The sequence below is a fragment of the Embleya sp. NPDC050493 genome (assembly GCF_044458105.1).
Taxonomy (GTDB): Bacteria; Actinomycetota; Actinomycetes; order Streptomycetales; family Streptomycetaceae; genus Embleya.
In genome coordinates, this window is the sequence record NZ_JBITHP010000007.1 from 113,635 (window position 1) to 170,245 (window position 56,611).

The following is a 56,611-nucleotide window of genomic DNA, read 5'->3' on the forward strand; positions in this document are numbered from 1 at the left end:
CTGTGGGTGGTCGTCGCGATCGTCGTGATTCCGCGCGTTCTCAAAAACCGCAGACGCTGACCCGAGGGACCGCGGCACACCACGGCGAACGCACCCTCCCGGCCGCCGAACGGCATTGCCATGGGCAACATTCTCCCGACCCGATGCGGCGCCCCCGAACGTCCGCTCCATCGTTGGCGGCGGGCTCCACACGGCTACGTGGCGCCTGCGGCGGAGCGCGGTGCGTTCGACCACCGAGGCGGGCGTGGCCGTCGCGCCCGGCACCCGGGACACATGTATGGGTCGGCACAGGATCATCGTCGCCGTCGTAGGGCCCACGCCCCGGCGAGGCCCGATCATGTCGAGGAACCACGACGGCGCGCGGGATTCGAGATGAGGCGCGACACCGGGACGCACGAGGAGAAGCGGGCGTTGTCGGTGAGGACCCGCCGGATCGTGATGCCGCACGAGGCGAAGTACGCGTGCGCGCGGGTCCGGAACGCGACGGCGGTCAACCTCCGTGGGCAATACACCTAGGCGTCCGGTTCGTCCATGTCGATCGTCCGGTCGGTCGGAGGTGTGACGGGAGTGCACGCCTTCTCGGCGCGGGCGAACACGAGGTTCACCGGGTCGGCCCCGTCCACCTGGACCTTCACGGGATAGGGCTTGCCCTCGGCGGGCACGTGCACGGTTCGGGTGGTGCCGTCCCGCTGTTCCGCTTTCAGCGCGACGACCCGCTTGCCGCCGATCTCGGAGGTTTCACCGGTGACGTAGGTGAGGTTCGCATCGCCAAGGATGGAACCGATGCCCTCGATGGGGTCTTCGGGGTCGGCGGCCGTCATCATGTACTTGCCGGCGATCAATGCGGCCCGCCTGTCGATCTCGGCCTGGTCGGCACTGTCCGTTCGGGAGCCGTAGGCGCGCCAGAACGGTGCGTCGGCCATCAGGTAGGACTTGCCGCCGACAACGACGACCTCGGCCTTGTGCTCCAAGACGACCGCGGTTCCCTGGACATCGCGGGCGGCATGGACACAGACGTTGTAGTCGGTGCGTATCGATTCCTGCACGACGTCACCGGTGATTTCGAAGTCCCCGTCCCGCAACAGGATTCCCGCTTCGGTCACGAGCGCCTTGGCGTCCTTGTCGACGTTGGAGGATTTGCCGGCGTCCCCACCGCCACCGCTACCGCCGCAACCGGTGATACCCACAAGCCCGAGGGCGACAACGGACCACAGCACCACTACACGAGGTATGCGCACGCGAAACGGATTCCTTGCCGAGAGAGACGCAAACGATCAACGCGTCAGTGTCTCAGCCGCGTTCTCGGAGCCACGGACCACCCTCGCGGTTCCCGTGGAAGAGAGGGTTGGGCCACACGATGAGCGGGTGTCCGGCCCGCCGGACAACATCCGGTCGTAGACCGCGTGGTCGCGGTTCGCGCACGCGGTGCCGAACTTGCCACGATGGTCCGGCAACCGACCAGGTCGGCGGGGTTTCGGGATCTGGTGATGAGGTGATTGCGCAGCGGGGTCGGCACGATGTGGGGTCACCTCCCTGGGGGCATCGTCGACCATGGCGGTCGGTGGAGTCCATCGCCGGCGTCTCGGCTGCCGGGGGTGGGGATTCGGGGGATTCGCGGGTTATCGGGGCGTGTGGGCGCCGGTCATGTGGGCGGCGAGGTCCTCGGGACGTACGAACGACGGCGGTGGCGGCGGGCCCCAGGAAAACAGGCCTTTGGCTCCTTCGAGTTCCTCCGGTGTCCAGAGCCGGCCCTCGGGAATGCAGTCCATGTCGGAGTAGTACTCGCTGAAGTTGCCCGCCGGATCCTTGAGGTACCAGAAGAAATTGGATCCCGCGTAGTGCCGCCCCGGACCCCACACATGCCGCTCGGGACGGCCCTCCAACATGGCCTGGGCGCCGCGGCCGATGTCGTCGATGTCGTCGACCTGCCAGGCGGTGTGGTGCAGGAAGTTCACCGGGGAGCGCAGCACCAGGATGTTGTGGTGGTCCTCCGAACAGCGCACGAAGGTGCCTTCTCCTTTGATGTGGTCACTGACCAGGAAACCGAGCCCGTGCACCAGGAACCGCATCGTGCGCTCGTGGTCGATCGATCCGAGCACCGCGTGTCCGAGCCTGCGCGGCCGCACGGGGTCGGTGCGCAGCAGGCCGGGTGCCCGGCCTCCGGTCCGCTCCGCCCGGCCGGGCCCGTTGTACGGGGTCGGCGCGGCGGGCGGCTGTCGCAGGCGAGGGACGACGGCCAGGGTCGCCCGCATTCCGGTGGCGTCGTCGACGGCGAGGAGCCGGTCGCCGTCGCGTGTGCAGGCGATGTCCAGCGCGCGCAGGGTCCGTGCCGCGCGGTCCAGGTCGTCGGGGTCGTCCACTCCGACGACCACACCCGCCAGCGTGCGGAACGGGGCGCTCACGATGCGGAGTTGCCGACCTCCGTGCCGTGTCGAGAACCAGCCCTCGCCCTCCGGGCACAGCCCGAATTCCGTGTAGTAGGCCGCGGTCTCCTCGACGTTGGGCACGCCCATCACGATCGACTGCAGACAGTGCAGCGCCATCGGTCACCTCGTTTGTTGTGGAGTCTTCGTTGTGGAGTCCGGTGTGCGCCGGGGCGTCCGAACGGATGAGGATTGCCTCGAACGCCGATCGGAACGCGGCGCCCGGCGTCAGGCGGCGACGAAACGCTGTCGCAGTTCCCCGATGCCCGTGACGGAGCCGACGAGTGCGGCGCCGTCCGCGAGCCAACGCTGGGGGCTGCGCCCCATGCCGACTCCCGCGGGCGTTCCGGTGAAGACGAGGTCGCCCGGCAGCAGGGGAGTGACCCTCGACAGCCGGTGGATCAGCTCGGGCACGGTGAAGATCATGTCCCGCGTACGTCCCTTCTGAACTTCTTCGCCGTTGAGACGGCAGTCGAGCGTGAGATCGTCGGGGTCGTCGAACTCGCTGGGGGTCACCACCCAGGGGCCGATGGGCCCGAAGCCGGGGAACGACTTGCCGAGCGCGAACTGCGCCGGCGTGGCGGCCATTTGGGTGATCCGCTCCGAGATGTCCTGGCCCAACGTCAGTCCCGCCACGCGCGACCATGCCTCCTCGACGGCCATCTGATACGCCTCCCGCCCGATCACCGCGACCGGTTCGACCTCCCAGTCGACGTGACCGCCCGGCGGCAGGACCACGGTAGCGCGAGGCCCGGTGAGGCAGGCCGGGAACTTGGTGAACACCACGGGCTCGGCGGGCACTTCGGAACACGACTCGTCGGCGTGGTCCCGGTGGTTCAGGCCGACGGCGAAGACCTGTCGAGGCTGGGGAACGGGCGGGCCCAAGCGGTCCTCGTCGAGCGGCACGCCCTCGGCGCTGTCGAGGTCGGCCGCGGCCACGAAAGCGCGGAACTCGTCCCAACGCCGGTACACGGCCTGCGGGTCCGGGCCGAACCGACCGTCGCCGAGGGTCGCCACGTCGATGGCGCGCCGGGTGGCGGTGTCGACCAGTACGAGGCGTCCGTCCAGGTTGGCGATACGGGATCACCGCTGACCCGGCACGCGGCCGGACACGGCTCGCCGCGTCGGCCCGCTCTTCGACAGGTCGGCGTTTCGGCGCCGGTGGTGGTGCGGGGGTCGAGGCGGCGGGTTCTCGCCGATGAGGACCGGTCGGACGCCCGCCCGGTGGTAGTGGCAGACGGCTTCGGTGATCCGGGCCTGCGTCATCCGGGCGCCGGCGGAGACGCCGAGGTGGCGAGTGAACTCGATGCGAGGGCCTTGGTGGTCGCGGGCGGTGGCACGAGGACGTACGTGACGGGCACGTGGGTGGGGCCTGCCCGGGCGGCGTCGGGGTGCGGCGGGTGTGGGCGAGGTGGCGGGCGCGTCCGACGTGGCGCACGGCGGTGGTCTTGCCCGCGGCGGTGGGCCGCCGGCGATCAACACCGGTCGGGCGGTGGTCCGTTGCCGGCGGCCCCGGGTCCGCCGGGGTCATCGGCGTGCGTACGTTCGTGGCGAGGGCGTCGATGGCCGGGGTGCGAACGGTCGCGAACGCGCAGTGGTAGGCCGGGCGTTCCTCTCGGCCGCGTGGCGGGGCGCCGGGCTCGGGGAGGGGGCACCCGCGGCGGGGGTGCGGAAGTGGCCGACGGTCGCCTGGGCGCCATGGATCACTGTGTTCCGGCGGGGCCGGTCGCGCACGTCGTGGCCCGGCGAACCCGACCTGTCGTCCCGTCTCCGTCACGAGCGGGTGCCTTGGTGTTCCGGGGGCGGTCGTGATCGGAAGCGTGGCAAGGGTGCCTCGTCATCGGCGATCGGTTTTTCCTCGGCGTGGGGGGATGGGGCGTTGGAGAGGACGAGGCAGATCCAGACGCAGGTCCAGTCTTCTTAGGCCGGCCGTGGGGGCGGGGTGTGGATCTCTGCTTCGGGCATGTACCGTCCGCGGGCCCCTTCGTGCCATCCGCAGGTGACTTCGTACGTGCCGGGTTCGGCTGGGAGCACGGTCGGCGGCCACGGGCCGATGTCGTTCTCGTGGGCGGCCGCCGCCGCCCAGACGACCACGACGCGGTCGCTGCGGATTCGGAGGTCAACCCGCGGGGATTTCCTGCGTCGCGGGCGCGGTGGCTGCGCGGCGGCGGGGTGCCTGGGTCCTGCCGAGGGGGACCCGCGAGCGTACGAGGAGGAGACCGTCGGCGGCGGCTGCGATCTCGGCTGTCCCCTCGCCCTCCAAGTCCCATATGAGGCCGGTGTGTTCGTGGTGGGCGCCGAAAGAGATGACGGCGGCGTCCGCGTCGTCGACCGCGGACATGGCTCGGGCGTAGTCGCAGGCGGGGTCGAGTTCGTGAGCGGGGCGGTGGATCGCGCCGCCCCAGTACGCGAAGGCGTCGGCGTCGCAGAGCAAGAGCGGTCCGCCGAGGGTGCTTGCCGTGGACGACGACCAGGAGTATGTGCGTCGCGGGGTGGATGTGTCTTCGTTCCGATGTCGGAAGGGGTGTTCCCTCCGACGGGAGCGAGGCGTCGGTAGGGAGGGTGCGGTGAGGGGCGGCCCGGATCGGGCCGCCCCTCGTGGTGCCGCGGTCTCGTGTTCACCGTGCCGTGTCCGGTGGGGGATGTCGGCGGGTGTGGAGCGTGTATTACGCCCGGCGGCGGCGAACGGCGAAGACGGTGCCCGCTCCGGCCGCGAGGGCGAGTGCGCCGGCGACGCCGATGAGGGTGGTGGTGTTGTCGTCGTCACCGGTTTCCGCGAGTTCGGGGCGACCCTGGGCGGGCGGCACCGGTGCGGCGGTGGCCGGGGTGGAGGGCGCGGTGGTCGGTGTGGCGGAGTCGTCGCCGGCGCACTTGGCGGCGCCGGGGACCGCGACGGTGGTGAACTTGGCGGTCGGGTAGTAGTTGTTGGGGCCGGCGCCCGGGTAGTAGCCGAAGCCGATCTCGTGGGCGGCCGGCGTGGCGTAGCCGCCGCCGATGGTGATCCGTGCCTGGATGATCTTGTTGTCGACGGGGCCGGTGGCCCATTTGGCGATGTCGACGTCTCCGCCGACCATGCCCTCGGCGCGGTTCTTGACCTTGTGCCAGGCGCCTTGGGGGTCCTTGACCTCGATCTGGGCCTCGCAGGCGGTGGTGCCGTCCATGGAGCGTTCCAGGTCCAGGCCGAAGGAGGCGGGGTTCAGGTGCCAGTCGGCCTTGTTCCGGGTGGTGATGCGGACCTGGAACTCGTGGGGTTTGGCGTCGGCCGGGATCTGCTTGGGCAGGCCGACGTAGGAGGCCTCCAGACCGGCGACCCGCAGCTTGTTGCCTGCGTTGCCCTCGAGGTCGACGTAGTTGCCCTGGGGGGTCTGGCTCTTCGCGACGAAGACGCCTACGCCGAGGTCTCTGGTGGGGCCCTCGACGGAGACTTGGAGCAGGCGTACCCGTACCCGCCAGGTGTGGTCGTAGCCGGCGGGTATGTCCAGGCCCGCTGCCGGGGCCAGATCGCCGCGTACGTCGCGCATTTCGCCGATGGTCCGGGTCGCGAGGGGCTTCCACGGCGCGCCCGGTCCGTCGGCGACCTCCACCAGGGCCGAGCTGGGCACGGCGGGGTCGTAGGACGCGCCCTGGAGCGCCAAGTAGGGGTGCATGCCGGTGAGCGGCGTACCCGTCGGGTTCTTCAGGCGGACCGTTCCCTCCGTCCAACCGCCTGCGTATTCGACGGCGTCGGGGAACGTGACGGTGACCGCCCCGTCGGGGAGGGTGCCCTCCGCGAAGGCGGACGACGCGGGGGTGAGCACGCACAGCGGGACGGCGACGACCGCCGCGCCCACCAGGACGCGTAGGGGTTTCATCAAGGGGCTACACCGTTCGATCAAAGCGCGTCCCGGAGCAGGGGACGCGCAACACGGAACGCCGGGGACGGCGCGGCCACTCACTCTAGGGCCGATCACCCCGGACTGACCATCGAGTTGCTCACAACGCGGCCCTCGTGCCCCGTTGTTCCGGCTGGTGTCCCGCCGGTCGGGATCCGTGTGGACGGTGAGGCGGCCGACCCATTGCTGCGGCCCAAACTCCGGCGATCGGCCCATACGAACCATCACCCCTGCCTCGGCCCAGTCCGAGGGGACTCCCCACGAAGCCCGGGGCGGGCCCGAGGAGGGGCGGCCCCATCACGTTCGTGTCGTCGGCTATGCCCAGCGCATTCCCAACGCGTCGAGTGCTGCGATGTGTTCGGTCGACAGTTTCGCTCGCCTGCTCCTGGTGGTGGTGACCCACACCGAGTCGTACGTGCCCCGGCCACCCGTCGAATGCCACGACCGACTCGACGTGCCCGCGCGGGACTTCGAGGTGATCAGCGCGCATGGGGCGCAGATCGAGTGCCTCCCGGCGTCCGCCGGCGCTCGCGGCCGGGATCGGGTTCGCCGCCACGGGCGGAGACATGGCCGCCGTCTCCCGCGTGCCCTGTGCTCCGGGAAGGTCGGCGGCAATCTACGCCGGCTGCTGGCCGAGGTGGGCCCGCCGGATCGAGTGTTCCGCGTTCCCCCTAGCATCCGCACATGCTGATCTCTACGACGTACACCCACACGTGGCGGACCGGCGTCGCGACGACGTTGGCGGCCTATCCGAAGTGGGCCCGCTGGGGATTGGTCGTCGTGCCCGTGGTGGTGCTGCTCCTGGCGATCTCCGCGGGGAGTCTCCGCATGGGCCTCTGGTCGATCTTCTTCGTGCTTTTCCTGTTCGTCATCCATGGCAGACAAGTGCGTGAGCTGACCAGGCAGGGCGCGATCGACATCGTGCTCGACGACGAGGGATTCACCCGCGAACGACCCGGTGTCGGTACGACGAGCATGCGCTGGCCGGCCACGCTCGATGTGCGGCGGCAGTTCGGGCTGCTCGTGATCCGCACGTCGCCGCGGTGTGTGGCCACCGTGCCCGAGGCCGCCTTCAGCGCCGAACAACTGTCCCGACTCGACGAGTTCATCCGCGTGCGCAAGTCCCCGGCGCCGACCGCCGGGTAGCCGTGCCCGTCCGAGGCGGCGCAGTTCGTCTTCCACGGCTGGCGCAGGGTGTTCGGGAACCGCGCGGACGACGGTGATCCGTCGCACGGAGGCCCCGACTACGATCCGGGTCGGCGTACGCGGGACACCCCGTTTCACCGGTGGTTGGTCGCGAGGCTTGACGCGGCGGGTTCCACTTTGCCCGTCGAGGCGATCTCCCGTTCCGCCCCCGCCGACCGCTACCACGGCCTGAGCGAGATCGACGCGGGACGGCCGACGATCCTCATCGGCACCTCAGGGTCGGCGTGGTGCGGGCGGCGCACAGGCCGATCTCGTGGACTGGGCGCGCGAACGGCAACTGCGCAACCACCCGGATCTTGCCGTCCCGGACGCGGACTCGGACCGCCTTCGGCACCGTTCCCCACTCGGGGCCCGCCCCCGGCTGCGCCGGCTCCGCTTCCGGACGACGGAGCGCTGCGCCCGGTGCCGGGGTCCCGAACCCGCGGTCGCTCCCGCGAAGACACCCGAGACCTGCCGGCGCCTCGCGATCGGAGCATCGTCCGGCACCGGGGCCCGCGGTCACGGCCTACGTGAGCCGGGCCGTGGGGCTGTTCTGTGTCGCTGTCGACGCCGTGCACGGTCCCCAGGTCGCCTACGACGGACTCGCGCCGGTCGGGAGGGACCGAGCGGAGTCGGAGAGCGAAGCGATCGTGTATGCCGAGGCAAGGGACGTGTGTCTTCGCTACTCGCTCGCGGGTTGCGCGGGACGGATGATTCCGGGGTCGTGATGCGCGGGCAACCGGTCGGGCGGGTCCTGCGATCGCGCCCGTTGTTCATGGTGACGCGCGATGGCGCGAACACCGAATGGGACTCGATACCCTCCGAGAAGTATCCGAGAAACGTCCATTCCACGGTCTGACGTCGTTTGGCACCACCGCCCACGACGATGGGACGGTCGACCACGCGATCCACGAGTTCTGGCCGCCGTGGGCCGACCGCGACCGGGAGCGACGACCCCGGCGGCGTGCCGGACGCGACGAAACGGCCGACGGCCAGGCCTCGTTCGGCCGCGTCTCCTCCGCTGGGTACGAGCGGGGGTGGATGAGCGGACGTCGGCCCGGCGCGCCTTCGCGATGGCGCCGAGAGGGCTGCGCGATGGCGCCGAGAGGGCCGCGCGATGATGCGGGCGGCCCGGCGCCGGAAAGCCCGATCGCGGCCGGACGTCGGAACCGACCAGCCGTGAAGTCGTCGAAGACATCACCGAGCACATGGTCTGTCGGATCCACCTCCGCCCGGCCGTCTCGTCAGCGGCATTTCGCCTCGGTACGCGCACCGGCGTGGGTGGGGTCGTCGTGGCGGATGTCGTGCTTGCTCTGCCCTTCGCCCGTGTGAGGCGATCGATCGGGGGCGGTTCCGTTCGTCGCGGCGCGGCGGGCCGAACGGCTCCTCGGGAGGAGCGCGACCAGTGCCGCGAGGGCGAGCAGGACGACGAACAGGGCATAGCCACGGGCGGTGCTCACGAGTCCGTCGCCGTGTACGACCGAGATCCCCGCAACGACGGCGGGCGCGCCCATGCCGAGGTAGCAGACGAGGTAGAGGACCGAGAGCACACCGGCCCGCTCGTGCGGGGCGGCGAGCGGGACGACGGTGCGAATGCCGCCCTGGAACCCGGCCCCGAACCCGATGCCCGCGACGACGGTGCCGGCGAAGAACCCGACAATCGAGGACCGGTCGATCGCGAGCAGTATGCCCGCCATGGCGACCACGAGCATCGCGATGCCGAGCAGCATCACGGTCCGGGGCCGGGTGCGATCGAGTGCGACGGTCGACAGTGACCCGGCCACGGCGAGCAGGAAGAATCCGAGCCCGCCCACCACCGGCGACGGGGAGCCGGACAACTGCCGCGCCAGCGCCGGACCGAGCGAGCCGTAGAAACCCGCGAGCGCCCACACCGCGAACAGGACGGGTGCCGCCGCGAGTACGGGGCCGCGCAGACCGGCAGGCATCGCGAGCCGCGGCACGAGTGCGGCGCGCGCACCCGGCTCGCGGGTCGTGGGCTTCGGCATCAGGGCCACTCCGATGCCCTGCAGGACGAAGACGCCGACGAACACGAGATAGATCAGGTGGGTGGGCGCCGGCAGGTACTGGACCAGGAGCCCGGACACCAGCGCGCCGGTGCCGGTGCCGATTCCCGGCGCGGCGGCGTTGGCCAAGGTGCCGCGTCTGCGGTCGACGTCGAGCATCGCCGCGCCGAGCGCGCCGAGTGCCCCGCCGGTGGAGATGCCCTGCAGTGTGCGGCCGACCAGCAGGGCGCCCACCCCGTCCGCGGTGGTGAGCACGACCATCGCGATCGTCTGGACCGCCAGCGCGGCCAGCAGTACCGGGCGGCGACCGACGTGGTCGGACAGCCGCCCGAGTACGAGCAGGGCGAGCAGCACGGCGATGGCGTACACGCTGAAGACGACGGTGGTGGTGATCGGCGAGAAGTGCCACGTGCGGGCGTAGATCGCGTACAGCGGGGTCGGCGCGCTGGAGGCGGCCAGGAAGGAGACGACGATCGATGCCGGCAGCAGCAGGCTCGCGAATCCCGGACGGCGGCCGGGGCAGGCTCTGCCGTCGGGCGGCGGCAGCCGGCGCCCATCGGATACGGACTGCGGAACAGGTTCGGTCACATGTAGAGATTCGCTCCGTCACGCCGTATCGGGCGAGTGGCAAAAATGCCTATCCTCGTTAGAATGCTGCCATGGGTGTTCATCGGGTGGCCGTGGTGGTGCTGGACGGGGTGGCCCCGCTCGATCTGGCCATCCCCACGCAGGTGTTCAGGCGCCGTCCGGAGACCTCCTACGCGCTGACGGTGTGCGCCCTGTCCGACCGGGTGGCCACCACGGGCGGTTTCGGGCTGGTCGTCGACGCCGGACTCGACCAGGTCCGCCATGCGGACACCGTGATCGTGCCGGGTTTCGAGCCGGCGCTGCGGCCCCAGCCCCGGGCGGTGCTCGACGTGTTGGCCGAGGCTCGCGGCCGGGGCCGGCGGGTCGTGTCGATCTGCACCGGTGCCTTCGCGCTGGCTGCCGCCGGCGTCCTGGACGGGTTGCACGCCACCACCCACTGGCGGCACGTCGACGAGCTCGAACGGCGGTTCCCGGCCGTGGCGGTGGACCGCGACGTGCTCTACGTCGACGAAGGCGAGGTGCTCACCTCGGCGGGGGTGTGCTGCGGCATCGACCTGTGCCTGCACATCGTGCGCCGTGACCTGGGCGCGGTCACCGCCAACCGGATCGCCCGCAGCCTGGTGGCCGCTCCCCACCGCGACGGCGGACAGGCCCAGTACGTGCCGACGCCGGTGGTGGTCGTCGGTGACACGTCGCTGGGTTCGACGCGGGCCTGGGCCCTGGAGCGCCTCGACCAGCCACTGAGCGTCGACGAACTCGCCCGCCACGCTCGTATGTCGCAGCGCTCGTTCATGCGCCGTTTCACCGAGGAGACCGGCACCACACCGCTGCAATGGCTGGTCAACGCCCGGGTAGGGGTCGCCCGCGAACTCCTGGAGACCACCGACCACTCGATCGATCAGGTGGCTCGGCTTTGCGGACTGGGCTCGGCGGCGAACCTTCGGCTGTACTTCCGACGCGCCCTGCACACCACGCCGACCGCCTACCGAAGCACCTTCACCCGCCACCCCCGGCCACAAAGCCCCTGACCTTCGCGACGGGAACGAACGGCGAGTCGAGGGCCGCGTATCCGTAGGGACCAACGCCAACCCCAACCGGGTGCCGTCAAACCCCTGTCCGCCGCCCGAGCCCGCGCCTGGACGGCGGCCCGCACCGGCCCCGAGGGCGGACGCCCCTACCGCCGCCGCCACCACCACCACCACCACCACCACCACCACCGCTGCCGCCGCTGCGCCCCCACGCCACGAACGCGGCGCGCGGCGCCGGCGGTGTCGAGACCCGGGCAAGGGATCGGGCTCCCTCGTCCGGCAACGAGAGGAAGGTCTGTCCCGTCGTCCTCGATTCCCCATGCTGCTATCAGGTGGTAGCTTGCCGGGTATGGCGAAGACTCAGGTGAATCTCCGGCTGGAGGAGGCCGCGGCGGAGATGGCGCGCCAGGCGGCGGAGACGCGGCACATTCCGGTGAACGAGTACGTGGAACAGTTGATCCGCACGGACAACGAACGTCTGCGCGAGACGTTCCTCGCGGGCGCGCAGGAGGTCCTGGACGGCTACGGCGACCTCCTGGACGAGATCGAGACGCGCGGGTGAGCGTGAGCGTCGACCTGGCGTGGATCCTCGAGGTCGCCCGCCGCGCGGGGCACGACGACCCGGCCCCGGACGACTACGGCGTACCGGTCGCGGCCGTGGAGCGGCATCGGGCGGTGATCGCCGGACAGGACGTCTACCGCGGCCCGTACGCCAAGGCCGCCGCGCTCGCGCACAGCCTGGGCCGGATGCGCTGGCTGGAGCGCTCGAACCTGCGGGTGGCCGTCGCGGTGGCGCACGGCTACCTCTCGGCGTGCGGCGTGTCGGTCAAGCTCACCCAGGCCGGTGTCACCGCGCTCGCCGACGAGTTGACCCGCGCGTCCTCCACCGCGGCGAGCGTCGCGGCGGTCCTCAAGACCTGGGACACCGCCGACTGAGTCGTGGTGCGGACCTTGCGTGTGTCGGGAACTGCCCATACGAGAAGGTGGCGTGGCGCCCGGCGATCACGGTGCTGATCCCGCTCCGATCCAGGAACCGCCGACGAATCCGCGTTCCGCGCCGTCCCCGACGCCGAGTCCCCGGCGCTTGCCTGCTCCCGGTCCACCGGATCGGCGCGGCGCCCGCGGCGAGTTCGTCGCAGCGGGGGCAGCCGGGGGTGCGCGGCGGGCCGTGCCGACCGCGCTCTTCCGGAGTGGGAAGTTCCGCCAACGAGACCGGCCCCGCCTGGGGCGGGGCCGGTGGATGCTTCGAGTGTGCAGGGTGGTTGGCTTCGCGGCCGGGGCCTTCGCGCATCCGGTTGAGGCGAGGGTCAGTCGTCGGTCGGTTCCGATCACCACCGGACTCTGTCGGGCGGGAAGCCGGCACGTACAACTTTCTTCAGCGGCGCAGGGCGGTCTCCTGCTCGACGCGCGACAACTTTTCCGGGTTGCGCACGAAGTACAGCCCCGTGATCAGGCCGTCCTCGGTCCGCACCGTCAGGACACCCTCCACCGCCCTGCCCATCCGGATGATCAGCGCCGGGTGGCCGTTGACCTGGGCCGACTGCACCGACACGGAGCCTGCGATCCGTCCCAGCCCGACCGTGAGCAGTTCGGCAACCGGGTCGACGCCCACGACGGGCGACAGCGCGGCCTGGACGACCCCACCACCGTCGCTCAGGAAGACGACGTCCGGGGCGAGCAGGTCGAGCAGGCTCTGTAGATCGCCTGTTTCGACGGCCCGTCGGAACGCCAGCAGGGCCACGCGGTTCTCGGCCGGGGACACGACCGCGCGCGGTCGGCGGGCGGCGACGTGGTTCCGCGCCCGGTGGGCGATCTGCCGGACCGTGACCCGGTTCTTGCCGACGGCCTCGGCGATCTCGTCGTAGTCCAGGTCGAACACCTCCCGCAGCACGAACACCGCGCGCTCGGTCGGCGTCAGCGTCTCCAGCACCAGCAGCATCGCCATCGAGACGCCCTCGGCCAGTTCGACATCCTCGGCGACGTCGGGCGCGGTCAGCAGCGGCTCGGGCAGCCAGGGGCCGACGTAGGTCTCCCGGCGCCGGCGCAGCGAACGCAGCCGACCCAACGCCTGGCGGGTGGCGATCCGAACCAGATACGCGCGCGGTTCCCGCACGATGCCCGGATCGACTTCCACCCACCGCATCCAGGTCTCCTGCAGGACGTCCTCGGCGTCGGCGGCCGAGCCGAGCATTTCGTAGGCCACGGTGAACAGGAGGTTGCGGTGGGTGACGAAGGTATCGGTGGCGCGGTCCACACCGTCCCCGTCGGCAGGCGGCCGGGTGGTTTCCGCGGTTCGGTCGCTGCGCTCGCTCATCATCGTCTCCTGCTCTGTTCCTCTTCGTGGCGTCACGCACGAGATGCCGGTCCCGCCCTCGGCGTGACACCCGATCCCGGTGACATGGGCCACACCGCCGCGTTGTCACGCGGTTCGGGTCGCCGGCATCTCCTGTACGACTTCGCCCGACGACGTGCAAGGAGCGCACGATGACCGCTCGTCTGAATCTGTTCGGCAACCCGACCGCGACCGCCGCCAAGGCCGCCGCCCACTTCGGCGCGGCGAGCAGGACGATCCTGCAGGATTCGAGTCTGCCTGCCGCGACCCGGCAGCTGGTGCTGCTGCGCGCCAGTCAGATCAACGGCGACGGCTACGCCACCGACGTGTGGACCAAGAACGCCGCAGCCGCCGGAGAGAGCGCCACCCGCCTCAACCTCGTCGCCGCCTGGCGCGAGTCCACGGTCTTCACCGACGCCGAACGCGCGGCGCTGGAACTCACCGAGCAGGGCACCCGTATCGCCGACGCGGCCGGCGGCGTCGACGACGAGGCCTGGAACCGAGTACGCGAGCACTACGACGACGACCAGTTGTCCGATCTGGTGATGCTCGTCGCCCTCATGAACGCGACCAACCGCATGTCCGTCATCGTCCGGCAGCCCGGCGGGGACTACGAGCCCGGCGGCCTCGGTTAGCCGGCGGTCCGCGTCCCCGATCCGCAACACCTCGCGCGAAGGCTCCGCGCGGGATTCGAACCCACGAGTGAGGACACAACGATGGAACCCCGTTTCGACCTGATGGCCAACGACCTCGGCGCCAAGATCGCCAAGCGGATCTACAACGTCGCCCTGGCGATCGTCGACTCCCCGCTGCCCCGGGCCATCCAGGACCTGGTGATGCTGCGCGCGAGCCAGATCAACGGCTGTGGCTTCTGCGTCGACTACCACACCAAGGACGCCGCGGCCGCCGGAGAGACCGCGGTCCGCGTCAACCTGGTCGCCGCCTGGCGCGAGTCGACTGTCTTCACCGACGCCGAACGCGCGGCGCTGGCGCTCACCGAGGAGGGCACCAGGATCGCCGACGCCCACCCCGGCGTGTCGGACGAGACCTGGAGCCGCGTACGCGAGCACTACACCGACGACCAGATCGCCGCACTCGTCTCCCTGATCGCCATGATCAACGCCAACAACCGGCTCAACGTGATCGTCCGCAACCCCGGAGGCTCCTACCGTCCCGGTCAGTTCGCCGACATGACCAACTGACCGCCGCACCCACCGCCGCCGGCGCCCGCACAGGGCCGCCGCCGGCGGTGGGGCCCGACCACGCTCTCCCGGACCGGGACTCCGCCCTGGAGGAGCCGCCGAACGCGCCCGGCCAAGCTCTCGATCACGTGGAGACGGGTAGTCCAGGGGGCCTTTCCCGACATGTGGAGACGGCAGTCCAGGGGGCCTTTCCCGAGGCACGCTTCCGGGAGCCTGCTCGGGCGTCCGAGATCGTGGCAGCCGAGATCCGAGCGCAAGCCGGTAGTCCGTAAGCCGTCGCAACCGTGCGACGCGTCGCGCACGGGACGGGCGACCCGTGGAAGAGGGACACTGGAGATGCAGCGGCACCGCACCCGGCGCCGCCGGGTGCGGTGGGCCGCAGGAGGTCACCATGCCTGACACCGAGGTGCGCGGCGAGCACCGACTTCACGACGACCACCACGGTATGCACTCGCCCCCGCGCGTGGTGGTGCGGGGAAGCGACATGCGCCCGTCCGACGAAGACGCCACATCGGAGGAGACCGCCCACGCCTACGAGACGTCGCAGGCCGAGGGCGACCGCACCGAGGACGAAGACGAAGACGGTTGACGATCAGGTCGGCACGAGGCCGCACGGCCTTCGGGAGCGCCGGCGATGCCGGGAGACCGATGAGGGCACCCACCCGCCAGATCACGCGCAAGCCCTCACCGTAGCCGTGGACAGAGCCGAAATCGCGCTCGCAGGCAATTGCGAGCCGCCGCGGGCCGACCTTTCGCGCGATCCCGCGGTCCCGGACGACGTCGCGATCCCCCGGCCCCGGGCGACAACACGCCACGACTGTCGGTAGGAATCTCCACACTCCGCGTGATGACATCGAACTCGTCCCTCCCTGCGCCGCGCATCACTCCCGCCGATCCCGACGGCGTGATCACGAGACCCCGCGTCGAACCCGGAGACCGCCGACGGTCGGGAGTCTCTCGATGAGCGGTGAGGAAGCCGTCTCGGGCCGGAACCGGCACGTCGAGTCCGACCGTCGACTACACGCGCGCCGCGATCCGAGCCATCCAAGCCGGCCACCTCTACAGCGAGTTCGGCTGGACCTGACATCGAGCACGCACCCGGTCCGTACGGTAAGGGTCCCCGTCGTGAGCGAGCCCGCACCACCCGACACCGCGACAACCATGCCGGTGCCTTTGCCACTCGGTGACCCGGCTCGCAATGCCCACCCTGCGGACACCACCACCCGGGAACCCGCGGCGGCGACAGGAGGGTGCAAGGTCCGGTCGGCGTGGTTCGGCGATCACGGGTCGCGTGACCCCCGGCGCGATGGTGTCGGGAGTCGTCGAGCGGGATGCGCCCGGCCACACCCGCCGCGCACGCGAACTCTGCGCCACCACCCTGCCCGGCGACCCGTGGGAACAGGCCGTCATGTCACCGCGTGCCTGGCGACCCTTGGTCACCCCCACGCGGGAACGATGCGGCTCGCTCGCACCGTCATGTCGGTGGAGGCCGTGTCCCCGCAGGCCGTCGCTTGGTACCAGGGCAGAGCTTCCCTGCGCCGGGTGGCATCCGTCTTGTAGGCACATCAGTCGACGGATGGGCCGTGCATGCGGCCGATCCGGCGGGTCTCCTCCAGCGGATACGGGGTCTGCCTGCTCCGGCGCTGGAAGGTGCGGTTGAAGTCCGAGATCACGGCGGCGGTCGGCGCATGCCGGGCGAGGATCGCCGCGGCCTCCTCGGGAATTCCGGTGGGGCGCTTGCCCTCCGCGAAGGCGCGCACCAGCTCGTAGCGGCCGTCCCCGTCCTCTCTCCGATATCCGAACAGAGCGGTGACCAGCCAGTTCACCAGATACGTGGCGGTGTAGTCGCGGTCGTAGGTCCGATGCCGGTCGAAGAAATCGGTCTCGTCCTGCGACAGTTCGAACCGGGAGGACAAGGCGAGGCCGTAGTCCGCGAAGTACAGGCGCCGACCGTCGGTCAGGATGTTCTCGAAGTGCGCGTCGAAGTGCAGGAGCCCGCGGCTGTTCATGAACGAGGTGCCGAGCGCCAGTTCCCTCTCCACCATCGTGCATGCCCGGTCGGCGGTCCGCTCGCCGGCTTCGACCCGGGTGCCCAGCCACCGGTGCAGGTTCTGCGGGATGTACTCCAGGAACAGCGCGACGCTCGCCGAGGACTCCCGGAGAGCCCGGATCCGGCGGCGTACCCGCGAATCGCCGCCCCAGTAGGCCACGGCCCGTTCGACGTCCGCCAGTTCCTCGGGCAGGGGCGTCGTGTCCGGCAGCACTCTCCAGTGGTACATCAGGGGGAAGCCCTCGTATTCGCCTGCGAGTACCCAGTTCGTCGTCATGGTGTGCACGGCGAGCTCTCTCCAGGCCCCGAAGCCCGGCCCGCCGATGGCGCCGACGCCGTAGTGGCAGAAGACGGGCACCTCGAACAGGTTCGCCGTGGACCGGACATGCTCGGGCCGTCTTTCCAGGTCGGTGAGAGGCACCCGCTTCACGAAGACGGGGGTTCCGGCGACCTCCAGCAGGGACGCCTTCCCGCCGATGCCGGACCCGATCGGCATTGCCGTGTCCACGAGTTCGCGCAGCGCGCGATCACCGCACATGGCCAGGGATGTGGAGACGGCGCCATGGGCGGTGAGACGTGCACCGTGCGACATGTCAGGGACTTTCACTGTTGCCTCCATCCGGGTGCCGGCCTCGCGTCGCGCATCCCGCGATGGTGGCGAATCCGAGCCGAGCTGCGACCACCGCACCACCGGCCGCACCTTCCCGGTGACCTCATGTGTGCGCACGAGAGAAGCGTGTGCGAGATGTGTGGGTTCGTTCAGTCGCGGCCGGCCTGTCGAAGGTGTTCCGCTGCGCGGCGGGCGAGTCGGTCCGAGGTGGTGGGGTCGAGGCCGGTGTCGGCGGGGAGCGTGATGGTGGCGAGGTTGGGCCCGATGCGTACGAAGATCGAGTCGACGGTTCTGGTGGTGCCGCTCTGGTTCGTGACGATGCGCATGCCGAGTGTTTCGTCCCCGACGGTGGGGGCGGCGACGGCACGAAAGCGTGCGGAGGCACCCGCCCACGGAACGGGCAGGTCCGCACAGCCGGACAGCATGGCGCGGGTCATGGCCAACTGAAGCGCGGCGCCGTTGCCTTCGTATGCCTGGACGGTGGCGACCACTCGGGTTCCGGCCGTGTTCTCGAAGGTTCGTTGTGCGCCGAGGAGGACGACGATCGGGCCGGTCGGGGCACCCGCCAGGGCGCGGTCGCACCCGGCGTCGCCGCTGACGCCCGAGTACGGCGCGGCGGCCGGTTTGGGCCCGGTGTCGGTCAGGGCGCCCGCGGTCCAGCCGGTGCCCACGTCGTCCACGGTCAACACGGCGCGCCCGGCCCGCTCCGGGGTCAGTACGGCCGTGGCGGGGACCGGGGGAGTGGTGGGAGGTCCGGAGAGGGTGTGCTTCATGGTCGAGGCAACTCCCGGGCGTCCCTCGAACGCGGAGGCCACCGTCGTGATGGTGCCGGGGTCCTTGAGTTTGATGCGGAAGGACTCCGGGAGTTGCTCGGCCGTCATGGCGTCGAGGAGGAGAGGTTTGTCGGCGTTCTGCGCGCGAAACAACTCCCACGCCTGCCTCCGGTCCTCGAAGTACACGTGCTTGACCTGCGGCGTGGCTTTGAGTGCGTCGAGGATCTCCTGGCGTTGGGTGTTGGTGACGGCGCCGTTCGAGCAGCCGCCCGTCTTCGGGTCGGAGGTATGGCACAGGAACACCGCCAGGTCCACCTTCCCGGCCCAGAAGTCGACGCCCGGCGGCAGGTTGTCCGTGTCCCAGGAGGGAGCCTCCTCGTCCGCGCCGTCGGAGCCGGGCCCGGCCGACCCCGGCGACCCCGCAGCTGCCGAAGGGGCCGCCTTCGGCTGCTGCGGGTGTGCCTTCCCGCCGTCGCCGCCGGAGCAGGCGGCGGCCGTCGTGATCGACAGGATCACGGCCGCGCACCGGCCGGCGATCCCGCCCGTGCGGGAGGTGCTTCGCTTTCCCATGTTCATTCCCCCGATGTGAACGTGTCTGGTACCGAGCGTAGTTGCCGGGTCCCTCACCGGATACGACCCACCCTCGTGGGTGTCCGACGGATCGGAAGTCCGCCGCGACCGCACGCTGTTTTGGCTGCTGCCGCGTCGTGTTCGGCGGCACGGGCGACCGGGTCGGATCACGACCGGGATCGGTCGGTCCGGCCTGTTCCTCTCGGAACGTCCGAGGTCTACCGTTTGCGGCCCGGGGGAGGACCGGTGTCCTGCGTCGCCGGGCGCCTCCGCCCGCACGCCCGAGGGGCGACCCTCCGGTGTGCGACTCCCGGCGCCTGGCCCCCGCCCGCAGCCTCCCGGCCCAGGTCAGGGGCCCTCGTGCTGCCTGCGGAGAGCCGGATCGACGAGGGACCGACAGGCAGGCACGTGCATGACGACGACGGCTACGACCAACGCCCCGAACCCCCGCGAACCATCGAGGAGTTGCGGCAGGCGTCATGCTCCTGCCGAGCCGGGCGTGCCTGCAAGGCGTAGAGATGCTGCCGGAGGGGAGCCGGGCCCCGGCCGGGGCCGATCACGGAGCGTCGGGGACACGCAGCGAACCATGGCCGCCGCACGCGCTGTGCGGATAACCCGGTTGCCGGGCCCGCGGCTCGGGCCTAATGTCGTCCTCGTCGGCGGGCACTTCGCCGGCGCACCACAACGTGTAGCTCAGTCAGTAGAGCACCGGGCTTCGGACCCGGAGGGCGCGGGGGCGGGACCCGCCACGTTGGCGAACGTGACAACGGCGTGTAGCTCAGTCAGGGAGAGCACCGGGCTTCGGTCCCGGAGGGCGCGGGGGCGGGGCCCGCCACGTCGGCGACATCGGAACGCGGCGGCACCGGGATCGGCCGGGGGAACTCCGGGCCCGTAACCCGCACAAGGCGGTGGGGCGCGCGGTGCCCGCCGTACCGACCGCAACGACCACGACGTGTAGCTCAGTCAGTAGAGCACCGGGCTCTCAACCCGGAGGGCGCGGGGGCAGGGCCCGCCACGTCGGCATGAACGAGATGCACGTGCAGCCCGTCGCCAACCCCGGCTATGCGGATTGGCAGTTGGCCAAGGCATTCCGCACCGCCGCCTCCCACGAGAGCGAGACGACCCGGCTTCGCGCCGAGGAGCGCGTGCGCCGCTGGACGCAGGTCGCCCGCGGCATGGCCGACGGCTCGTTGGCCATCGGCTCGCGCACGCCCGTGCGCGGGCTTCCCGCGTGGGTCACCCCGGAGGTCGTGCGCGGCGGGTTCGCCACCGGCGACGCCGCGGCCGGCGGGCCGTGGACCGCACACGAGGCCGAAGCCGCCGCCCGGGCCGGGCTGCGCACCGGCGATCGGCTCGCGGTGTTCCGGTACTTCCTCACCGACGCGGGCCTGGCCGAACTGCACACGATGCTCGACACCGGCCGGTATCACGTCGCGGTGCCCGAGGAGGCCGCGCTGCTCACCATCGCGTGGCTGCTGCGCGCCGGGGACCGCTTCGCGGCGCTCACGCTGCTCGACGAGATCGCGCCGTACGCGGACCGCCTGCGCTTCCTGCCGGGCCCCAGCGACACGCCGGTGCCCGACGGCTCCGTCGTGCACCGCGAGTCCGTGGGTTCGTTGCGGGCCACGCTCGGCGCGCGGCGTCCCAAGCCCGCGGTCGAGGCGATGAACGAGGCGCTGACCGTGTGGAATCCGTTCGCCGACCAGTTGCTCGCGCACTGGCTGGAAACCGTCGAGGACGGCCGGCTCGACGCGATCCGACCGGCGGGCTGGACCGAACGCGGCCGTGAACTCCTGCGGCGCTACCGGCGTTTGGCGGCGCAGCACACGTTGTGCACCAAGCACCGCAACCCCAGGGAGAACTCCGCGATCCTGCTGGCCGCACTGGCCGAGGCGCTCGGTGACACACGGGTCGATGGTGTTCGCGTCGCCGGCACCCACATCGCGGACGCCCGCGCCGCCCGCTCCGCCGGGGCCCGCACCGCCGGACCCCGCTCCGGCATCCGCGCGAACGTCGGTGCGCGTGGGCCTGCCCGCCCCGGCCTGCTCCCGCACGCCGTCGACGCGATGGTCGTCAAGCGCGGCGCGCCCGGTTCGCCGCCGCACGCCGAACTGCGGGCCCGTCAGGCCGAGGACGCGTCGACCGCGACGCTCCACGAGCTGGCACGCGTCCTCATCACCCGGTTGGCGAACCTGCGCGACGACGCGGGTCTGCCCGACACCGCGTGGCTGCTCGTACCGGTGACCGACGAGGAAGCCGAGCGCACCGGCGTGCGCGCGGGCAGCCCGATTCCGGACAGCCTGCGTCACCCGGTCGAGCGCGCGCTCAGCGCGCCCGTCGCGACGCTCGTCGAGCGCGGCATCGTGCCGTCGGCCGAGGTACTGGCCGAGCTGGTCCCGCAACTGGTCGCCGCGACGACCGCGTTGGCGTACCACGACCCGGCCCTGCGCACGCTGATGACCGCGGGGTACGGGGCGTTCGCCGAGCGTCGCTCGCTGCTGCTCCTCAACCTGGAGCACCAGGTACGGCTGGAGGAGTTGCCCTGGGTGCGGGCGGTGTCCGCGTATCGGCGGGTGTCGACCGACACCGCCGGGAACGCCTGGGAGGCGCTGAACGAGTTGGGCACGCTGACGGTGCGCGCCTTCCCGGGCACGATCGTCCCGAACCCGCTGCTCCAGGAGCTCGGTTCACTCGCGCGGCAGGCCGGGGTCAAGGCGGTGTTCACCGAGGAACTCGCGGCGGACATCTTCATGGGCACGTTCTCCGCGAAGTTCCTGCGCGCCGCGCAGGACGCCGCGGCACTGCTCGAAGGGTCGCTGTACGCGCGGTATTACGGCATCGACTACGCCGCGATCCGCGCGATCGACGACGTCAAGCGCGAGCGTGGGCTTGCGGCGAACACCTCGGACGCCTTCGCCGAGTTGTGCCGGGAGCGGGCCGGCATCGATCCGCGGGGCCGCTGGTGGGTCGCGGCGAACGGGAAGGTCATCGAGCAGGCGCAGATCCTCACCACGCACAACCTCGCCGCGCTCGTGCACCCCATCGGGGTCGAACCGGCGGAGGGCTGGGCGGAGCCGGCGCGGGGCGCGTACCGCACGGTGTGCCGGCTGGTGCAGCAGATCGCCGGGAACCCGCGATCGCTCGGCACCGTCAAGGACGCCGCGTACGCGTGGCGGCAGACGTTGTTCTTCCTGTCCCTGTGCGGGGTGCAGGACCAGTTCGCGGTCATCGCGTGGATGGCGGAGGAGACGGCGCGCCGGCCCGAGCACACCGCGCGCCGCCTCGCGCCGGTTCTGGCCGGGCTGCGGCACGTGTTCACCGGCGGCAGCCTGGACGACCCGGCGGTGCCGAACGTCCGGCGGTTCCTCGGCTGGGCCACGGACGGGCACTGGATCCGCGACGCGTGACGCGCGGGCGCCGCGACCACGAGCAGCCTCGCGGCCGCGGCGCCCCGCCGTTCGTGCATGGGCTCGGGCGCAGGCGGGCCGGGGCAGGCCGGGCAGGCGGTGCTGCTCGTCCGGGCGTCACCGCGAGGTCGGGCGCTCGATCCGGTCTCCTCGCCGGTCTACTCGACCGGGGCGGGCGGGCTTGTCATCCGCCGCCGAGCGCACAGCTCGACGCTTTCGGCCAGGACGCGGACGTTGCCGAGGATGCGGTCGTGCTCGGGCAGGCACATCGCCGCGCGCACGACCCGACCTTGCGGGACGCCGGGCCCGCACCGCCGTGACGAAGGCCGAACGCCTCCTCGACTCGGTCGGCCGGTCCGCGTCGGCCGCAGTCCTGGTCGCCTACCGTCGCGCTGGAACAACGACTAATATCGACAGCGACATCGCGTGTCGGTCACCGACTGGGTGAGGCATGGAGGTGTTGGGATGTGCCCTCGGAGGCATTCCTTGTCAGTCGAGTTGAACCACACGATCGTCCATGCCCGGGACAACCGGGAGTCTGCCGAGTTCTTCGCGGACCTGCTGGGCCTCGAGATCACCGCAGAGTGGGGCCCCTTCATCGCGGTCGACCTGAGCAATGGCGTCACGCTGGACTTCGCCACGATCCCCGCAGACGAAATCACTCCGCAGCACTACGCCTTCCTGGTCTCCGAGGCGGAGTTCGACGCGGCATACCAGCGGATCACACAGCGCGGCATCGAGCACTACGCCGACCCGCACCGGCAACACCCCGGCGCGATCAATCACAACGACGGCGGTCGCGGCGTGTACTTCATGGACCCGGTCGGCCACGCCATGGAACTCATCACCGTGCCGTACGGCGGCCGGCGGCCGTAGGCACATGCGCTGAGGGCTGCACCCTGTGTCGGGTGGCAGCCCTCAACTGCTGCTCGGGCCGAGGATCCGGCACCTGCTGCGTCGGCGCAGACCCCGACCGGGTCACGGTGGCGGGGTAGTCGGCCGAGGCGGGTCGATTGCGGCGCTGCCGACGACGGAGCCCACGGCGCGCTCTCCGATCCGGCCAAGGCCCGCGACGCCCTGCTCCGGGTAGCGAGCGCCCACGACCGCAACACGCCTGTCGCCGGTAGCGCCCGCACCATCCTGCCCCGGGCACGACCGAACCCCTGATCTGCCGGATCGTCGCCATCGAGGACCGACGCACCCATGTCGACGTCCCCGCCGTCGCCCGCCACCGCGTCAACACCCCACGCCTGGGAGAGGACGCCGACCCCGCATGGCGCGCGGCAGGTGTGCGTTACCGATGTGGTCCCTTCGGTGGCCTTTTGCCGTCCCTGACTGCGTCGTACCCCGGCGGCCGCCGGTTCAGGAGGGGTGGAAGGCCACCCGGATGTTCGCGTCGACGGGGGCGACCATGACGTAGCCCCGGGCCTTCGTCCAGTGGCTGGGGATGAGGAACATCCGGGCGTTGGACTGGGCGAGTAGGCGCAACCCCTCGTAGCGGAAGCGGAACCGCTGCCCCGACGGGTCCACCGGCAGCACGGTTTCGCGCACGCCCGGATAGTCGAAGTGGAGCCGCTCGGTCGTGTCGACCACGACAGCCGGCCTCAGCCGCAGGTGCGCCGCGAGGTAGCGGGCGTCGCGAGTGCCGTGCTGCCCGGCGTACACGTTCGCGGCCCAGAAGGACGACAGCACGACGAGCGCGGCGACGAAGCCCAGGGCCGTCGTCTCCCGTGCGGCGGGGTGCTCGATGCCGGAGCTGCGCAGGGCGAACACCCGTGCGCAGGCGACGAGAAGGAGACCTCCACCGATGAGCAGCGGGGTCGTGAGCGCGGCGCTGGGCCAGACCCGGAATCCGCCGAGCATCCCCGCCGCGAAGAGCAGGAGCCCCACGACCATCAGGGCGTGGAGAACGCGCCGCACATGGGGAGGCCGGTCCGCCTCGGGACGGCATCCGATCGCGGACGCGAGGTGGTACGCGAGTACCGTCACCAGGCCCAGGGCCAGCGTGACTCCGGCCGGAAGGTAGAGCGGGCCGGCGCTGCGCAGGAGGTAGTCCTGGGTCGCGAAGCCGAGCGTTTGCGCGTCGATGCCGAAGTACTCGTACAGCGCGTCGGTGTAGACGAACCCGAAATACAGGAGTAGCGCACCGATGACCGTGGTGGGGGCGAGGATCGAGGCCAGGGTGCCGATCCAGCCGGCTGCGGTGCGCGAGGCCGAGTCGCCGTCCCGACCGGCTTCGCCGTTTTTGCCGGGGCCGTTGTCCGGTTCGGCGTCCTGGCTGTTGGTTCGATCGTTGCTGCGGTCGTGCCCGCGGTCGTGGTCTCGTCCGTTGCCTTCGTCGCTGTTGCCTTCGTCGTCCTCGTTTTCGTCCGTCATGGTTCTCGGTCCCGGTGTCGTTGTCGGGCCGCCGACCGGCGGGCCGCTCCTCGAATGTCGGTCGGCCTCACGGGGGCGGTGACGTCGGCCCCTTGGGGTTCGACGTCGCCGGAGCGGAGGTCTTCGGGTTCGACGTCGCCGGGCCGGAGGTCTTCGGGTTCGAGGTGGCCTGCCCGGTGGGCGGTGGGGCGTGGGGGTCGGATGACGTACCGGGTGCCTTCTGTGGGGCCGAGGGCGAGGTGCCGCCGTCGGACGGTGTCTTCCCCAAGACGTTGCTGGCCGTTTGGCGATGCCCCTGTGCGTCCGTCAGTTGGGCACAGACCGTGTGTGTGATGCCGTCCGAATCGCCCCCGAACGAGAAGTCGGCGGTCTGGGTGGCCTTCGGGAGGACGGTGATCGTCTGCTGAGGGGGATCCGCGCGCCGTTGGTGTTGTGCGTCGGTGCAGTCGGCGAGGGTCACCGTGCCGACGAACGTCGTGGTGGTCGAGGAATTGCTCACCACCACCTGGGCGAAGGGCCAGACCCCGGGGAAGTAGCCGGAGAGGCGTCCCGCCGACTCGAATCCGCCGCCTCCTTCGGGGTTCGGCGCCTCGCCCGCCCCGCTTTCCGCGCCTCCGGGTTCGCCGGAACCCTGCGAACCGGAACCCGGCGCGGTCCCCGAATGCGAACCCGAATCCGAACCCGACGTCGAGGACGACGATTCGACACCCTCGGGATCCGTCCTCTTATCGTGTTCGGATCCCCCCGACGAGCAGCCGCACAGCACCGCCGACGTCGTGGCCAGGATGGACAGCGCCGCGATCACCTTCGTACCCCTGGTGCCCTGCGACGCGGCCCGAAGTCGCCCTGTCTTTCGCATGAACAGCATTCTGCGGATATTCATCTGAAAAAGCGAGAAACCGGTACATATGGGTGTGGCGCGTATTCGCCTTCGCGGCGCAGTCGGCGCCGGCCGACCCGATGGGACGAACGTCCGGACTCCCATCCGCCGTGATCCACGCCAGGTCCTCGTCTGTGGTGGGGGCTTGGTGGCGGGGTCGCTCGCACAGGCGGGGTTGCGGAAGAACGCATGCGGCTCCACGTTCGCCTCGGCGCGCGGGGTGCGCACCACCGTCCGGGGTGCGGCGTTGTCGGCGGGGGCGGTACGGGCGAGGCCGCGGTCGATCTCGCGGGCGAGAGTGGTGACGGGAACATGTTCCAGGACCGAGGAGAGGTCGAGCCGGCCGTCGGCGAGATCGCGCAGAACGGTGGCGGTCGCGTGGCTGAAGCGGGCGCCGTGGGTGGTCTCGTCGGCGGCACAGGCCGCGATCACCTACGCCTTGCGACGGTGCCCCGAAGGGCGTTGGGCGAACCGGACGGCCAGGGCCTGTCCACCGCCGCACACATCCGGCAGGAACAACACCGGCCCCACCGGACCGTTCTGCACGGCCTTCGGCAACTCGTCCACGTCGATCGTGGTCGCCCACAACAGGGCGCCGCGCTCGCTGCCGCGCACGGCCGGACGCAGGCTCGCCCCGCCCCGGGCGATCTCGCCGTGGCCACAGCAGTGCACCACCAACGGCTCGCCTGCAGCCTCGCGCAACGCCCGCGCCCACACGCTGCGGAAGCCGTCCAGGTCCGGATCGAGCGTGGGCGTCCTCACGACCGCACGTCCCCCGTCGTCGAGGCGGGAATCGGTTCCCGGTACGTGGCCCGTTCGGTGACCGAGGCCGGGCGGTCGTGCCGCGTGGGTTGTTGAAGGGCCTGCCGTCGGAGGCGTCAGGTGTTCGTGTGTCTTGTGCCCGGCCGAGGTGGTGGATGTACGCGTACGAAACCGGTTTGGTAGGCGATGGCGACGAGCCGGCCGCGGTGGCGGGCGCCGAGCTTGGTCATGATGCGCTGGATGAAGGTGCGCACGGTCAGCGGGCTGACGTCCAGGTATTCGGCGATCTCGTCGTTGGTGAGACCTCGGGCGGCCTGGGCCAGGACTTCACGTTCCCGGGGGGTGAGGGTCTCCAGTGCCGGGGGCGTTGCCGTCGGGGGGTTGGGGCCGGCGAGGTAGCGGGTGACCACGGCGTGGGTCGCCGGCGGGGACAGGACCATGTCTCCGGCCGCCACGGTGCGGATGGCGTTGAGGAATGCGGCGGGGTCGACGCCTTTGCCCAGGAAGCCGCTCACGCCCGCGCGCAGGGCCCTGGTCACGTATTCGTCGGTCTCGAAGGTGGTCAGGACGAGGACGCGCGTGTTCGTGAGGGTCTCGTCACGGGTGATCTCCTCGGCGGCGGCCAGGCCGTCCATTCCCGGCATTCTGATATCCATGACCACGACCTCCGGGGTGGTGGCGCGGGCCAGTCGCACGGCCTGGGTGCCGTTGGCCGCGACGCCGACGACTTTCATGTCGTCGCCGGCGTCGATGAGGATCCGAAAGGTTCCGGCGAGGAGTGCCTGGTCGTCGGCGAGCAGTACCCGGATCGTCATTCGCTGTCCTCGTGGTGGGCGAGCGTGACGTCGGGGGGCCGTGGCGCGGCGGGGAGCTCCACGATCACCTCGAATCCGGCGTCGGAGCGGGGGCGGGCGCGCAGACGCCCGCCGACGGCCCGGGCGCGCTCCCGCATGCCGATGAGCCCGTAGCCGGCCGCGTTGGTAGTCGTCCGCCGTCGTCCGTCGTCCGTGATCGTGATGGTCAGCAGGCGGCCGGTGTGGGTGAGGTGGACCGAGGCCGTCGTCGTGTGCGCGTGTTTGGTGACGTTGGTCAGGGCCTCCTGCACGATCCGGTAGGCCGTGAGGTCGACACGCGGTGACAGCGTCTGCCGGGGGCCGTCGCGGGTGAGTCGTACGGTCAGGCCGGCGTTTTCGAAGGAGGCGAGGAGCGCGGGGAGCAGGGCCAGGCCGGGCGCGGGATCCAGCGGAGCCGTCTCGTCGCCGGTCTGGCGCAGCAGTCCCACGGTTGCTCGAAGTTCCTGCAGCGCGGAGGCCAGGGTGGCGGTGAGGTCGCGCCGCGCGAGCTGCGCCTGATCCGGCTTGGTGGACAGCAGATAGTCGGCGGTGGCGGCCTGCGCGTGGGCGAGTGTGATGTGGTGGGCGACGACGTCGTACAGTTCGCGGGCGATACGTATTCGCTCCGCGCTCACCCGAAGACGTGCTTCGTCCTCCCGTGTGCGCTCGGCGAGTTCCGCGCGTGCCTCCACGGCGGCGATGTAGTCGCGTCGGCTGCGCGCGGAGTCGGCTACGGCACTGGACAGAAGGACGAAACCGACGAGTCCGACCTGTTCGGACCGCATGTGCGCGCCGTTCGGTGCCCACACGACGGAGACGGCGAGCAGTACGAGGCCGCAGGCGGCGGTGTAGCGGCCGGTGGTGCGCCGGTCGGTGCGCCGGGCGAGGGAGTACAGGGCGGCCATGGTGGTGCCGGTGACGGTGGAGCTGAACGGGTAGCCCAGCGAGGCGCCCATCGCGCCCAGGGCGGCACTGCACCCGGTGGTGCCCGCCACCGTCAGGCGCGGGAATCTGCGGTGGGCGAGGAAGAGGGCGGAGGAGATCGCGGCGACCACCACCGCGGGCAGTGGCGGCCACTGGGTGATGCGGGGAGGCTGCCCCATGGCTGTGGAGACGATCGTGACGCCGGACAGCGCCACGGCGAGCGTGGCGTCGACCGTCCGGGGACGGCGGCGGGCCCACAACCGCAATTGGGCGATCACGCGGGCTCCTTGGTCGGTCGTTGCCTTGTCGTCGGTTGGGGTCCCGCACTGCGGAACGCGTCGGGCCACCCGTGCCACCGCGGGCGGCCCGAGGCGGTCGACGGGCTCAGGTGTTCACCGATTCGTCCCGGTGTGTGGTCTGTGCCGGCAGGGCGATGTCGGGAGTGAGGCGCCGGGTCAAATTCTCGCCCTCGACGTCCATGTCGGGCAGTACCCTGCCCAGCCACCGAGGCAGCCACCACGCCGTGCGACCCAGCAGGGCGAGGGCCGCGGGGACCATGGTCATCCGGACGATGAAGGCGTCGAAGAAGACGGCGGAGGCCAGGCCCAGGCCCAGCATCTTGATCATGGAGTCGGTCATGCCGATGAAGCCGGCGAACACGGCGATCATGATGACGGCGGCGGCCACGACGACCCGGGCGCTGTGCCGGAAGCCGGTGACGATGGCTTGGGAAGGCTGCTCGCCGCGGACGAAGGCTTCCCGGACGCGGGTCACGAGGAAGACCTCGTAGTCCATGGCCAGGCCGAAGACCACGCCGATCAGGAAGATCGGCATCATGCTCATCACCGGCCCGGTCTGCGGGACACCGAGCGGGCCGCTCAGCCATCCCCACTGGAACACCGCGACGATCACGCCGAAGGACGCGGCGACCGAGAGCAGGAAGCCCAAGGCCGCCTTGAGCGGTACGAGCACCGAGCGGAACACGACCATCAGGAGCACGACGGCCAGGCCCACCACGACGGCGAGGTAGGGGATGAGCGCCGCGGTGACCTTGTTCGAGACGTCGATGTTCATGGCGGTCCGACCGGTCACCAGCATGGATGCGCCCGCGTCGGCCTCCAGTTCGTTCGCTTGGGTGCGGATGGCCTTGACGAGGTCCTTGGTCGCGGTGGCGCTCGGGCCGGTGCCGGGTACGGCGGTGACGACGGCGGTGTCGCCGGCCTCGTTGAACACGGCCGGCGAGACGTCCACCACTCCGTCGGTGGCGGTGAGGATCTCGGTGGCCCGGGTGACGACCGTCTTCGGGTCGGCGGCGTCCTTGGCGTCGACGACCACGGTCAAGGGCCCGTTGAAGCCGGCGCCGAATCCGTCGGCCAGTGCGTCGTAGGCGCGGCGCTGGGTGGTCGAGGTTGGCTGAGCCTCGTCGCCCGGCAGGGTGAGCTGCAGGTCCAGTGCCGGGACGGCGACCACGCCCAGGCCCGCGATGCTGAGCAGCAGCACGGCCAGCGGCCTGCGGATGACGAAGCGGGCCCACCGGCTGCCCGCGGGCTCCTTGGCCGGCGGGGTCGGCTGCCCCGGTGCGCGGTGTGCGCGGGGCAGCACGGCCCGGGGGAAGAAGCCCAGCAGCGCGGGCAGCAGGGTCAGCGCGACCAGTACGGCGACCACGACGGTCCCGGCTGCGGCCAGCCCCATGTCGGTCAGCATGGGGACGCCCGCCACCGACAGTCCGGCCAGCGCGATGACGACCGTGGCTCCGGCGAAGACGACGGCGGATCCCGCCGTGCCCACCGCCAGGCCGGCCGCCTCTTCCGCCGGGTGCCCCTCGGCTCGTTCCGCCCGATATCGCGAGACGATGAACAGCGCGTAGTCGATCCCCACGGCCAGGCCCAGCATGAGTGCCAGGGTGATCGTCGTGGTGGACATGCCCGCGGCGATGATCGCGCAGATCCCCGCGGCGAGACCGACGAGCGCGGTGATCAGCGGCAGACCGGCGGCGACCAGCGCCCGGAAGGTGAGGAACAGCACCACGGCCGCGACACCGATGCCGATCAGTTCGGTGACGCCACCGAGTTCGGGGCCCGCGTCCACGGCCGATCCGCCGACCTCCACGGTCAGGCCCGCGTCCCGACCGTCCTGGACGGCGTCCATGAGGGACTTCTTCGTCGCCTCGGTCAGGTCGTCGCTCACCGCGTTGTAGGTGACGGTCGCGTACGCGGTGGTGCCATCCTTGCTGACGGTGTTGTCGTCCTGCGTGAAGGGGTTCAGGACCTCCTTGACCTGAGCACCGCGGGCGACCGCTTCGAGGACCTTGTCCACTGCCGCCCTGCTGTCGCCGGCGGTCACCTTCCGCCCGTCGGGGGCCGCGAAGACGATCCGTGCGTCGGCGCCCTCCGCGTTTCCGCCGGGGAAGCGTTCGTCCATCAGGTCGAAGGCCCTCTGCGATTCGGTGCCCGGCATCGAGAATCCGTCGTCCTCGGCCGCCGGCGCCGTGGCTGCGGCGAAGGCGCACGCCGCCAGGAGCACGATCCACACGAAGGCGAAGTATCGGCGTCGTCGGAAGGACAATCGACCGAGTCGGTAGAGCAGTGAAGCCATGACGAGGCGCTCCAGTCGGCAAGAGGGAAAGCTGTGCAACGGCGACGAGGCCACGCTCCGGCCGCGTGGGCCACGCGGGCGCGTGGCGCCGGAGCCATGACTCCATCGTTCGTGACCGGGGGCATCCTCGTCGTCCGGCGCTCGGCGACACTGCGGCGTACTGAAACGGCAGTACGCGCAGAGCGGGAGGTGCGCCAAGGGGACGCCCGTGGGACCGCACGGCTGCCGCCGCACGGTGGGGCCCGAGTGGTCGTGCGCGCCCGGCGCTGCGGGCCGGCGCCGGCGGTGCCCTACGACGAACGACTGCTCCAGTCCCGCGCGGAGTCCCCGAGCGCGACACTCAGGCCGCGGCGTCGAGTTCCGCGTGGCGCGGGAGTCGCCAGTCGCCGCCCCGGTCCTCCTTGGAGAACCGCGCGACGAGTTCGGGGACGCGCAGGAAGCAGGCCGGTGCCGTGACCCGGTGGAACGCGCCGCCGGTTGATCTCGCCGGCCGGGACGTATGCGCCGACCAAGCCGCCGGAGACGCCCATGCCGCTGTAGGGGGAGGCGCAGTGGGCGGCATCTCCGACCAGGACAACGCGCCCTTTGGATCAGGTGTCCGTGCGTACCTGCACGACCTCCTGGGAGTAGAAGCTCTCGGTGGTCCGCATGCCGTCGACGAAGCGCTCGGTTTGCCCTCCCGCGTCGCGGAACCTGTCGGTCCAGAACTCCTTCTGGCGTTCGACCGGCCGGCGGTGGACGTCCGAGGGCTGCGCGGACTCCTCCCGCAGCACGCCTCGTTTCTATCGGTGATAGGCACATTCACAGCGTCACCTATCACCGATAGATTGTCAACGTGAAGGTGAACCGCGAGAACGTCGTCGGCGAGGCACTCGACCCGCTGGACAAGGTCGGCCTGGACGCTGTAGGTACCCGGCGGCCGGCGAAGCGCCTGGGCCGCGAAGACCGATGGCTCGGGCGGCAGTTCCTCGGACAGCGCTGCCGGAACCGCAAGCACGCGGACATCGGTCTCGCCGTAGGAGCGACTGCGGTGGACTTGGAAGGGCGGCACCCACGTGATGCGGTTCGCCGGCGCCACCCAGGTGCCGACCTTGGTCGTGGTGACGAGCGCCCCGGAGGCGGCGTACCTCAGCCGGCCGTAGTCGTGGAAGTGCGCGGCGATGTCCTCGCGGTGCGGCATGAGTTCGCAGGCCGGCGAGTCGTCGGTCCAGAACACCGCTTGCTGTGCAACCCCGGTCATCAGCAGACGCCATAGCCCGCGGTTGGCGGGCCATCGGAATAGGAGACCACGATCCGGTAACGCGCCCGTGAGGGCACACTCCCGCATCGCTCATCTTGGAGGCGTACCGGGGTCGGCGCTCCGGCCGGTCGGCCGCATTCCTGAACCGATGGGCGAGTCGGTCACACCCGGGAGTGGACGAGCCGGACTCGGCAACGGGCAATCAGCGCCGAGAGGTTCCAAGAACGATCCGATCGATCGCTTTCGACACGCTGCGCCGAAGATCCGGGTTGTGCGGGTCCTCACCGGCGTGTGTCGGGCGCGGTGGGAAGCGAGTTCTTCGCTCGATTTCCGGTTGAATCCTGTGCCCGAGTCTCGGACGAGCGTCGACCCAGGCCACGAAACGCCCGCTGCCGCGCCGCCGAGGCCCAAGCCCCGAGCCCCAACCCCCCAAGCCCGTCAGCCCTCGCGCGCCAGGGCCCCCATCAGCGCGTCCAGCAGGCCCGGTACCGCTTCCTGAAGGGCGGTACGCCGCAGGCGGTGGCCGCGCGAGGGACCGACCATGACCGGATGGAGGATGCCCGCCTCCACCAGGATCTTGAAGTGGTGGGTCGCGGTGGATTTGCTCAGGTCCTCGTACAGGTCCGAGCAGGGAGCTTCGGCGGCGGGATGCGTCGCCAGACGATGGACCATTTCCAGGCGTACCGGGTCCGCGAGGGCGCGCAGCAGCTTCCGGACGCCCGCGACGGGCGGCAACCGGTCCGGTGGGATCTCCCAGGACGGCATCGGGCAACTCCAAGTTTGACGAGCATCGTACTTCACCCTAGCCTCTCCGAAGTACGATCCTCATCCAACTTATCAGGAGTCCTCGTGCGGGCACTCTCCCCGGGCCGCCGGCCCCAGCCATGGAGCTACGCGACCCTCCTCGTCCTCCTCACGCTCGGGCAGGCGACCTCCGCCATCCCGTCACCGCTCTACTCCCTGTACGCCGAGAAGTGGGACTATCCGCCCTTTCTGACCACCGTCATCTTCGCCGCGTACGGAACCGTGGCGGTCGTCGCGATCCTCGTCTCGGGGGCTCTGTCCGACCGGTACGGCCGTCGACCCGTGCTCCTGGTCGCGGTCCTCCTGCTGCTCGCCGGGCTCGCCGTCTTCGTCTTCGCAGCAGGACCCGGGTACCTCGTCGTGGCGCGGATGCTCAACGGCGCGGGCATCGGCGCGATAGTCGTCGTCGGCGGAGCCGCCCTGCTGGACGTGAACCCGGAGCGGGCGGCGCGGACCGGGACGCTCACCGCCATTGCATTCAACGTCGGCATCGCCGTCGCCGCGCTCGCCACCGCGACCCTCGCCCAGATCGACTTCCACCCACTACTCCTGCCGTATCTCGCCGACGCGATCATCGCCGTCGTCCTGTTCATCCTCCTTTTGGCAATGCGTGAGCCGCACCCCTCGGCCGGCGCCGCGCCGCTGGAGATCCCACGTCCGCAGGTGCCCAAGGAGATCCGCGGGCGCTTCGTCTTCGCCGTGATCGGTGCCGGTGCCGCCTGGTCCGTGCTCGGGGTCTGTTTCTCGCTGGAACCCTCGATCGCATCCCACGCCGCGCACGTCGACGGGCCGCTCTTCGGCGGCGGCGTCATCGCGGCCGTGACCCTGACCGCCGCCTTCGCCCAAGTCGTCAGCGCTCGCCACCCGGCCCGCACGGTCGCACTCGGCGGTGACCTGGCGCTCGCCGTGCTCATGCCCGTCGGGGTGGGCGGCTTCGCGACCGGCAACGCCGTCGTCATCATCGTCACCGTCGCACTCCAAGGCGGCGCCTACGGACTGGCCTTCGGCGGCTCCCTGCGCCACCTGACCGCACACATCCCCGCCGAGCGGCGCGGGGCGGTCATGTCCATGTTCTACCTGCTCGCGTACGGCGCGCTCATCACGCCCACACTCCTCGTGGGCATCGGCGCGACCGTCTGGAGCGACACCGTGATCTTCCCCGTCTTCTCCGTGCTCGCGGCGCTCCTCTGCCTCTCCGCCGTGGTCGTCGAACGCGTGCCGGGCCGTCGAGCAGGACGCCCCGACGTGACGCGGGCACCGGCACCCGAGGTGCGGCGGGCGAGCAAGGTCGACTGACTGGCGGCCCCCCGTAGCGGGCGGGCGGGGCACCGGTCGAGGGCAGGGGCGTTGTCCTCATGCCGGGTAGCGGGCGTCGGCGGCGAGGAGGTCGTCGTGGAACGCGGGCGGCGGGTCCGCCTGTTGGAGGTGTTCGGCGGCCGGGCGCATGGGCTTGAGGTTCTGGGCGACGGTCCACTCACGGCCGCCGCATCGGTCGATGAGTTCGGCGATGGCGGCGTCGTCTCATCCCCGGCCGTCGTAGTAGGCGGCGAGGAACTCGCTGTCGGGGTGCCCGGATGGGAGGGCGGCCGCGACCATGGGCGTCGTCTTGCGGCGGCGGATGCGTTCGTCGCCACTGCGGCCTCGACGGCTTATCTGGGTTCCGCGCCCAGGAAGCGGGTGAGCAGCAGGTGCAGCGTCGGGGCCTGGTCCAGTGGTGCGAAGTCGGGGTCGGTCGCGCCGCGTGCGAACAGGCCGTCGATCTGGGCGGTCACCCAGGTCGCGGCCCGGTCCGGGTCGAGTGTGTCGTCGATTTGCCCGGCCGCGGCGGCGCGGCGGAGCAGGTCGGCGATGCCGGTGCGCAGTTGGCGGTCGTTGCGGGCCACGAGGGCACCGATGTTCTGGTCGCGGCGGGCCTCGGCGGCGGTGTCCAGGGTCAAACCCGCGTAGGTGGGATCGGCGGCCAGGCGCACCACCGCGTCGATCAGGCCGAACAACGCGGCCAAAGGATCCTCTCCGCGCGAGAGTTCGGCGAGATAGGCCGCGGTCTCGACGCCCTCCTGCTCGATCAGCGCGACGATGATCGCGTGCTTGCTCGGGAAGTAGTGGAAGACGTTCCCGGGGCTCATGCCGGCGCGGGCGCAGATGTCCGCCGTCCGGGTTCCGTGGAATCCCTTGTCCGCGAAGCAGGTTGCGGCGGCTTCGAGGATCTGGCGGCGTTTGGCGGCGTGCTTTACGGGGTCGACTGTGCGCATGGCATGCTCACCCTACCTCGGTGGTCGATGTTGGATGTGACCGGAACAATAATAGACCGGTTAGTCGATTAAACAATCGATGCGGTCGGGCCCCACGCTCCCCGAGGACGCCCCTCATGGCGGACTCCCAACGATCCGTCCCGCAGGACCATCTGTCGGGGCTTCATCCAGTCCGTGAGCGCCGTGGGGTGCCGGCGCGGCATTGTCCGCGATGGGCGCGCCCGCGCTTGCGGACCGCGGCGGGCGCGGCCACCGCGCTCGGCCGTGCGCCGTGCGAGTCCGACTTCACGCTCACCGGCCGCCGCGACGCCGGTGGGGGGAGCCGGAGTGGCGGAGCCGACCGCCGCATACGAGCTACGGCTTCGCTCGACTGCACCTGAACGACGGCGTCACCACCGACGGCACCCGCGTGCTGTCCAGCGTCGGCGCCCGGCTGATGCGCGAGAAGCAGATGGAACTGCCCAACGGCCACACCTCGGGAAGAGGTTTCCGGGGCTCATGCCCACGTGTGCGGAGATGTCGGCCGTGCGTGTGCGGGTGGGATCCCTTGTCGGCGAAGCAGGTCGAGGCGGCTCTCAGCTTCCGGTGGCGCTGGGCGGCGTGCTTGACGGGATCGATCGTGCGCCTTTATGGGCGTCCCTCGTTCGCTCGTCCGGGTTGACGCGTCGTGGGTCGCCTGCCCTAATGATAGACCGACGGGTCGATGAATGAATCGATCGGCTCGTCCGATCATCGATGCCCTCGTCGCAGAGGAGAGACGTACGTGAACGATTCCCGAGAGTTCGGCCGGCCGACCAGCCGCCGAGGATTCCTACAGACCGTGGGTGCGGTGGGCGGCGCCGGGGCGGCACTGTCCGCGATGGGCGCGCTGGGACTCGCGCCCTCGTCGGCGAGCGCCGCCACGCCGCCGTTCCGTGCGCCGCGCGCGTCCGACTTCACGCTCACGGGCCGTCGTCCGGCCCGGGTGGCGGTGGTCGGTGCGGGTGTGGCCGGGCTGACCGCCGCGTACGAATTGTGCAAGGCCGGCCACGAGGTGACCGTGCTGGATGCCCGTCCGCGGATCGGCGGGCGCAGTCTCACGGTGCGCGGCGGCGACACGCTGACCGACGTCAAGGGCGTGACGCAACGGGCGAGTTTCGCGCCCGGCCAGTACTTCAACGCCGGACCGGCGATGCTTCCGCAGTGGTCGGTCAGCACCGACTACTGCCGTGAACTGGGGGTGCCTTTGGAGGTGTTCGCGATATCGAACACGAACACGTTCGTGTTCGACCCGAAGGGGCCCGACAAGCCGAGGTTCCAAACCGCGCGGGCGGACGCGTACGGCGTCGTTGCCGAGTTGTTGGCCAAGGTGACCAACCAGGGCGCGCTCGATCGCGAGCTGAGCGCGGCCGACAAGGAACGTCTGCTGGGCTTCCTGAAGACGATGGGCGACCTCGGCGACGACCTGACCCACCGGGGCGACCCGCGGCGGCGCGGGTTCGCGGTGAACCCCGGGGCCGCCGGATCGCCTGGTGTACCGCTGCCGCCGCGGGGTTCGCTGGATCGGGTGTTCACCGAACAGTTGTCGCGGCACTGGTACCTCGACGCCGGGTTCGACATGGCCTCCACGCTGTTCCAGCCGGCCGGCGGCATGGACCGCATCGTCGAGGCCCTGGCAGACCATATCGACCGCCGGCGCATTCGCTGCGGCGTCGAGGTCACCTCGATCACCGAAGGCCCGAACGGGACGCGACTGGCGTACCGCGGGTCCGCGAGCGGCGTGCTCGACGTCGACTACTGCATCGTGACCACGCCTCCGCTGGTGGCCGCACGGATCGCCGGACTCCCCGACCAGGCGACCGCCCTGTTGCGAGGGTTCCTGGCGGAACGCCCCGGCAAGATCGGCCTGGAGTACCGCAATCGTTGGTGGGAGGACGATTTCGCGATCCACGGCGGCCTCACCTCCTACGGCGAGGACGGGTCCCTGTGGTACCCCTCCTCCGACTACCGCGGCGAACGTGGCGTGATGGTGGCCTACTTCGAACGCGCGGAGACCACGATCGAGGGTTTGCCTCCCGCGCAACGGGCGGCCGAGGCGGTGAACCGCAACGTTCGGGTGCACGGCGCCAAGGCCCGTACGGAACTGGCGAGTTCGTTGTCGGTGATGTGGGGACGCGAACCGTTTATCGAAGGCGGCTGGCAGCCGGCCGACACACAGAACAACGGCGTGGTCAACACCCCGCGCTTCCGGCCGCTCACCGAGCCGACCGGGCGGGTCTTCTACGCAGGCGACTGGCTCAGCAACATGCTGGGCTGGCAGCACGGTTCGATGGTCTCGGCGCGCAAGGCGGTCGAGAAGGTACACGCCCGCGCCCTGGCGACATGAGGCGCGCCACGATGCGGCGAATGACGCCCGACCCGGCGGGACGCCGTACGGACGAGACCGGCGGATCCGGGCCAGACTCGTGGCGTACGGCGGGACGGTTCCCATCCGCCTCGGGGACTACCCGTTCATCACCCGTGGGGTAGACGTCGATGACGAACGCCTGCCCATAAATTAGACGGACTCGTCGATCTATTATTCGTTCGTCCCCCGGGACAGACCGAGCCCGCGCCTCGATCGAGGCGCGGGCTCCACCGATGGAGAACCCAATGAGCACACCCCGGCACACTCGCAACGTCTCCGGACCGCGCCCGCCCTCCGCCCACGGTGCGGCGTCGTACGCCGCCGTCGCCACGGGCCTGCGCAAGGTCTACGGCGAGGGGGAAACGGAGGTCCGTGCCCTCGACGACGTGTCCGTCGGTTTTCGCAGCGGCGAGTTCACCGCGATCATGGGCCCCTCCGGCTCCGGAAAATCCACGCTCATGCACTGCATGGCGGGCCTGGACAAGATCTCCGGCGGCTCCGTGCGGCTGGGCGACGTCGAACTGGCGTCGCTCGACGACAACGGGCTGACCCACCTGCGGCGCGACCGACTCGGCTTCATCTTCCAGGCGTTCAACCTGTTGCCGACGCTGACCGCCCTGGAGAACATCACCCTGCCGCTGGACATCGCGGGACGTGCGGCCGACCCCGAGTGGCTGGACAAGGTCGTCGAGACCGTCGGTCTGGGCCACCGCCTCGACCACCGGCCCGCACAGTTGTCCGGCGGCCAGCAGCAGCGCGTCGCGTGCGCCCGCGCCCTGGCCGGACGTCCCGAGATCATCTTCGCGGACGAGCCCACCGGCAACCTCGACTCGCACTCGGGCACCGAAGTCCTGAACTTCCTGCGCGCCTCGGTCACCGAGGCCGGACAGACCATCGTGATGGTCACCCACGACGCCGTCGCCGCCTCCTACGCCGACCGCGTCCTGTTCCTCGCCGACGGACGCATCGTCGACGACATGGCCGAGCCCACCCCCGACCGGGTCCTGGAGCGCATGCGCGCGTTCAACCGGAAACCGGGCGAACCCGCCGCTGCCGCCGTCTCCGTCCTCCCCCTCTGAAGGACGCGACCGTGCTTCGCACTTCCCTACGCAACCTCGTCGCCTACAAGGTGCGCCTCGCCCTCACCGCACTCGCGGTCGTCTTCGGCGTCGCGTTCGTGGCGGCCGTCCTGGTCTTCGGCGACACCCTCAAGCAGGCCATGACCGAGGCCGCGCTGCGCGACCACCGCGGCATCGCGGTCGACGTCCGCGGCACCAAGTACGCCGTCGAACACCTGCAGACCCCACCCCTGGACGAACCCCTCGTCGCCAAGCTGCGCGCGCTACCCGGCGCCGCGTCGGTCACCGGCCACGTCACCGGCTTCACCGCCGTCGTCGACCGCAGCGGCAAGCTCGTCCGCAAGAAGACGAACGCGATCGGCGCCAACGCGGTACCCGGCCGCGACGGCAAGGACCCCCGGTACACGCTGACCGCCGGCCGCCTGCCCGCCAAGGCAGGAGAAGTCGCGCTCGACACCGAGACCGCCAAGGCCGCCGGATACAAGGTCGGCGACCGGATCCGCATCGTCGCCCGCGGACCCGTCCTCGACGTGAGCGTCGTCGGCGTCTTCACCACCGACAGCGCCGCCGTCGAGGCCGGCGGCTCGCTCACCCTCCTGGACACCGCCACCGCACAGGAGCTCTACCTCGAACCCGGCGTCTACGGCGAACTGCGCCTGAACGCCAAACCGGGTACGTCGCAGGAGCAACTGCGGGCCGCGGCAGCCCCGTTGATCCCGAAAGGCGCCGAAGCCCTCACCGGGGACACGCTGCGCCGGGACGACCGGGACAAGGTGAACAAGGAGATCGCGTCGCTGCGCACACTGCTCCTGGTCTTCGCCGGCATCGCCCTGTTCGTCGGCAGCTTCATCATCGCCAACACCTTCTCCATGCTCGTCGCCCAACGCACCCGCGAACTGGCGCTGTTGCGCGCCATCGGCGCCACCCGCAAACAGGTCACCCGATCGGTGATGTTCGAGGCCCTCGCCGTCGGCATCGTCGCCGGACTCGCCGGATTCGTCATCGGCATCGGCCTGGCGGTCGGCCTGCGCGGCATCCTCAACGACATCGGCGCCGACCTCACCCCCGGACCGACCGTCGTCACCGGCGCAACCGCCCTGTGGAGCCTGGCCGTCGGCATCGGCGTCACCCTGCTCGCCGCCTGGCTGCCGGTACGCCGAGCCGCCAAGATCCCGCCCGTCGCGGCGCTGCGCACCAGCCTGCCGCCCAGCACCTCCAGTCTGCGCCGGCGCAACATCGCCGGTGTGCTGACCGTCGCACTCGGCGGGCTCGTGCTGGTCGCCGGCATCAAGGGCTCGGCGACCGGCAACGCCAAGGTGTTCACCGTGATGGGCGGCGCGGGCATCGTCCTGGTCGGCGTCATCGTGCTCACCCCGCTCATCGCCACGCCCGCCGTCCGGTTGTTCGGCGAACTGCTGAGGCGGGTGTATCCCGTCGAGGGCCGGCTCGCGTACCAGAACGCGGCCCGCAACCCGCGCCGCACCGCCGCGACCGCGTCCGCCCTGATGATCGGCATGGTGCTGGTCACCTCGCTGACCATCTTCAGCACATCGCTCAAGCAACTCGTGGACCGCACCCTGTCCAAGGGCATCACCGCCGAATTCGTGCTCAGTTCGTCCTCCGACGGGCAGACGCTGACCCCGGAGATCGCCGCCACGATCGCCAGGGTGCCCGGCGTCACCGCCGTCAGCCCCGTGCGCGAGGCCCAGGTGAGTGTCGACGGCAAGGAGCACAAACTCACCGCCGTCGACCCCGCGAGCGCGTTCTCGGTGCTCGCGACCAAGTTCACCCAGGGCGGCCCGCAATCCCTGGCAACGGGACTGCTGGTGTCCAAGCAGACCGCAGACGACCGCAAGTGGCGCATCGGGACGCCCGTGCCCGTCACCTTCCCCGACGGGCAGCAGACCCGCCTGCCCATCGGCGGAATCTACGACGAGGCACCACTGCTCGGTGCCCTGACCGTGTCGTTGCAGACGCTGACGCCGCACATCGACGTCGTCGGCGACGACTTCGTCCTCGCCAAGGTCGCGCCGCAGCACAAGGACACGATGCGGGACGCGCTGCGCAAGGCGGTCGGCAACAGCCCGGCGATCAACGTGCAGACGGCGAAGGAGGTGCGCAAGGACTTCAACAAGCTCTTCGACATCATGCTCAACATCGTCTACGGGCTGTTGTCGATGGCGATCGTCATCGCCGTGCTCGGCGTCGTCAACACGCTGGCCATGTCCGTCTTCGAACGCACCCGCGAGATCGGCATGATGCGCGCCATCGGACTCGACCGGCGGCGCACCCGACGGGTGATCCGGCTCGAATCCCTGATCATCTCGCTCTTCGGCGGCATCCTGGGCGTGCTCCTCGGCCTGGTCGCCGGGGTCGGCGGAGTGAAGGGCATGGCCCGCTCCACGAAGGACCTGACCGTGGTGATCCCATGGGACAGGGTGCTGCTCTTCCTGGTCCTCGCCGCGATCGTGGGCGCCCTGGCGGCGGCCTGGCCCGCCCGACGCGCAGCCAGGCTCGACGTACTCACCGCCCTGCGCACCGACTAACGCGCGGGCGCCGGCTCCGACCACCCGGCCGGAGCGGTCACCACCCGTTGTTCTGTCGACTCGGGAAACACGCACAGCATTTCGTATCGAGAACGGAAGGTGAAGATCATGGATCGAGGTGACCTCGCAGCGATAGCGCTCGACCAGCTGGACCGGGCCAACACCGTGACGCGGGCCGTCGACGACACCGCCGTACCGGGTGAGATCCCGATACTGGCCACCTCGGCTCGCGCCCGCCAGGAATGGACCAACGGGACCCTGGTGCTCACCACCCATCGCCTGATCTACGCCAAGCCGGGCCGACCCGCCGTGGCGGTGCCTCTGGCGGGCGTCACCGACGTCACGGCCACGCGATCCCGGCTCACCGGGAACGTGCTCAAGGTCGTCGCCGTGAGCGGTGTGTACGGATGGGAGAATGTAGTCCGGGCCGAGACGTTCGTCGAGACGTTGCGCGAAGCCGTCGCAACCGCGGTTACCTCAGCCGCGAACGCCGACGAGCAGGCCGCCCCGAAACGATCCGACGGCCCGGCGATGCTCGACGAACTCGCCCGCCTCGCCGTCCTGCATCGCCACGGGGCGTTGACGGACGACGAGTTCGTCCAAGCCAAGCGGCAACTCATCCGCAGTTGACGACACGCGAGCGAGCCACGACGTACGAGACGAGGAGCGGGAGCCGGTTCTGATCGGGGCTCTTCGCTCCCCGCTGTCGGCGGACGGGTTTCGTGTCGGCAGGGGAGTGGCGTGCTTGGCCCGCCGGTGGGTTGCCCGGCGGTGTGGACACGGTCGTGGTCACCTGTTGCTGCGCGACGGGTGACCATGACCCCGAACACAGTTCGTCCAGTGGGTGTATAGGTCCGGGTGCCGGTGGCAGGACTGCCAGTGCCGGCCGTCGACGTCGGGCGCGGTGGACCGCAGGTTCCGCACGTCGTCGGAGTCAAGGCGCTCGCTTCACACGTGAATGCCTTGGTCGGATCCGAGCCGCTCGGTTTCACGGGTCGGCGAGGAGTGCCCGTAGGGCCCGGTCGAGGGCGGGGACCAGCTCGTCCCGCGCGTCGGGGGTGTAGAGCAGGCGCATGGCCAGGCCGTCGGACAGGGCGATGACCGCGTCGGCGATGTGCTCGCAATCGGCGCGGTCGTGCGTGCGCAGTGCGGTGGCGAGCAGCCAGTCGGTCAGGGCTGTGCGGATGTCGACGTCGATCTCGCGCTGGGTGGCGGCGAGGGCGGGATGGTGGATCGCCCGGGTGACGAAGGCGAAGCGCACGGTCGCCTCGGCGTGCCGGGCGGCGTCCAGGGGGAGGGTGGTCAGTACCAGGCGACGCAGCACCTCGTGCGGCGGGCCGGTCACATCCACCTCGGCCCACCGGCGTTCCACCCGTTCGCCGGCCAACTCGGCGGCGAAGCGCAACATTTCGTCCTTGGTGCGGAAGTACTTCTGGACCGCGCCGGCGGAGCGACCCGCGGCGGCGGCCACGGTGCGCACGCTCACCTCGTCGAGGCCGTGGCGGGACACCAGGTCCAGCAGCGCGGTGCCGATGGCACGGCGCTGTGCGGCGCGATCCACGACCTTGGGCATCGGACCCCCTGACAAGTTTCGGATACGACTGTATTCTAAAGATTCGGTGACCGCCCGTAAGGAGATTGTCGTGGATACTCGCCTCGATTCCGCGATGCGCGCGTCGGACCACGATCGCGACACCACACTCGCGCGACTCGCCACCGGCTATGCCGAGGGCCGACTGGACCGCGGCGAGTACGACGAGCGCGCGGCGCGGGCCGCCGCCGCCACCGTGCTCGGCGAACTGGCGTCGCTCACCGCGGACTTGCCCGCACTGCCGGCGCCGGACCGGGCGACCCCGGTCACGCGTGCCGAGCGGGATCGCCGGGACCTGCGGGCATGGCTGAAGGAGTGGCTCCACTGGCTCGGCGGAGCGGTGATTCTCACCGCCGTATGGGGGACGCGCTGCCTGGTCGAGGGCGAGGTGGCCACCTATTGGCCGCTCGTGCCGCTCGGGATCTGGGCCGCGGTCCTCGTCGCCATCGCGATCTGGCCGCGCGGCGACGCGGACGAGGATTGACCGCCGCCCCGCCCGCGGCGGCGGGCGGCGAATGGGTGCCGGGGTTCAGTCGGTGTCGATGCCGCGCGCGGCAAAGATTTCCTCCGCGTCCGGCACCGCCAGGACGCCGTCCCGCACGAAGGTGACCGCCCGCAGGTTGGGCAGCAGGGCGAGGTCGTCGAGCGAGCGGACGTCGAACAGGTCGTCCTCGCCGTCCCAGGCGGGGGCACAGTGCCGGAAGACCTCCGCCCCGGCGTCGAAGCACAGTTCCTCGACGCGGGCGAGCAGCTCGGCCGGGATCTCCAGGGCCTCGAAATGGGCCCGGGACTCCGGCAGCACCTCCTCGTGAAGGCCGTTCCTCAGGACGTGGGACGCTGCGTCGCGGATCCCGCGCTCGGCCAGCCGGCCGGGCAGGTCGTAGACCGGGAGGAGACGCGGACGGCCGTACATGAGCTTCTCGATGACGAGCAGCTTGAAGTTGAAATCGCGGAACCGGCTCATGGGACACGACTACCACGGAGGTACGACACGGGTCCGTTGCGGTCCGATGTCCAGGCGGGAGGCCACGTCGAGTTCGAAGCGCCCGAAGGGGTTGCACCCGCCCTCGGAGGATTCCCCGAACAGATCACCGACGGCGCCGACGGCCTCCCGGACCCGCCCGCCGAACCCGGGGGTGCCATGGCGATCCACCTCGTGCACGAGCACCGGGAACGGACCGGCAACCTGGTTCGCACCGCCGACCGCGAGGAGCCTTCGCCGACGGCGGTCCGGCATGTGTCCCGGCGCCGACTCTCTCCTTGACGGCGGCGGAGGACGCGCAGGGCGTGCGGATCGAGCCGTCTCCCGGGCCGGAGCGGGTGTTCGCGGCGGTGAACGGAGATCGCCCGGAGGTGGGAGCATGCCTGGTGCCGGGAAGACGAGGAGATCCGGCCGTACTGCCTGTGAGGGTGGGATCGCTGGGCAGCCGACGAGGAGAGTCCAGTCATGCGGGTGTCATCTCAGGGCGTAACGGTGGTGGCTCTGATGGCGGATCCGGACGTGCCGACGGAGATCGCCCAGCGCCTGGCCCAGACCCTGCCTGATCGGCTCGCCGACAAGTCGGGCCCGGGACATCGGTTCGACGTCGAGGTGGTCAGTGAGCCCTTCACCGCAGGGACCGAGGACCCGTCCACCTTGATGCACCGGATCATGGATCGCGGAAGCACGGAGAACTGGGACATCGTCGTGGCCCTCACCGACCTTCCGCTGCACTCACACGGGCGCAAACTCGTGGTGAATCTGAGTCACGAGCACGGCTTGGCACTGCTGTCGCTTCCTTCGCTGGGGGGCTTGCGGCTGCAGACGATGGCGCGGCGGGCCGTGGAAGAAGCCGTACTCGGCCTGGCGGGTCTGCGGGCCGCCGGGGCTGAAGTACCTTCGCGGATTCAGCTGCGGGGGCCTTTTGCCCGTCGTTTCGCTTCCATCCACCCGGGTCCGGTCGATGAGGAGGAGACCGCCGATCTTCGGTACATCGTCAGCGGCCCACGCGGTTACCTGAGGGTGCTCTTCGGCATGGTCCGCGCCAACCGGCCGTGGCGGTTGGTGACGGGCCTGTCGAAAGCCCTGGCGGCGGCCCTCGCCACGGGGGCCATCGCCACCCTGGACTCCAACATCTGGAGCCTTGCGGTGACCCTCAGCGTGCCACGCCTCGTGATTGCCACGGTCGGCTCGGTCGGGCTCATGATCGGCTGGCTGATCGTGGACGGGGAGCTGTGGCATCGAACAGCGGAGGGCTCGCCGGAGGCGAAGCAGAGGGCGCGGCTCTACAACGCCTCGACGGTCGTGACTGTGGGCATCGGGGTGCTGGTCTGCTACCTGGGTCTGCTGATCATCAACTTGCTGTGGGCGCTGTTCATCCTCAACGACCGGGTGTTCGCATCCATGACACAAACCCCACTGCACGCCGCGGAGTACTGGACGTTGTCCTGGTTCGTCGCTTCGGTCGCCACTGTGGGCGGCGCGCTGGGATCAGGGTTGGAGAGCGACGAGGCGATCCGGGCCGCCGCCTACTCCAAGCGTGAACAGGAACGACGTCAATGGCTCCAGGACGACCAGCCCTCGAAGTGAGCCGATGCCGACACAAACTGCCGCTGTGCGGGCGGGACGTGACCGTCGACGAGAACGGCCAGTGCTGCTGGCTCGACCGCCTCGGACCAGCCGTCCAAGTGGTGGGGTTGTGCGCGTGTGGGCGGATCCACGTCTGGCGCCGGCTGATGCGCGCGACCTCCGCAGAGGCGGAGGCTGCGTTTCCGGAGAGGCCGTGTGTGGAAGCGATGGATTCCGCGCACCGTCTCCCATGCGCGCGACTTCGGACAAGCTCCGAGGGGCAGGTACTACTTGCAACGCCGGCCTGTGGCAAGGGCGATGCGGGTACCGGAAACGTGCACTGGGCGACGGCGCATGCCGGCCGGTGAACGATGTCGGAAAGCCGTGTGCGGGAGCACCGCATGCACGGTTTGAAGCGGCGGGGCTGCAAGCGCAGCATCAGGCACCGCGCCAGTCCACGACCCTACTCAGCCGCGACACCATTGTGGCGTCGCCGTGAGAACGCGTCGGCCGGCCGTCGTGCCCACCGCCCATCAGCGGTCCGCACCGTTGGTCCGATGACGGGAGACCTGTTCACGTGCCGCTTGCCAACGTGCCCGTGTCTGCTCGACCACGCTGTCCCACTGCCGGCGGACCTCGTGGTCGGAAGGGCGTCGGCCTTGACGGATCCGACCGAGTTCGTCTCGTACTTCCCGTCCCAGCGCAGCCGATGCGACGAGGACGAGCATGGCCGCGAAGAGAGCCGAGATCATCGCGAAGACGGCACCGACCACCCCGTAGCGCGAGACGGAGGCGTTGAACAGACGCGGCAGGTAGAGGCCGGCACCCACGGAATAGATCGCTGTCAGAATGGCCGCAGTGACACCGAAAGGGATCAAGTCAGGCCACATGATTCGCTTCGCCGACAGGATCCACCCGCTCCAGACAAGAAACACGGCGGTTACCGGTGCCTCGCAGGCGGCGGCCACCAGACCTCGCCCGCTCCCGCCGAGGACGGCGGAAAGCCACCCGATGACAACCGTGTAGCCACCGAGAGTGAGAATCCACCACAGGTCGTTTCGCGTGTTGCGCACGCTGAGGGGCTTGAGTTCCCATGTCTGTTCGAAGAGCCGCTGGGCGGCTCGCGCGAAGCTCAGCAGCGAGATCAGCAGGAACACCACCCCGAAGGTGCCCACGCTCGCGCTTGTGCCTTCGGCGGGGGAGAAGAGGGAGTCGACCGCCTCGGCGCCCGCTCCGGTGAGGCGGTAGCGCTTGATGATCCGCCCCCCGGAGTCGTAGTGGACGAAGTCGCCCAGGATGGCGCTACCGAGGATCGCGAGCGGAATCAGCGCGGTGAGAGCGCTGGACGCCAGGGCCATCGAGCGGTCGAAACCAAGGATCCTCTGAAACCGGTTGACGACTCGCAACGCGAAGGCCGGACGCAGCCAGAACGTCAGCGTTCCGACGAGACGCTCGCGATTGATCCTCGCCGTCCTGCCCTCCGTGAAAAGTCGAAACCTGTGTGGCGGCGCGAGCCTAACGGACGGTTATGGAGTCGATGACGGACGACACGGATGTTTCCCCCGAACGGCTGCCCTGCAAGGCCTCGTCCGCATCACCTGTGCGAACCACAGCGCACCGCGGGGCGGGTGTGGTCGACCTGCGGTATCGCGCGGATCGAGAAAGCCGCGCAACGCCGTCAGGACTTCGCCTCGGATCACCCCGTCCGAGCCGGTGGGTGGATCCGTGCGGGATGACGGCGCCGCCGAAGCCCGTCTGCAAGCGCCCATCTTCCACCGTGTACGGGGTCCCCGACAACGCCTTCCGGGCCCACCGCGCGCTCCATCGCCTCGACACGCCCGCCGTGCGCCGTGCGCCGTGCGCCGTGCCGTCCCGGTCGTCTTGGGCGCGGCCCGCCATCCGGTGAACGCGCAAGCAGCCGCCGCCCGACGCGAACAAACGGGCGGACGCGCCTGGTCGTTCGAGGAGATCGGGGCGTGGACGGGTCTATGGCACGGTGACCATGAACCAGGTGTCGGTGGGGGTTTGGTTGTAGGCGACGTACACGGTGGACAGGGGGCGGTGACCGGCGTCGTTGTCCGTCCCGCGAGTCCGACACCGGGGCGGGTCGCCGCTCCTTTCGGGGAAGCGGGCACGGGCCCGGTGTGCACCCTCTGCCGGCGGACGGTGCGTCAGTAGCCGGTGCCGCGGCGGACGGTGCGTCAGTAGCCGGTGCCGCGTTTGATTCGGGCACGCTCGGCGTCGTGGGCGGCGCCCTTGTCGTCCAGGGTGCGACACGCGTCGGTGAGGTCTTGGCTCAGGCGGTCGATCTGTTCGCGGCTCAAGGTCTCCTTGACCAGGGCACGCAGGATCTTCACGTTCTCGGCGTTGGGCGGGAGGGTGTACGCCGGCACCATCCAGCCACGCTCGGCGGAGAGCTGCCAGGCGATGTCGGACTCGTCGTAGGAGTGCTTGCCGGCGAGACGGAAAGCGACCAGCGGCAGCTGCTCGAGGTCGGCTCCGATCACTTCGAAGCGGCCGCTGCCGCGCACGTTGTCCGCCAGCGCGCGGGCGTTGTCCTGCATCATCTTCATGACGTAGGTGTAGCCCTGGCGGCCGAGCCGCACGAAGTTGTAGTACTGCGCGAGCACCATCGACGCTCCGGTGGAGAAGTTCAACGTGAACGTCGCGTCGGTCTTGCCCAGGTAGTTCTCGTAGAAGACGAGGTCCTTGGCGAGGTCGGCCTCCTCGCGGAAGATCAGCCAGCCGATGCCCGGGTAGACCAGGCCGTACTTGTGTCCCGAGACGTTGATCGAGCGGACCTGCTCGAGCCGGAAGTCCCATTTCGAGTCCGGGTAGAGGAAGGGCCACACGAATGCGCCACTGGCGCCGTCGACGTGGATCGGGATGTCGAGGTCCCGCTTTTCGCGGACGTCCCGCAAGAGTTTGTCGATGCCGACGACGTCGTCCTTGTGGCCGGTGAACGTGGTGCCCAGTACGGCGACGACGCCGATCGTGTTCTCGTCGAGGTGGGGCTCCACGTCCTCCGGGCCGATCGTGTACTTGCCCTCGGCGAGCGGCACGATCCGCGGCTCGACGTCGAAGTAGCGGCAGAACTTCTCCCACACGACGTGGACGTCCCCGCCGAAGATCAGGTTGGGCCGGTCGGTCGACAGGCCGGCTGCCTGGCGGCGCTCGCGCCACTTCCACTTCAGTGACAGCGCGCCGAGCATGATCGCCTCGGATGATCCCTGGGTACGGCATCCGGTCGTCCTGCCGGGCGCGTTGAAGAGATCGGCGAGCATGCGCACGCAACGCTGCTCGATCTCGGCGGAAATGGGGTACTCTGCGTGGTCGATGAAATTGCGGTGGAGGTTCTCGGCGATGAGCCGTTGCGCCTCCGGCTCCATCCACGTGGTGACAAACGTGGCGAGGTTGCGCTGCGGATCGCCTTCCATGGCGAGGTCCACATCCACGAGCCTCATCGCATCGGAGGCGGCCATGCCTTCCTCGGGGAAGGTCTCCGAGGGAGCGGGCGCCGTCAGGAATCGGTTGCCGAAAAGAGCAGAATCGTCATGCTTTCTCATGTGCTGATTTCAACAGTTCGGCGGCTGTTGCGGCCGTGGGACACACCGGGCGGCCGGCACGGACGGCGGCGCCGTTCGAGACGGCCGGGCGCGTAACGCCACCATGGCGACCAACGCCAATGTGCGGCGCCTGGAAACCGACCCCACCGGACCGCTGGTCGACCCGCCGTTCGCGTTGGAGGTCACCCCGGTCACCGGGGACGTGTTCGTCGCCCACCCAAACGACAACTTCGTCTCTGTGGTCGACCCGGGCGCGCCGACCGCCACCACGATCACGGTCGGGAACAACCCGGCGGGCACCGCGTTCAGCCCCGACGGCGCGACCGCCCACGTCACCAACATCAACAGCGACACCCTCTCGGCTTGACGACTTCGGCCTGCCCGTGACCGCCGGCGACACGGGGGTCCGGCAAGTCCCCTGGTACGACGGTGCCGAACACGACATCCCCGCTGTGTGAGGAACCCCTACGTGAGGTGGCCGTACGGAGCGGCGGTGCCGGCCAAGTCACCGACCGCGGGGGGACTCGGCCTGGTTCGTGCCGGTCGTCGGTTGTACGGTGGCGGGCAGTACGGCCGCGTCGGCTTCAACCGCCGCGACCCGCAACGCGGTCGCCGCGTCGCGGACCTGACGACGGTCGCCGCGACGACGCGAAACGCGGCGGCTTCACACCACTGAGGGCCAGGCCGGACCGAGACCCGGGCGTGCAGAGGCCGGCTGCCTCGAGGACCGGCCGCCTCCGGGGGTGGGACGCAACGGCGTTTCACCGGGAGGATGCCTGCTCGGCGGTCTAATCTCGGGTCGTGAGGCAAGCCGAGCAGCGCGCCGAGCGCGCGGGACCGTTCACCACCCGGGCCACCTGGCGTCTGCCCGACGGCGGGGAAGCGGTCTGGGAGTCGCGGCTCGCGCGGCGCCGCGGAGCCCTCGCCGTCCGGGCACCGGGCGCGGAGACCGGCCGACACGCTCGTGCCGACGAGGTGGCGCTCCGCCGCCTGCGCAGGCTCAACGCCGTCGCCGCGACCGCCTTCGTCATCGGCGGGGCCCTCTTCGCGGCCGGCGCCGCCGTCGCCCGGTTCGGCTCCGGCGATGCCACCCGGAGCGCCTCGATCTACTTCGCCGGCGGCCTCTTCTTCAACAGCGGCGGCTACGCCTCGCTGCTCCAGGTGATCAACGCGCCCCGCCACGTGGTCGGCGGCCGGTCACTGGTCACCCACCCCTGGCGGTGGTGGAGTTACGAGCCGACGCGGGTGGACTGGCTGAGCGCCTTCCTCCTGTTCTCCGGCACGCTGGTGTTCGGCGTCAACCTGCTGGACTCCTTCCTCCAGGGACTGAACGTCCATCAGGTCAACCGGCTGATCTGGGTACCCGACGTGGTGGGCTGCGTACTGTTCCTGGCCTCCGGACACCTCGCCCTGGTCGAGGTGTGCCACGGCGCGCCCCGCCTGCTCCCGCGCGGCCTCGGCTGGTGGATCGTCGCGGTGAACCAGCTCGGGTCCATCCTGTTCATGGTCTCGGCCCTCGCCGCGTACACCCGACCGGCCACCGACAGCCCGGTCAACATCGACATCGCCAACTGGGGCACCCTCACCGGCGCCCTGTGCTTCTCCGTCGGCGGCGTCCTCCAACTCTTCGAACGCCCGTAGAGCTCCGCCGGCCTCACATCCCAAAGCGGCCCCGCGGACACCGACCTGCTCGCTCGTCGCGGCCCCGGCCCGACACGGAGAACGGCCGCCCCGAAGGCGTCAATACCCGCACCACGAAGATCACGAGGCGGATGCACGGCCGCGCCGGCTTCCCGCTGGTCGAACACAAACGACTCGGCAGCGACTTCGCCGCCCCGGCCGAGGACCTGAGCCGGGTAACGTCGGCCCGGAGTTACTCATCGGTGCACATCATCGCCGGCTCGCCGAGCTCTTTCCCCGCCGGCTGCACCACCGTCCGCCGCGTCCTCGAACGCGTCCGGTGCAACAGTTCGGAGGGGGATACTCGATGCCCGAGCCGAAGCCGTTCTCGAACCGCTGGGCCGGAGCCGTCGGGTCCGGCGGCGTCGGGTCCGACCGCGACCGGTGCCGATGCCTCGGGCAGCGCTTGGATCGGCCCCCGCGAAGCGTCAAGTTCCACAGGACCGCCAGGACACCGGGGCGGCCGGGTGGCGGCACCTGCTCGAACTGATCGAGGAGGTGGCCGACGATCGGCGGGAGGAGTTCGAGCCGCTGATCGAGCTCGGCGCCGAGGAACGCCGCCAGGTTGTCACGCTTCCGCCGTCGATCGCCAAGCTGACCGCCGTACGCAACCTCGTGCTGTACGGCAGCAACCTGGTGCGCATCCCGCCGGAGATCGGAGCGATGCGGAGCTTGGAGGAGTTCACCCCGTACACCTCGTACCGTTTGCACTGGCTCCCCTACGAGGTGACCCGCTGCCCGAACCTTCGGCGAAGCACCGTCAGCACCCGCGCCCTCTACGGCAACCACAGGTACCGCCCGCCGTTCCCCGCACTGCCTTCGTCGACAGCGGACGGAACCGGTGAGCCCGACCTCGCCGGCGTCGATCCCGGAAAGTGGGGCGCGACGACGATCCGAAGCTGCAGCGTGTGCGACAGGCCGCTCCACAGGACCGGCCTCCACCAGGTCTGGATCTCGCTACGCGTCGCCACGGATGTGCTGCCCCTGCTGGTCAACGCCTGCTCCAGTGAATGCATCCAAGCACTGCCGCAACCGCCCGGGGACCACATCCGGACACCTCATCGCGGCGGCTCCACAGCCGTCCGACCCACCACCGACCACCGGCTCTGAATCACACTTCGCAGTGGCCCGGGCGGGCAACTCCACACCTCCTTCGCCGGTGCCGCGTCAAGCAACGTTCGCCCCGTGTGCCACGCGAACCACGTTGTCGTTGCCGACCCGAGAGGGATGGAGCGTCGTGACGACCGGTGGCTCACCTTCGTTGTGGCCGACCGTTGTCCGCGCCTTCTGCGAGAGCTGTACCGGCAGACGGGCCGAGGCAATGGCGGCCGGTTCCCCCGACGGCCGAGTCCGGGCCGCGGCAGCCGACGCGCCGCAACCGGTCGACCGGCCGCCGGTCACCACGTCCTTCGCCCTCCGCGTGTCCTGGTCTCCGGCTCGGATTTGCGGGGCCAGTCGGGGCCGAGGTCCTCGGTGCTCCAGTCCGGGAGGCGGAGCATCTTGTCCAGGTCGGAGAGCGCGCGGGGCCACGTCCGCGGCGTGTCGAGATCGTGGTCCCGGAGCCGGGCGGGGACAGGGGGCGGCGTCGGTTCCGGGCGGCGGTGCGGCCACCGCTTCATCCGGGAGACCATGCGCCATCCGACGTAGAGCGCGCTCATGTCGCCGGCGATCAGGTCGTCGTGCAGGGGCCGGATCATTCCCGGCCACAGCTCCGGCCGCTCCAGCCAGTACGTCATCTCGTCGTCATCGGCGAAGCGGCTGATGGTGACGACCAGGGTGTCGCCCTCGATCCGCGACGCGACCGCGTTCCCGTACCCCAAGCCGTCCCCGTCGTCGGTGACGTACGGCCTTACCCGTTCGGCAAGGTGGGCGGGGAGCCGGAACGACACGGCCATCTCCCCGTGGCCGTGGAAATAGAACAGGAAGTCGAACATGGGCGACAGCTTGTGGAACGAGATGCTCGGGTTCGTCTCGGGGTCGAACTCGTAGTCGGCCTCGAACCACGACGGGCCGACCTCGACCTCCGGGCCCAACGCCCGCAGCCGGGCCGCCTGTTCGTCGGTCAGTTCACGACCGACGGTCCTCCCGTAGTGGTGAATCCGGATCACTGTCTCCCGGCCGCCCATCGTGTGCCCCCAAGCGTCGACGCCTGACCGTGTCGGGGCCTTCCTACCCGGGGTGCGCGTCCCGGCACCGGCGCTTCGCCTTGATCGGGGTCCCGGACCGCGGTGGACACCGGTGATTGAGGACCACCCACGGGCCCACCGACCGTGATCCCGGCCTCGCCCGGGACCCCGGCGCGTCCCACGGCTCGACGTTCCCCGGGTCGAGGTCCGCTCGGACAGCCGGTGACAGGTACGTATTCGGACCGGGCGGTATTCGGCGGTGGGTGCGGTGCGAGGGCTGCGGGGGGCAGGCCGCGCTCGAAGACGGCCGAGTCCGGGCCACGGCACTCGATGCGCCGCGGGCGACGCCGTGTCGGAGGGTCGGTCGGCGGGGTCAGGGGCGGGCGGGAGTTCCGCGGCGGATGGTGTCGACCATGGCGCGTACCGTCGGGATGTCGGCGTCCTCGGCATCGACGTTGACGAGGTGGTGGTCGTCGGCCCACCAGCACGACGCGTGGGCACGCTGCGGCGCGAGGCCCGGCTCGCGGGGAGGACGGACGGGCGAGGAGTTGCACAGGATGCGGCCGCCGTCCGCGGCCTGCGCCAGGCGCGCGTCGCCCGGTTCGACCCGGTCCTCGTCCCGGGACCGCTTCTTTTCGAGGATTCGGGAGACCCAGGCCGCGGGCGAGGTCTTGCCGCGCTCCGCGGTGATCGCCACGACGTATCTCGGCCCGGCCGGGCCCGCCGCGTCGTGATAGTAACCACCCTGCTGGTCCCGGAAGTCGGTGTAGCCCAGGAACTCCATGCTTTCTCCCAGGTGCGTCACGGGCGGCGTCGAGTCACCGGGAAGTTCCCCGGTGCCGCCGCCGTCCAGGCGCCGATGATCGGCGCCCCGCCCGTCCGCCACGATCCGCACGGCCGACCCCAACGTCGGCGGGAGGTCCGCGAGCGGACCAGACCCTCCCTCGCCCCCGTCCCCCGCGCACCCGGACACGACCAGTGCGACCACCACGACACCGATGTGACCGACCTTCGGGGACCACCGCACGACCGAACCTCCGGGAAACGTAGGGGACTTCTCTCTCTGGAGTCCCTCACCGTAGGCGCGGGTCGACGGCCGGCACCCGAGTATCCGTACTCATTTCCGCGTGCCGGCGGAGTCGAGGCCGCCGGCCTGGGGTGTGCACGATGCGGCGGGAACCATCCGGGCCCGGGGGTGGTGTCGTGGCGTGGGGCGTCCAGTCCCCGGATGGGGTTGGTGGTCCGATCCGCACCGGCCCAGATCGAGGGCGGGCGGTGGGTGCCTGGAGGCCGGGGTTGTGGCGGATCGCGGTTTTTGGGGCTACGGGTGGTTCGGTGGCCAGGGGTAGCCGTATTGCTCGGCGGCTTCTCGCGTACCTCCCCAGACCCGGGCGACGGCACGTGGATCGCCTGCGGTCAGCCTCGCCGCCAGTTCCTTCGCTTGCTCGGAGGGATCGCCGGCGGAGATTTCGATGGTCAGCCCGAACTGGAGCCAGAGGCGGTCGGTATCGGCCGCGCCGCGGGGATACCTCCAGACCACGTCGATGCGATCGGGTTCCGTACGTGCGGACCAGACGGCGTCCAGGTCGCAATCCCACAGGGCGGGCCAGTCCTCGTCTTCCCCCAGTGCCGCCTCGAGCAGGCGCGCGACCGTTTCCGCCGGCCACTCCCAATCGTGATCCGCCCCGGCGCGCCCGACCTCGGCCTCGTACTGGTCCGCGGAGAACCGGAGTTCCGGCAGACCGACCGCTTTCCTGACGGGGTTGCGCCAACCGGTCCAGACGACATGGTCGCCGTCGCGACGGACCGTCACGTACAGCGCGCCGCAACATTCCTCGACGCACCCCGTTCGAGCAAGGCGAACCTCGTGGGGAGTTGCCCACGCCTGCAACGGAGCAGCGGGGCCCGCCACCAGATGCCGGGGAGTCTCTCCGACGAGACGGGGTCCCGCGTCCACGACACCGGAGATCTCGGCCAACAGGTCCCGGCCGCTCACGATCGCACGGACCTCCAGGCACCCCGCCTTGCCGGGCGGCGGGCACACGATTCTCAAGGTGAGGTGCTCCGGTGCGGTGGCCATGGGGCAATGATCGCGGAGCCGCCCGCAGTTGTCGCACGGGTTCTCCACCGATGGGGGCGATACGGAATGACTCCGAAAAGGGAATGGGACAGGGCCTGATCCGAATCCGAGCCATGGGCGGGCCGCCCCGAACACATCCCGCTCATCGGCAAGCGAACGGCGGCGGCGCCGGTGGACTGCGAACGTTTCGCGCCGGGGCGGAGAGTGGAAGGACCGACCGGACATCGATCGCGACGCCCCGCTAAGCGCGGGCGCCGGTGTCGGTGTTGGTGTCGGCCTCGAGCACGATGTACCGGCCGCGCCGCTGCGGCCCGGCGGCACCGCGGTCGAGCGGGGACCCGCCCGGTGCACAGACGAACGCGGCCGTCCCGCCGTCCGGCACGGTGACCTCCAATTCGGGGCTGGAGCACCAGTCGATCGCCAGCCGCACCCGGTGCGGCCCGGGTGCGACGGCGACGGTGAGTACCTGGCCCCGTTTCACCTTGCCGACGACCTGCCCGTCGACCAGAACGCGATGGGCGCGAAGTATGTCGCGCATACCTTCGCGCACGCGCCGCACCACGATCACCGCACCGGAGTTCGTCGTCACCGTCACGGATCTTCGCACACCGGCCCACGGGCGGCAGAGGCCGGACGGGCTGACCCCAGGGCCGGCCGCACCGCACCTTGCCACGCCGGCCGACGGCAACGACCATGACGCGGTGGGGTACTTCGCGGTGGTCGAGCCGGATCGGATCCGCATGCCGAATCCGGATCCGCTGGTCGCCGGACTGGTCGAGGACGGGCTGCTCCCCGTGGCCGCCATCCGGGACGCCGATCCCGATACGGCGCCGCGTACGTGGCCGGGTCGGCGTGGTCCCCAAGGGCGTAGTGCTTCTTGCGCCAAAAGCCGGACCGCAGACACTCAGGAGGGCGGTCGTGTCCGGGCCGGCAACGGTGGGGCAGATATCCTCCCCACAGCTACCCCATCTGACGGGACAAGGGCTCCTCCTCGATAGCCTCGCCCGCATGACGACGATCGACGACCTGGTCGCCCTGGTACCCCCACCGACGAACCCCGTCAACGCGAGTGGTGACTGGACGCAGGTCGAGAACACCCTCGGCCTCGAACTTCCCTCCGATTTCAAGTCCCTCATCGGTTCCTACGGCTCGGGTCAGTTCGTCGACTTCATCACCCCCCTCACTCCGTTCGGCAGCCGGAGTCCCCTGCTCCAGTTCGCCCAGCAACTGCTGGAGAGGGAACGACCGTTCCGTGAGGCGAACCCGGACAAGTGCCCCTACCCCTACTTTCCGGAGGCCGGTGGCCTCCTGGAATGGGCGGCCACCGACAACGGCGACCGGCTCTGCTGGATAACCGACGGCCACCCGAACACCTGGACCGTCGTTGCGTGGAACCCGCGCGGGTGGTACTACGACGCCCACGAGACCAGCGCGGCCGGCTTCCTCCACGGCTGGCTGAGCGGACGGCTCAACACGAGCGTCTTCGCTGCGAACGAGCACCTCACGGCCCCATGGTTCGAACCGTTCCGCGAGCTCAACCACGTCTACATCAAGCTCACCGACAGCCGGCGAACCTACCCCGAGCGCCTTCGAATCCTTCAGCAGGCCCTCTCCCCGACCGCCGACCGGGGTGGCTACAACGAAGACGGCGACCGTCAGGACCACTTCGCCGCCACAGAGCTCGGCTGGAGACTCACCTACGAGACGGCCTACGGACATCAGATCCGCATCGCCTTCCCACCCGAAGACGAAGATCAGGTGCGATCAGCCCTCCTCGCGGCCATCCGCAGCATGGGCTGCGACGTGCTGTCCACGACGACGCACACAGGCGAGCCCGTCTGGGACTGATCGGTGATCGCTACTCGGGCAGCCGGCTCGTAGTCCGGATAATCGTCCGCCATCGCCTTGAACGCCACGTCAGGACGCCGCAGCAACCCCGCCGCGGCTTCGGCCGCGACCTGCTCGTCGCGCGTCAACTCCTCGACCACCCGCACCTTCTCCGCCGGTTTGACCTGCGCGACCACCTCGGGGCGCCGCAACAGCCCTGCGGTGACCCGGGCGGCACCTTCCGGCTGCGCGTCAGGTGCTCAATCACCCGCACCTTCTCTTGTGGGCGGCGACCGGGGTGTTGATGTTGGTTCTGCCGTTGGGGGCGATGGCGAGCGATCCGTGTGGTTCGGCGGCGGACGGTCTGATCTGCACGGCGAGGGGGCAGGCGTTGTGTTGGCGGATCCCGTGGTTCGGCGGGCCGGTCCTGGCCGTCGCCGGGACGGCGGCAA

The 56,611-nt window shown here is 70.4% G+C and carries 52 protein-coding genes, 3 tRNA genes and 1 pseudogene (2 of these 56 running past the window's edge); 28 read left to right on the forward strand and 28 right to left on the reverse strand.

Features of this window, described 5'->3' with window-relative positions; translation table 11 throughout:
- Together ACIBM5_RS16395 and ACIBM5_RS16400 are read left to right on the forward strand one after the other, a co-directional pair.
- Nucleotides 1–60: the 3' portion of a hypothetical protein gene (locus ACIBM5_RS16395; RefSeq protein ID WP_396007467.1), read on the forward strand. 81 nt of this gene lie to the left of the window's left edge; the window shows 60 of its 141 coding nt (coding positions 82–141); its start codon lies beyond the left edge, outside the window; its stop codon occupies nt 58–60.
- A 312-nt stretch (nt 61–372) separates the two neighbouring features.
- Entirely contained in the window at nt 373–516 is a 144-nt protein-coding gene (locus tag ACIBM5_RS16400; RefSeq protein WP_396007468.1) for a hypothetical protein, read from the forward strand.
- Here the strand turns inward: ACIBM5_RS16400 and ACIBM5_RS16405 are convergent.
- The 5 genes from ACIBM5_RS16405 to ACIBM5_RS16425 all read right to left on the reverse strand — a co-directional run bounded on the left by ACIBM5_RS16405 (nt 513) and on the right by ACIBM5_RS16425 (nt 6,274).
- A complete protein-coding gene (locus ACIBM5_RS16405) occupies nt 513–1,238 on the reverse strand; it encodes a hypothetical protein (protein ID WP_396007469.1) in 726 nt (241 codons plus the stop codon). The genes ACIBM5_RS16400 and ACIBM5_RS16405 overlap by 4 nt on opposite strands.
- 381 nt (nt 1,239–1,619) lie before the next feature.
- Complete coding sequence (locus ACIBM5_RS16410) at nt 1,620–2,543, reverse strand: VOC family protein (protein ID WP_396007470.1); 924 nt, start codon at nt 2,541–2,543, stop codon at nt 1,620–1,622.
- Nucleotides 2,544–2,651: 108 nt separating this feature from the next.
- The gene (locus ACIBM5_RS16415; RefSeq protein ID WP_396007674.1) at nt 2,652–3,446 is read right to left on the reverse strand and encodes a fumarylacetoacetate hydrolase family protein; all 795 of its coding nucleotides are present in this window, start codon (nt 3,444–3,446) and stop codon (nt 2,652–2,654) included.
- A gap of 1,096 nt (nt 3,447–4,542) precedes the next feature.
- On the reverse strand, nt 4,543–4,857 hold the full coding sequence (locus tag ACIBM5_RS16420; protein ID WP_396007471.1) for a hypothetical protein: 315 nt from the start codon (nt 4,855–4,857) through the stop codon (nt 4,543–4,545).
- A 232-nt stretch (nt 4,858–5,089) separates the two neighbouring features.
- Nucleotides 5,090–6,274, reverse strand: coding sequence for an LPXTG cell wall anchor domain-containing protein (locus ACIBM5_RS16425; protein ID WP_396007472.1), 1,185 nt, complete (start codon nt 6,272–6,274; stop codon nt 5,090–5,092).
- Between the two features lie 705 nt (nt 6,275–6,979).
- Between ACIBM5_RS16425 and ACIBM5_RS16430 the strand changes: the two genes are divergently transcribed.
- Nucleotides 6,980–7,441, forward strand: coding sequence for a YcxB family protein (locus tag ACIBM5_RS16430; protein WP_396007473.1), 462 nt, complete (start codon nt 6,980–6,982; stop codon nt 7,439–7,441).
- A 1,283-nt stretch (nt 7,442–8,724) separates the two neighbouring features.
- On the opposite strand, the gene ACIBM5_RS16435 is transcribed toward ACIBM5_RS16430, so the two are convergent.
- Nucleotides 8,725–10,092 carry an MFS transporter gene (locus ACIBM5_RS16435; RefSeq protein WP_396007474.1) on the reverse strand — a complete coding sequence of 456 codons (1,368 nt, stop codon included), beginning with the start codon at nt 10,090–10,092 and terminating at the stop codon, nt 8,725–8,727.
- A 71-nt stretch (nt 10,093–10,163) separates the two neighbouring features.
- On the opposite strand from ACIBM5_RS16435, the gene ACIBM5_RS16440 reads away from it, so the two are divergent.
- From ACIBM5_RS16440 to ACIBM5_RS16450, 3 genes are all read left to right on the forward strand, one after another.
- On the forward strand, nt 10,164–11,120 hold the full coding sequence (locus tag ACIBM5_RS16440; protein WP_396007475.1) for a GlxA family transcriptional regulator: 957 nt from the start codon (nt 10,164–10,166) through the stop codon (nt 11,118–11,120).
- A gap of 349 nt (nt 11,121–11,469) precedes the next feature.
- Nucleotides 11,470–11,682 (forward strand): hypothetical protein, encoded by a 213-nt coding sequence (locus ACIBM5_RS16445; protein ID WP_396007476.1) that lies wholly within the window; start codon nt 11,470–11,472, stop codon nt 11,680–11,682.
- Nucleotides 11,679–12,056: a fic family toxin-antitoxin system, toxin component gene (locus ACIBM5_RS16450; RefSeq protein WP_396007477.1), complete on the forward strand. Its 378-nt coding sequence runs from the start codon at nt 11,679–11,681 to the stop codon at nt 12,054–12,056. The genes ACIBM5_RS16445 and ACIBM5_RS16450 overlap by 4 nt, the downstream gene beginning before the upstream one ends.
- A gap of 439 nt (nt 12,057–12,495) precedes the next feature.
- Here the strand turns inward: ACIBM5_RS16450 and ACIBM5_RS16455 are convergent, their stop codons facing one another.
- Complete coding sequence (locus ACIBM5_RS16455) at nt 12,496–13,434, reverse strand: RNA polymerase sigma-70 factor (RefSeq protein ID WP_396007478.1); 939 nt, start codon at nt 13,432–13,434, stop codon at nt 12,496–12,498.
- Nucleotides 13,435–13,604: 170 nt separating this feature from the next.
- Between ACIBM5_RS16455 and ACIBM5_RS16460 the strand changes: the two genes are divergently transcribed.
- The 3 genes from ACIBM5_RS16460 to ACIBM5_RS16470 all read left to right on the forward strand — a co-directional run bounded on the left by ACIBM5_RS16460 (nt 13,605) and on the right by ACIBM5_RS16470 (nt 15,243).
- Nucleotides 13,605–14,087, forward strand: a complete 483-nt coding sequence (locus ACIBM5_RS16460; RefSeq protein ID WP_396007479.1) for a carboxymuconolactone decarboxylase family protein — start codon at nt 13,605–13,607, stop codon at nt 14,085–14,087.
- Nucleotides 14,088–14,168: 81 nt separating this feature from the next.
- Entirely contained in the window at nt 14,169–14,654 is a 486-nt protein-coding gene (locus tag ACIBM5_RS16465) for a carboxymuconolactone decarboxylase family protein (RefSeq protein WP_396007480.1), read from the forward strand.
- 391 nt (nt 14,655–15,045) lie between these two features.
- Nucleotides 15,046–15,243 carry a hypothetical protein gene (locus ACIBM5_RS16470; RefSeq protein ID WP_396007481.1) on the forward strand — a complete coding sequence of 66 codons (198 nt, stop codon included), beginning with the start codon at nt 15,046–15,048 and terminating at the stop codon, nt 15,241–15,243.
- 976 nt (nt 15,244–16,219) lie between these two features.
- Here ACIBM5_RS16470 and ACIBM5_RS16475 read toward each other — a convergent pair.
- A complete protein-coding gene (locus ACIBM5_RS16475; protein WP_396007482.1) occupies nt 16,220–17,296 on the reverse strand; it encodes a protein kinase family protein in 1,077 nt (358 codons plus the stop codon).
- Between the two features lie 167 nt (nt 17,297–17,463).
- Nucleotides 17,464–18,657 (reverse strand): permease-like cell division protein FtsX, encoded by a 1,194-nt coding sequence (locus ACIBM5_RS16480; RefSeq protein ID WP_396007483.1) that lies wholly within the window; start codon nt 18,655–18,657, stop codon nt 17,464–17,466.
- Between the two features lie 682 nt (nt 18,658–19,339).
- Here ACIBM5_RS16480 and ACIBM5_RS16485 point away from each other — a divergent pair.
- From ACIBM5_RS16485 to ACIBM5_RS16510, 6 genes and pseudogenes are all read left to right on the forward strand, one after another.
- Nucleotides 19,340–19,412, forward strand: a tRNA-Arg gene (locus ACIBM5_RS16485).
- Nucleotides 19,413–19,424: 12 nt separating this feature from the next.
- A tRNA-Arg gene (locus ACIBM5_RS16490) sits at nt 19,425–19,498 on the forward strand.
- Nucleotides 19,499–19,605: 107 nt separating this feature from the next.
- Nucleotides 19,606–19,678, forward strand: a tRNA-Glu gene (locus tag ACIBM5_RS16495).
- A 1-nt stretch (nt 19,679) separates the two neighbouring features.
- Nucleotides 19,680–22,064 (forward strand): hypothetical protein, encoded by a 2,385-nt coding sequence (locus tag ACIBM5_RS16500; protein WP_396007484.1) that lies wholly within the window; start codon nt 19,680–19,682, stop codon nt 22,062–22,064.
- 486 nt (nt 22,065–22,550) lie between these two features.
- Nucleotides 22,551–22,940: a VOC family protein gene (locus ACIBM5_RS16505; RefSeq protein WP_396007485.1), complete on the forward strand. Its 390-nt coding sequence runs from the start codon at nt 22,551–22,553 to the stop codon at nt 22,938–22,940.
- A 335-nt stretch (nt 22,941–23,275) separates the two neighbouring features.
- Nucleotides 23,276–23,356 (forward strand): annotated as a pseudogene (locus ACIBM5_RS16510) (toxin Doc); the annotation flags it as partial.
- 70 nt (nt 23,357–23,426) lie between these two features.
- On the opposite strand, the gene ACIBM5_RS16515 reads toward ACIBM5_RS16510, so the two are convergent.
- The 8 genes from ACIBM5_RS16515 to ACIBM5_RS16550 all read right to left on the reverse strand — a co-directional run bounded on the left by ACIBM5_RS16515 (nt 23,427) and on the right by ACIBM5_RS16550 (nt 31,207).
- Nucleotides 23,427–24,440, reverse strand: a complete 1,014-nt coding sequence (locus tag ACIBM5_RS16515) for a hypothetical protein (RefSeq protein WP_396007486.1) — start codon at nt 24,438–24,440, stop codon at nt 23,427–23,429.
- A 67-nt stretch (nt 24,441–24,507) separates the two neighbouring features.
- Nucleotides 24,508–25,752: a hypothetical protein gene (locus tag ACIBM5_RS16520; RefSeq protein WP_396007487.1), complete on the reverse strand. Its 1,245-nt coding sequence runs from the start codon at nt 25,750–25,752 to the stop codon at nt 24,508–24,510.
- Nucleotides 25,753–26,082, reverse strand: a complete 330-nt coding sequence (locus tag ACIBM5_RS16525) for a hypothetical protein (protein ID WP_396007488.1) — start codon at nt 26,080–26,082, stop codon at nt 25,753–25,755. It lies immediately after the preceding gene.
- Between the two features lie 116 nt (nt 26,083–26,198).
- Nucleotides 26,199–26,897, reverse strand: a complete 699-nt coding sequence (locus ACIBM5_RS16530; RefSeq protein WP_396007489.1) for a response regulator — start codon at nt 26,895–26,897, stop codon at nt 26,199–26,201.
- Nucleotides 26,894–28,117, reverse strand: a complete 1,224-nt coding sequence (locus tag ACIBM5_RS16535; protein ID WP_396007490.1) for a sensor histidine kinase — start codon at nt 28,115–28,117, stop codon at nt 26,894–26,896. Before ACIBM5_RS16535 ends, ACIBM5_RS16530 begins: the two co-directional genes overlap by 4 nt.
- 106 nt (nt 28,118–28,223) lie before the next feature.
- The gene (locus ACIBM5_RS16540; protein ID WP_396007491.1) at nt 28,224–30,434 is read right to left on the reverse strand and encodes an MMPL family transporter; all 2,211 of its coding nucleotides are present in this window, start codon (nt 30,432–30,434) and stop codon (nt 28,224–28,226) included.
- A 290-nt stretch (nt 30,435–30,724) separates the two neighbouring features.
- Complete coding sequence (locus ACIBM5_RS16545) at nt 30,725–31,006, reverse strand: hypothetical protein (RefSeq protein WP_396007675.1); 282 nt, start codon at nt 31,004–31,006, stop codon at nt 30,725–30,727.
- 18 nt (nt 31,007–31,024) lie between these two features.
- On the reverse strand, nt 31,025–31,207 hold the full coding sequence (locus tag ACIBM5_RS16550; protein WP_396007492.1) for a hypothetical protein: 183 nt from the start codon (nt 31,205–31,207) through the stop codon (nt 31,025–31,027).
- A gap of 62 nt (nt 31,208–31,269) precedes the next feature.
- Between ACIBM5_RS16550 and ACIBM5_RS16555 the strand changes: the two genes are divergently transcribed.
- Nucleotides 31,270–31,689 carry a hypothetical protein gene (locus ACIBM5_RS16555; protein ID WP_396007493.1) on the forward strand — a complete coding sequence of 140 codons (420 nt, stop codon included), beginning with the start codon at nt 31,270–31,272 and terminating at the stop codon, nt 31,687–31,689.
- A gap of 423 nt (nt 31,690–32,112) precedes the next feature.
- On the opposite strand, the gene ACIBM5_RS16560 is transcribed toward ACIBM5_RS16555, so the two are convergent.
- Nucleotides 32,113–32,439, reverse strand: coding sequence for an ArsR/SmtB family transcription factor (locus ACIBM5_RS16560; RefSeq protein WP_391589634.1), 327 nt, complete (start codon nt 32,437–32,439; stop codon nt 32,113–32,115).
- A gap of 84 nt (nt 32,440–32,523) precedes the next feature.
- Here ACIBM5_RS16560 and ACIBM5_RS16565 point away from each other — a divergent pair, with 84 nt between their 5' ends.
- Nucleotides 32,524–33,774, forward strand: a complete 1,251-nt coding sequence (locus tag ACIBM5_RS16565; protein WP_396007494.1) for an MFS transporter — start codon at nt 32,524–32,526, stop codon at nt 33,772–33,774.
- 353 nt (nt 33,775–34,127) lie between these two features.
- On the opposite strand, the gene ACIBM5_RS16570 is transcribed toward ACIBM5_RS16565, so the two are convergent.
- Nucleotides 34,128–34,730 carry a TetR/AcrR family transcriptional regulator gene (locus ACIBM5_RS16570; protein ID WP_396007495.1) on the reverse strand — a complete coding sequence of 201 codons (603 nt, stop codon included), beginning with the start codon at nt 34,728–34,730 and terminating at the stop codon, nt 34,128–34,130.
- Between the two features lie 763 nt (nt 34,731–35,493).
- Between ACIBM5_RS16570 and ACIBM5_RS16575 the strand changes: the two genes are divergently transcribed.
- The 4 genes from ACIBM5_RS16575 (at nt 35,494) to ACIBM5_RS16590 (ending at nt 41,371) form a co-directional block, all read left to right on the forward strand.
- Complete coding sequence (locus ACIBM5_RS16575; RefSeq protein ID WP_396007496.1) at nt 35,494–37,095, forward strand: flavin monoamine oxidase family protein; 1,602 nt, start codon at nt 35,494–35,496, stop codon at nt 37,093–37,095.
- Nucleotides 37,096–37,361: 266 nt separating this feature from the next.
- The gene (locus ACIBM5_RS16580) at nt 37,362–38,195 is read left to right on the forward strand and encodes an ABC transporter ATP-binding protein (protein ID WP_396007497.1); all 834 of its coding nucleotides are present in this window, start codon (nt 37,362–37,364) and stop codon (nt 38,193–38,195) included.
- An 11-nt stretch (nt 38,196–38,206) separates the two neighbouring features.
- The gene (locus tag ACIBM5_RS16585; protein ID WP_396007498.1) at nt 38,207–40,741 is read left to right on the forward strand and encodes an ABC transporter permease; all 2,535 of its coding nucleotides are present in this window, start codon (nt 38,207–38,209) and stop codon (nt 40,739–40,741) included.
- Nucleotides 40,742–40,849: 108 nt separating this feature from the next.
- Entirely contained in the window at nt 40,850–41,371 is a 522-nt protein-coding gene (locus tag ACIBM5_RS16590; protein ID WP_396007499.1) for a hypothetical protein, read from the forward strand.
- A gap of 358 nt (nt 41,372–41,729) precedes the next feature.
- Here ACIBM5_RS16590 and ACIBM5_RS16595 read toward each other — a convergent pair whose 3' ends face one another.
- Nucleotides 41,730–42,314, reverse strand: coding sequence for a TetR/AcrR family transcriptional regulator (locus ACIBM5_RS16595; protein ID WP_396007500.1), 585 nt, complete (start codon nt 42,312–42,314; stop codon nt 41,730–41,732).
- Between the two features lie 70 nt (nt 42,315–42,384).
- Here ACIBM5_RS16595 and ACIBM5_RS16600 point away from each other — a divergent pair, with 70 nt between their 5' ends.
- Complete coding sequence (locus tag ACIBM5_RS16600; protein ID WP_396007501.1) at nt 42,385–42,816, forward strand: DUF1707 domain-containing protein; 432 nt, start codon at nt 42,385–42,387, stop codon at nt 42,814–42,816.
- A gap of 45 nt (nt 42,817–42,861) precedes the next feature.
- Here the strand turns inward: ACIBM5_RS16600 and ACIBM5_RS16605 are convergent, their stop codons facing one another.
- Nucleotides 42,862–43,296 carry a DUF6892 domain-containing protein gene (locus tag ACIBM5_RS16605; protein ID WP_396007502.1) on the reverse strand — a complete coding sequence of 145 codons (435 nt, stop codon included), beginning with the start codon at nt 43,294–43,296 and terminating at the stop codon, nt 42,862–42,864.
- A 483-nt stretch (nt 43,297–43,779) separates the two neighbouring features.
- Here ACIBM5_RS16605 and ACIBM5_RS16610 point away from each other — a divergent pair, with 483 nt between their 5' ends.
- Entirely contained in the window at nt 43,780–44,901 is a 1,122-nt protein-coding gene (locus tag ACIBM5_RS16610) for a hypothetical protein (protein WP_396007503.1), read from the forward strand.
- 512 nt (nt 44,902–45,413) lie between these two features.
- Here the strand turns inward: ACIBM5_RS16610 and ACIBM5_RS16615 are convergent.
- Both ACIBM5_RS16615 and ACIBM5_RS16620 read right to left on the reverse strand, forming a co-directional pair.
- Nucleotides 45,414–46,238, reverse strand: coding sequence for a hypothetical protein (locus tag ACIBM5_RS16615; protein ID WP_396007504.1), 825 nt, complete (start codon nt 46,236–46,238; stop codon nt 45,414–45,416).
- 843 nt (nt 46,239–47,081) lie between these two features.
- Nucleotides 47,082–48,446, reverse strand: coding sequence for a glutamate decarboxylase (locus tag ACIBM5_RS16620; protein ID WP_391589680.1), 1,365 nt, complete (start codon nt 48,444–48,446; stop codon nt 47,082–47,084).
- A gap of 103 nt (nt 48,447–48,549) precedes the next feature.
- Here ACIBM5_RS16620 and ACIBM5_RS16625 point away from each other — a divergent pair, with 103 nt between their 5' ends.
- The 3 genes from ACIBM5_RS16625 (at nt 48,550) to ACIBM5_RS16635 (ending at nt 51,236) form a co-directional block, all read left to right on the forward strand.
- Nucleotides 48,550–48,813 carry a YncE family protein gene (locus ACIBM5_RS16625; protein WP_396007505.1) on the forward strand — a complete coding sequence of 88 codons (264 nt, stop codon included), beginning with the start codon at nt 48,550–48,552 and terminating at the stop codon, nt 48,811–48,813.
- A 434-nt stretch (nt 48,814–49,247) separates the two neighbouring features.
- Nucleotides 49,248–50,087 carry a hypothetical protein gene (locus ACIBM5_RS16630; RefSeq protein ID WP_396007506.1) on the forward strand — a complete coding sequence of 280 codons (840 nt, stop codon included), beginning with the start codon at nt 49,248–49,250 and terminating at the stop codon, nt 50,085–50,087.
- Between the two features lie 537 nt (nt 50,088–50,624).
- Entirely contained in the window at nt 50,625–51,236 is a 612-nt protein-coding gene (locus ACIBM5_RS16635) for a leucine-rich repeat domain-containing protein (RefSeq protein WP_396007507.1), read from the forward strand.
- Between the two features lie 287 nt (nt 51,237–51,523).
- Here the strand turns inward: ACIBM5_RS16635 and ACIBM5_RS16640 are convergent, their stop codons facing one another.
- The 4 genes from ACIBM5_RS16640 to ACIBM5_RS16655 form a co-directional block, all read right to left on the reverse strand.
- Nucleotides 51,524–52,234: a hypothetical protein gene (locus tag ACIBM5_RS16640; protein WP_396007508.1), complete on the reverse strand. Its 711-nt coding sequence runs from the start codon at nt 52,232–52,234 to the stop codon at nt 51,524–51,526.
- Between the two features lie 391 nt (nt 52,235–52,625).
- On the reverse strand, nt 52,626–53,279 hold the full coding sequence (locus ACIBM5_RS16645; protein ID WP_396007509.1) for a hypothetical protein: 654 nt from the start codon (nt 53,277–53,279) through the stop codon (nt 52,626–52,628).
- Nucleotides 53,280–53,573: 294 nt separating this feature from the next.
- Complete coding sequence (locus ACIBM5_RS16650; protein WP_396007510.1) at nt 53,574–54,332, reverse strand: hypothetical protein; 759 nt, start codon at nt 54,330–54,332, stop codon at nt 53,574–53,576.
- Between the two features lie 241 nt (nt 54,333–54,573).
- Nucleotides 54,574–54,921, reverse strand: coding sequence for a hypothetical protein (locus tag ACIBM5_RS16655; protein ID WP_396007511.1), 348 nt, complete (start codon nt 54,919–54,921; stop codon nt 54,574–54,576).
- Between the two features lie 419 nt (nt 54,922–55,340).
- Between ACIBM5_RS16655 and ACIBM5_RS16660 the strand changes: the two genes are divergently transcribed.
- Nucleotides 55,341–56,180 (forward strand): SMI1/KNR4 family protein, encoded by an 840-nt coding sequence (locus tag ACIBM5_RS16660; RefSeq protein ID WP_396007512.1) that lies wholly within the window; start codon nt 55,341–55,343, stop codon nt 56,178–56,180.
- On the opposite strand, the gene ACIBM5_RS16665 is transcribed toward ACIBM5_RS16660, so the two are convergent.
- Nucleotides 56,087–56,356 carry a DUF6192 family protein gene (locus ACIBM5_RS16665; protein WP_396007513.1) on the reverse strand — a complete coding sequence of 90 codons (270 nt, stop codon included), beginning with the start codon at nt 56,354–56,356 and terminating at the stop codon, nt 56,087–56,089. The two genes, ACIBM5_RS16660 and ACIBM5_RS16665, sit on opposite strands and share 94 nt — an antisense overlap.
- Before the next feature lie 107 nt (nt 56,357–56,463).
- Here ACIBM5_RS16665 and ACIBM5_RS16670 point away from each other — a divergent pair, with 107 nt between their 5' ends.
- Nucleotides 56,464–56,611, forward strand: partial view of a hypothetical protein gene (locus tag ACIBM5_RS16670; protein WP_396007514.1) — the 5' portion only. 113 nt of this gene lie beyond the right edge of the window; 148 of the gene's 261 nt are visible here — the first part of the coding sequence; its start codon is at nt 56,464–56,466; its stop codon lies beyond the right edge, outside the window.

Excerpts from the sequence above, each read along its gene's own strand:
- ACIBM5_RS16400 (WP_396007468.1), top strand. The coding sequence starts at position 373 with ATGAGGCGCGACACCGGGACGCACGAGGAGAAGCGGGCGTTGTCGGTG.
- ACIBM5_RS16410 (WP_396007470.1), bottom strand. The coding sequence starts at position 2,543 with ATGGCGCTGCACTGTCTGCAGTCGATCGTGATGGGCGTGCCCAACGTC.
- ACIBM5_RS16425 (WP_396007472.1), bottom strand. The coding sequence starts at position 6,274 with ATGAAACCCCTACGCGTCCTGGTGGGCGCGGCGGTCGTCGCCGTCCCG.
- ACIBM5_RS16430 (WP_396007473.1), top strand. The coding sequence starts at position 6,980 with ATGCTGATCTCTACGACGTACACCCACACGTGGCGGACCGGCGTCGCG.
- ACIBM5_RS16440 (WP_396007475.1), top strand. The coding sequence starts at position 10,164 with ATGGGTGTTCATCGGGTGGCCGTGGTGGTGCTGGACGGGGTGGCCCCG.
- ACIBM5_RS16445 (WP_396007476.1), top strand. The coding sequence starts at position 11,470 with ATGGCGAAGACTCAGGTGAATCTCCGGCTGGAGGAGGCCGCGGCGGAG.
- ACIBM5_RS16455 (WP_396007478.1), bottom strand. The coding sequence starts at position 13,434 with ATGAGCGAGCGCAGCGACCGAACCGCGGAAACCACCCGGCCGCCTGCC.
- ACIBM5_RS16460 (WP_396007479.1), top strand. The coding sequence starts at position 13,605 with ATGACCGCTCGTCTGAATCTGTTCGGCAACCCGACCGCGACCGCCGCC.
- ACIBM5_RS16465 (WP_396007480.1), top strand. The coding sequence starts at position 14,169 with ATGGAACCCCGTTTCGACCTGATGGCCAACGACCTCGGCGCCAAGATC.
- ACIBM5_RS16470 (WP_396007481.1), top strand. The coding sequence starts at position 15,046 with ATGCCTGACACCGAGGTGCGCGGCGAGCACCGACTTCACGACGACCAC.
- ACIBM5_RS16475 (WP_396007482.1), bottom strand. The coding sequence starts at position 17,296 with ATGTCGCACGGTGCACGTCTCACCGCCCATGGCGCCGTCTCCACATCC.
- ACIBM5_RS16480 (WP_396007483.1), bottom strand. The coding sequence starts at position 18,657 with ATGGGAAAGCGAAGCACCTCCCGCACGGGCGGGATCGCCGGCCGGTGC.
- ACIBM5_RS16500 (WP_396007484.1), top strand. The coding sequence starts at position 19,680 with ATGAACGAGATGCACGTGCAGCCCGTCGCCAACCCCGGCTATGCGGAT.
- ACIBM5_RS16515 (WP_396007486.1), bottom strand. The coding sequence starts at position 24,440 with ATGACGGACGAAAACGAGGACGACGAAGGCAACAGCGACGAAGGCAAC.
- ACIBM5_RS16530 (WP_396007489.1), bottom strand. The coding sequence starts at position 26,897 with ATGACGATCCGGGTACTGCTCGCCGACGACCAGGCACTCCTCGCCGGA.
- ACIBM5_RS16540 (WP_396007491.1), bottom strand. The coding sequence starts at position 30,434 with ATGGCTTCACTGCTCTACCGACTCGGTCGATTGTCCTTCCGACGACGC.
- ACIBM5_RS16560 (WP_391589634.1), bottom strand. The coding sequence starts at position 32,439 with ATGCCGTCCTGGGAGATCCCACCGGACCGGTTGCCGCCCGTCGCGGGC.
- ACIBM5_RS16570 (WP_396007495.1), bottom strand. The coding sequence starts at position 34,730 with ATGCGCACAGTCGACCCCGTAAAGCACGCCGCCAAACGCCGCCAGATC.
- ACIBM5_RS16580 (WP_396007497.1), top strand. The coding sequence starts at position 37,362 with ATGAGCACACCCCGGCACACTCGCAACGTCTCCGGACCGCGCCCGCCC.
- ACIBM5_RS16590 (WP_396007499.1), top strand. The coding sequence starts at position 40,850 with ATGGATCGAGGTGACCTCGCAGCGATAGCGCTCGACCAGCTGGACCGG.
- ACIBM5_RS16595 (WP_396007500.1), bottom strand. The coding sequence starts at position 42,314 with ATGCCCAAGGTCGTGGATCGCGCCGCACAGCGCCGTGCCATCGGCACC.
- ACIBM5_RS16605 (WP_396007502.1), bottom strand. The coding sequence starts at position 43,296 with ATGAGCCGGTTCCGCGATTTCAACTTCAAGCTGCTCGTCATCGAGAAG.
- ACIBM5_RS16610 (WP_396007503.1), top strand. The coding sequence starts at position 43,780 with ATGCGGGTGTCATCTCAGGGCGTAACGGTGGTGGCTCTGATGGCGGAT.
- ACIBM5_RS16615 (WP_396007504.1), bottom strand. The coding sequence starts at position 46,238 with ATGGCCCTGGCGTCCAGCGCTCTCACCGCGCTGATTCCGCTCGCGATC.
- ACIBM5_RS16620 (WP_391589680.1), bottom strand. The coding sequence starts at position 48,446 with ATGAGAAAGCATGACGATTCTGCTCTTTTCGGCAACCGATTCCTGACG.
- ACIBM5_RS16625 (WP_396007505.1), top strand. The coding sequence starts at position 48,550 with ATGGCGACCAACGCCAATGTGCGGCGCCTGGAAACCGACCCCACCGGA.
- ACIBM5_RS16650 (WP_396007510.1), bottom strand. The coding sequence starts at position 54,332 with ATGGCCACCGCACCGGAGCACCTCACCTTGAGAATCGTGTGCCCGCCG.
- ACIBM5_RS16660 (WP_396007512.1), top strand. The coding sequence starts at position 55,341 with ATGACGACGATCGACGACCTGGTCGCCCTGGTACCCCCACCGACGAAC.